A 56,245-nucleotide genomic window follows, 5' to 3' on the forward strand; every position below is an offset into this window, starting at 1 on the left:
GGACGGGCGGAGTAGGCGCACGACGGGGCTGGGGGCGAGGGTGACCGGCGCAGGGATCAAGCGTGACCGCCCGGAGCCGGTCACCCTCGCCCCCAGCCCAACACGGCAACCACCGCCCAACAGCAACCAGCCACCAGAGCAACCAGCCAACAGAAGCGAAACCCAGGTGACAGCGGTCACGAACCGCAGCGGAAGAACAGGACCCCTCGTACCGTTGTGCAGAGCGTCGGTGTGTCCAGTGTCCCCGGGCCTCACCCAAATTGCCTTCGCGGAATACCGTCCGGCTGGAGCCGCGTCGTGCCACTCGCCGAGAGGCGACCTGCACACCGACGCCCAGCGGCGCCCCGGCCATCCGGTCGGGGCGCCGCTGTTTTCCCCACGCTGAGGATTGCCGAAAATGATCCGCGACTCGACTCGCGGGGCCCCGGCGGCTGGCCTAATGTTCAGGAGGTCAGCTTCCGCCAGCGGGGGAGGGGGTGTCGCGGGATGGGTCTGAAGACCTTCATCGAGGGTTGGCCGGTCTACCGGCAACTCACCGGCACGGACCCGCTCGGGCGGGGCGCGGCGGCCCAGTCGGCCCGTTCGGCGGCGCTGACGGCGCGCACCGAGACCGCCGACAGCGTGGCGCGCTCGGTCTGCCCCTACTGTGCGGTGGGCTGCGGGCAGCGGGTGTTCGTCAAGGACGGCCAGGTCACCCAGATCGAGGGCGACCCGGACAGCCCGATCTCCCGCGGCCGGCTCTGCCCGAAGGGCTCCGCCAGCAAGAACCTGGTCACCAGTCCGCTGCGGCAGACCACCGTCCGCTACCGCCGGCCGTACGCGACCGAGTGGGAGGACCTCGACCTCGACACGGCGATGGACATGATCGCCGACCGGGTGCTCGCGGCGCGGGACGCCACCTGGGAGGACACCGACGAGCAGGGACGGGCGTTGAACCGCACCCTGGGCATCGCCAGCCTCGGCGGCGCCACGCTGGACAACGAAGAGAACTACATCATCAAGAAACTCTTCACCGCGCTCGGCGCACTACAGATCGAGAATCAGGCGCGGATTTGACACTCCGCCACCGTCCCCGGTCTGGGGACCAGCTTCGGTCGCGGTGGCGCGACGGTCTTCCAGCAGGACGTCGCCAACGCTGACGTCATCGTCATCCAGGGCTCGAACATGGCCGAGGCCCACCCGGTGGGCTTCCAGTGGGTGATGGAGGCCAAACGGCGGGGCGCGAAGGTCTTCCACGTCGACCCTCGGTTCACCCGTACCAGCGCGCTGGCCGACACCTACCTGCCGATCCGAGCGGGTACCGACATCGCGTTGCTGGGCGGCATCGTGCGCCACATCCTCGAGAACGAGCTGGACTTCCGGCAGTACGTGCTGGCGTACACGAACGCGGCGACCATCGTCAGCGAGGAGTTCGTCGACACCGAGGACCTCGACGGCCTCTTCTCCGGCTACGACCCGAAGACCAACTCGTACGGGCAGCGCAGCTGGCAGTACGCGGGCCACGAGAAGAACTCCGGCGACCGCAACACGCACAAGGAGCGGGAGACGGCCGCCGGCCTGCGACACGAGTCGCACGGCATGCCGGTCGGCGGCCAGGTCCAGCGGGACGAGACGTTGCAGCATCCGCGCTGCGTCTACCAGCTCCTCAAGCGGCACTTCTCCCGCTACACCCCGGAAATGGTGGAGCGGACCTGCGGCATCCCGCAGGACAAGTTCCTGGAGCTGGCCAGGGCGTGGACGGAGAACTCCGGCCGGGAACGCACCGGGGTGCTGATCTACTCGGTGGGCTGGACCCAGCACAGCGTGGGCGTGCAGTACATCCGGACCGGCGCGATCATCCAGCTGCTGCTGGGCAACATGGGGCGCCCTGGCGGCGGCGTCCTCGCCCTGCGCGGCCACGCCAGCATCCAGGGTTCGACCGACATCCCGACGCTGTTCAACCTGCTGCCGGGCTATCTGCCGATGCCGCACTACACCGACCACACCAGCTTCACCGACTGGGTGGACAGCATCCGGCACCCGGGCCAGAAGGGCTTCTGGGACGACGCCCGAGCGTTCGGCGCGAGCCTGCTCAAGGCGTACTGGGGCGACGCGGCGACGCCGGAGAACGACTTCTGCTACGGCTACCTGCCCCGGATGACCGGCGACCACGGGACGTACCAGACGGTGCTGAACATGATCGACGGCAAGGTCAAGGGATACTTCCTGCTCGGCCAGAACCCGGCGGTCGGCTCGGCGCACGGCAAGGCCCAGCGGCTGGGCATGGCGAACCTGGACTGGCTGGTGGTCCGCGACCTCTTCATGATCGAGAGCGCGACGTTCTGGAAGAACAGCCCGGAGGTGGAGACCGGCGAGATCGTGCCGGAGGAGTGCCGTACCGAGGTGTTCTTCCTGCCGGCCGCCTCGCACGTGGAGAAGGAAGGCACCTTCACCCAGACCCAGCGGCTGCTCCAGTGGCGGGAGAAGGCGCTCGACCCGCCGGCCGACGCCCGCTCCGAGCTGTGGTTCTTCTTCCACCTCGGCCGGATCATCCGGGAGAAGCTGGCCGCCTCGGACAAGGCCCGCGACCGTGCGGTGCGCGACCTCGCCTGGGACTACCCCACGCACGGCGACCTGGTGGAGCCGAGCGCGGAGGCGGTGCTGCGGGAGATCAACGGGTACGAGGTGGCGACCGGCCGTCCGCTGTCGGCGTTCACCGAGGCCAAGGACGACGGCTCCACCGCCATCGGCTGCTGGATCTACACCGGAGTGTACGCCGACGGGGTCAACCAGGCCGCCCGGCGCAAGCCCGGACGCGACCAGGACTGGGTGGCCGCCGAGTGGGGCTGGGCCTGGCCGGCCAACCGCCGCATCCTCTACAACCGCGCCTCCGCCGACCCCGAGGGCCAGCCGTGGAGCGAACGCAAGAAGTACGTGTGGTGGGACGCCGACCGGGGCGAGTGGACCGGCTACGACGTGCCGGACTTCGAGAAGAAGAAGCCGCCCACGTACCGGCCACCGGAAGGCGCCACCGGTGTCGAGGGGCTCGCCGGCGACGACGCGTTCATCATGCAGGGCGACGGGAAGGGCTGGCTGTACGTGCCGACCGGGCTGCAGGACGGACCGATGCCGACGCACTACGAGCCGGCCGAGTCCCCGATGCGCAACCCGCTGTACGGGCAGCAGGCCAACCCGACCCGCAAGGTCTACGACAACCCGGTGAACTCGGTGAACCCGAGCCCGCCGCAGCCGCACACCGACGTCTTCCCGTACGTGTTCACCGTCAGCCGGCTCACCGAGCACCACACGGCTGGCGGGATGAGCCGGATGGTGCCACGGCTGGCGGAGCTCCAGCCGGAGATGTTCGTGGAGGTCTCCCCGGAGTTGGCGGGTGAGGTCGGCCTGGACCACCTCGGCTGGGCGCACCTGATCAGCGGGCGGGCGGCGATCGAGGCCAAGGTCCTGGTCACCGACCGGCTCACCCCGCTGCGGCTGGACGGCCGGGTGATCCACCAGGTGTGGCTGCCGTACCACTTCGGTCGCGAGGGCATCGTCACCGGCGACTCGGTCAACGACCTGTTCGGCATCACCCTGGACCCGAACGTCCTGATCCAGGAGAGCAAGGTCGGCACGTGTGACATCCGGCCCGGCCGCCGCCCGACGGGACCCGCCCTGCTCGAACTGGTGGACGACTACCGGCGCCGGGCCGGGCTGGTCCGGGGCCGCCCGCCGATCGTCACCACCGACGCGTCCGAACGGGAGGTCGGATGATCGAGGCCAACAGCCTCTACGGGCCGCTCGATCCCGCGCCGGACGCCGGATGGACCGACGCCCCGCCCCGGATGGGCTTCTTCACCGACACCAGCGTCTGCATCGGCTGCAAGGCGTGCGAGGTCGCGTGCAAGGAGTGGAACGGGGTACCTGACTCGGGCTTCGACCTGCTCGGCATGTCGTACGACAACACCGGCGCGCTGACCGCCAACTCGTGGCGGCACGTCGCCTTCATCGAGCAGCCGAGCCCGGCCGGGCACCGTACCCCGCCGTTCGAGGGGAACCCGACCGGCCCGGCGGCCAGCCCGGCCAGCGCCGCCACGGCCGCCGGGACCAGCACCGACACCGGCACCAACCCCGGCCTGCCCCCGGGCCGGCCGGATGCCGCCACCCGGATGGCCGCCGGGCCGGAGTTCCTCGGCATGCCTGGCTCCCAGCCGCCCGGCCGGGCCACCGGCGCCGAGTCGCGCACCGACTTCCGCTGGCTGATGATGTCGGACGTCTGCAAGCACTGCACCCACGCCGCCTGCCTGGACGTCTGCCCGACCGGGTCACTGTTCCGCACCGAGTTCGGCACCGTCGTGGTGCAGGAGGACATATGCAACGGCTGCGGCTACTGCATCTCCGCCTGCCCGTACGGGGTCATCGACCAGCGCAAGGGCGACGGCCGGGCGTGGAAGTGCACACTCTGCTACGACCGTCTCGGCGCCGGCATGACCCCCGCCTGCGCGCAGGCATGCCCGACCGAGTCGATCCAGTTCGGGCCGCTGGACGAGCTGCGGGAACGCGCCGCCGCGCGGGTTGCCCAGCTGCACGACCGTGGGGTGCCGGAGGCGCGGCTCTACGGCCACGACCCCACCGACGGCGTCGGCGGCGACGGCGCGTTCTTCCTGCTCCTCGACGAGCCCGAGGTGTACGGCCTGCCACCGGACCCGGTGGTCACCACCCGGGACCTGCCGAAGATGTGGAAGCGGGCCGGGCTGGCCGCTTTGGCCATGGCGGCGGGCGCCGTCGCCGCGTTCGTCGGAGGTGCCTCGTGAGCCCGGACCGCGCCCCGGTGGGCGACCTGTTCCGCCGGTTCCGGGAGCGGCTCGCCGCCGACGGGCCGGAGCGCCGCGTCGGGCCGGGGCTGGCACCGCAGCTGCCGCGCGGCGTCGACCCGATCGAGCGGTCCCGACGCAAGGGCCGCAGGGGCGGCGGCGGGGAGCATATCAACGTGCCGCCGGCCGAGTTCACCTCCTACTACGGCCGGCCCATCCTCAAGCCGCCGGTGTGGAAGTGGGACATCGCGGCCTACCTGTTCACCGGCGGCCTCGCCGCCGGCTCGTCGCTACTGGCCGCCGGCGGCCAGCTCACCGGCCGGCCGGCGCTGCGCCGGGCCGGCCGGGTCACCTCCCTCGCGGCGGTCAGCGCCAGCGCGTACTTCCTCATCCACGACCTGGGCAAACCGAGCCGGTTCCACCACATGCTGCGGGTGGCGAAGCCGACCTCGCCGATGTCGGTGGGCACCTGGATCCTGAGCACCTTCGGCCCCGCCGCCGGGCTGGCGGCGGTCGCCGAGGCGGCGCCCTGGCTGCCCGAGCGGGGCCTGCTCGGCCTCGGCCGGCGGCTGCTGCCTCCCGCCGGGCACGCGGCCGGGCTGCTCGCCGCCGCCACCGCGCCGGCGCTGGCCACGTACACCGGGGTGCTGCTCGCCGACACCGCGGTGCCGTCCTGGCACGACGCGTACCCGGAACTCCCGATCATCTTCGCGGGCAGCGCGCTGGCCAGCGGCGCCGGTGTGGGGCTGCTGGCCGCGCCCACCGCGCAGGCCGGCCCGGCGCGGCGGTTCGCGGTCGCCGGCGCCGCCATGGAGCTGTGGGGTTCGCACCGGGTGGAGAACCGGCTCGGGCTGCTCAGCGAGCCCTACGCGACCGGCACCCCCGGCAGGCTGCTGCGCGCCGGCCGGGCGCTGACCGCCGCCGGGGTGGCCGGCGCGCTGGTCGGGCGGCGCAGCCGGCTCCTCTCCGGCCTGTCCGGCGGGGCGCTGCTCGCCGCCGCGCTCTGCACCCGGTTCGGCATCTTCCACGGCGGGGTCGCCTCCGCCCGGGATCCGAAGTACACCGTGCTGCCGCAGCGGGAGCGCGCCCGGCAGCGGGAAGGCCAGGCACCAGACGGCAACGGGCCGGGCGCCGGCCCGATCGGGGGGTAGCTGCGCTGCCGCCGCTGACCCGCCTGCCGATCACCCCCGGCCGGCGCCGGCCGCGCTTCGGGACGCCCGGACCCTGACCGCCCGGCGGTTCGCCCCTCTCGCGGGCGGACGGAGATCGCATGTGGTTTAGTGCTCGGTGGAGGCGTTCAGGAGGCTGGTGCCCCTCCCGGTCTTCAAAACCGGTGTGGTCCGGGACCCGGGCCAGGCGGGTTCGATTCCCGTCCGTCTCCGCCAAGCAACCGTGCGGCTCCGCCTGCGCGAGGCAGGCCAGGGGGAGATGACGCGATGCGTGACGCCGACCCGCGGCGGCGGGTGCCACGTACCGACACGTTGCTGGCCGACCCCGGGCTGGCCGCCGCCGTCGACACCCTCGGCCGCGACCGGGTCAAGGCCGCCATCGTCCGGGCCCAGCAGCGCGCCCGCCGCGGCGAGATCACCCCCGACGAGGTACGCGACGCCGCGCTGGCCGACCTGCCCGCGCCCGCCCCCCGGGCGGTGCTGAACGCCACCGGCGTCGTGGTGCACACCAACCTCGGCCGGGCGCCGCTCTCCGCCCCGGCCGTGGCGGCCCTCGTCGCCGCCGCCGGGCACACCGACGTGGAACTGGACCTGCGCACCGGGCGGCGGGCCCGACGCGGCCGGGACGCCCTCGACGCGCTCGCCGCCGCCGTGCCCGACGCGCCCGCCGTGCACGTGGTCAACAACGGCGCCGCCGCGCTGGTGCTCGCCGCGACCGCCCTCGCCGCCGGCGCGGAGATCGTGGTCAGCCGGGGCGAACTGGTCGAGATCGGCGACGGCTTCCGCCTGCCGGACCTGCTGGCGAGCACCGGCGCCCGGCTGCGCGAGGTGGGCACCACCAACCGCACCGCCCTCGCCGACTACGCCGCCGCGCTCGGCCCGGACACCGGGTTCGTGCTGAAGGTGCACCCGTCGAACTTCGTGGTCCGCGGCTTCACCTCGGCGGTGCCGGTGCGGGACCTGGCCACGCTGGGTGTGCCCGTGGTCGCCGACATCGGCTCCGGACTGCTCGCCCCGGACCCGTTGCTGCCCGACGAGCCCGACGCCGCCACCACCCTGCGCGCCGGCGCTCACCTGGTCACCGCCAGCGGCGACAAGCTGCTCGGCGGCCCGCAGGCCGGCCTGCTGCTCGGTGCCGCCGACCTGGTCGACCGGCTGCGCCGGCACCCGCTCGCCCGGGCACTGCGGGTGGACAAGCTCACCCTGGCCGCGCTCGCCGCCACCCTGCACGCCCCGACCACCCCGACCCGGGCAGCGCTGCACGCCGACCCGGCCGCGCTCAGGCAGCGGGTGGAACGGCTGCGCGACCGCCTCGGCGAGGACGGGTGCAAGGCCGAGGTGGTGCCCAGCACCGCGGTGGTCGGCGGCGGAGGCGCGCCCGGCGTGGAGCTCGACTCGTGGGCGCTGAGCCTGCCCGAGCGGTACGCCCAGCCGCTGCGCACCGGCGAGCCGCCGATCCTCGGCCGGGTCCTGCACGGGCGGCTCCTGCTCGACCTGCGCTGCCTACCGGCCGACGCCGACCAGGCCGTCCGGGCGGCGATCCTGCGGGTGGGCGGCTGACATGTGGGTCGTCGCCACCGCCGGGCACGTCGACCACGGCAAGTCCACCCTGGTCCGGGCACTGACCGGGATGGAACCCGACCGGTGGGCGGAGGAACGCCGCCGAGGCATGACCATCGACCTCGGCTTCGCCTGGACCACCCTGCCCTCCGGCGGGACCATCGCCTTCGTCGACGTGCCCGGGCACGAGCGGTTCGTGCCGAACATGCTGGCTGGCGTCGGCCCGGTCCCGGCCGCACTGGTCGTCGTCGGCGCGGACGAGGGCTGGATGCCACAGTCGGCTGAGCACCTGGCCGCGCTGCACGCGCTCGGGGTGTCGTACGGGCTGCTGGCGGTGACCCGCGCGGACCTGGCCGACCCGGGCCCGGCGGTGGCCCGCGCCCGGGCGGAGATCGCCGCCACCTCCCTCGGCGAGGTGGAGGCGGTGGCCGTCAGCGGCGCCACCGGCGCGGGCCTGCCCGAGCTGCGGGCCGCCCTCGACCGGCTCGCCACCCGGCTGCCCGCCCCGGACCTGGGCGCCCCGGTGCGGCTCTGGGTGGACCGCTGCTTCACCATCCGGGGCAGCGGCACCGTGGTCACCGGCACCCTCGGCGGCGGCCGGCTGCACGTCGGCGACCAGCTCGAACTCGCCGCCACCGGCGAGCCGGTGCGGGTCCGCGGCCTGCACTCCCTCGGCGTCGCGCGGGACCGGATCGACGCGGTCGCCCGGGTGGCGGTGAACCTGCGCGGCGTGCCCCGCGAGCGGATCGCCCGCGGCGACGCGCTGCTCAGCCCCGGCCGGTTCCACCGCACCGACCTGCTGGACGTCCGGCTCGCCGGCGATCCGGCCGCCGACCTGCCGGCCACCCTCACCCTGCACGTCGGCTCCGCCGCCGTGCCGGCCCGGGTACGCCCGCTCGGCCCGGACACCGTGCGGCTGCGGCTGGCCCGGCCGCTGCCCCTGCTGATCGGGGACCGGGCGCTGCTGCGCGACCCCGGCCGGCACCACGTCGCCGGCGGGGTGACGGTGCTGGACGTCGCCCCGCCGCCGCTGCACCGGCGGGGCGCCGCCACCGCCCGGGCGGCGGTGCTGGCCGCGCTGGACGGCAGGCCCGACCTGGCCGGGGAGCTGCGCCGCCGGCGGCTGAGCCGGGCCGGTGAGCTGACCCGGATGGGGGTGGCGGTCACCGCCGCGCCGGTGGCCGGGGACTGGCTCGCCGACCCCGAGCACTGGCGGGCCCTGGCCGGACGCCTCGCCGAGGAGGTCACCCGGTACGGCCGGGCGCATCCCCTGGAGCCCGGCGTGCCCGTCGAGGTGCTGCGCCAGCGCCTCGACCTGCCCGACCGGGCGCTGGTCGCGGCGCTGCTGCGGCCACCGCTGCGGCTGCGGGCCGGCCGGGTCACCGCCGCGGCGGCCGACACGCTGCCCGATCCGGTCGCCCGCGCCGTCGACCGGGTCCGCACCGAGTACAGCGACCGCCCCTTCCAGGCCCCCGAGGCACACCGCCTGGCCGACCTCGGCCTCGGCCCACGGGAGATCGGCGCGGCGGTCCGGGCCGGAGCCCTGCTGCGGCTGGCCGACAACGTGGTGCTGCTGCCGGGCGCGCTCGACGACGCGGTCCGGATCCTGGCCCGGCTGCCGCAGCCGTTCACGCTCAGCGCCGCGCGGCAGGCCCTCGACACCACCCGCCGGGTGGCCGTGCCGCTGCTGGAGCTGCTGGACCGGCGCGGCGCCACCCGCCGGCTGCCCGACGACGCCCGCGAGGTGGTGGCACCGCCCGGCTGACCCTTGCCCCGGTGTGCGAGCGTGTGGCCATGATCATTCCATGGCTCGGCGCAGGCTTCGCCGATTCCCGCAGCCGCCGTCGACTGCTCCGGCGTGCCTTGGCCGTGGTGATGGCGCTGTGCTGGTTGGCCTGGGCCGCCCTCGCCTGGTGGACGGCGCCCCGCCAGGTCGGCCCCGAGCAGCTGGACCGGGACCTCGCGGCCGGCAGGATCGTCACCTTCGTCCGCGCCGACGGATGGGACCAGGAGGGCGGCTTCTGGGGGCGCCGGCCCGAACCGCGGTACGACAGCGAGGGCTGGATGATGATCTGGAGCCTGCCCGACGGCCGGGTTCGCTACGCCGACGTCGGTGGCCTGTCGATCGATGAGGAGCGGCCGGCCGACCACGAGGACGCGCGCCTTGCCCGGGTCGCCTCCAGCTGGCGCACCGACGGAGCGCCCGCCGACCGGCTCGCCGACGCGGCGACGCTGCTGGCCGGGGCGCTGGCGCTGACGTGGCTCGGGCTGCTCATCGCCGGCCCGGCACCGCAGGCCGGCAGCCGCTGCTTCTGGTTCTGGCTCGGGCTGCTGCCGTTCGGTGCAGGAGTGCTCGGCTGGCTGCTTCGCGAGCAGTGGCACGCCGAGCTGCCGGCGGGCCGGGACCGGCAGTCCGGCTGGGCCGGGTTCGGCTGGGCGCTGCTCGGGGGATTGGTGCTGTCGCTGGCGGTAATGGGATTGCGCGCACTGTTCGGCGGGATTGTCATACCCGGCGGGTGATCCCAAGCCGCTCCGTCAGCGCCGCGGGTCGCCTACGGTGACGCCATGGATCCTGCGGCGATCTGGCGGGACAAGCAGCACCGGTGGCGGATCGAGGCCTACCGGGCACCGGATCTGCGGTTCGCCATCTTCGCCACGAACGGCACCACCGAGTCCGCGCCGCTGTGGCTGTTCGGGATGAACGCGCTGGCCCGCTGGCTGATGACGCACAAGATCTCGCTGGACGACCTGGAGAAGGACTGACCGGCCGGCGCGGCACACCGGGCGGCGGGAGGGGGCGTGATGGCCGGACAACTCGTCCTGATCGTGGTCCTGGTGCTGATCAACGCGGCCCTGTCCGGTAGCGAGATGGCACTGGTCACGCTCCGGGAGGCGCAGCTGCGGCGGTTGGCTCGGGCGGGGCAGAGCGGGGCCCGGCTGGTTCGTCTGGCCCGCGAGCCGAACCGTTACCTGGCCACCGTCCAGCTCGGCATCACCCTGGCCGGCTTCCTCGCCTCGGCGGCAGCCGCGGTGTCGTTGACCCAGCCCCTGGTGGGGCCGTTGAGCTTCCTCGGCCGGGCGGCCCATCCGGTGGCCGTGCTGCTGGTGACCCTCGTACTGGCCTTCGTCACCCTGGTGGTGGGTGAACTCGCCCCGAAGCGGCTGGCCATGCAGTGGACGGAACGGTGGGCACTGCTGAGCGCGGGACCGCTGGACCTGCTGAGCCGGGTGTCCCGCCCGGCGGTGTGGCTGCTCAGCCGCTCCACCGACCTGCTGGTCCGGCTCGCCGGCGGCGACCCCCGGGCGCGTCGCACCGAGGTGACCGAGGAGGAGCTGCGGGAGATGCTGGTGAGCCAGCGCGGCCTGTCCGCCCAGCAGCGGGAGATCCTCGCCGGGGCGTTTGACATCGCCGGTCGGCGGCTGCGGGAGATCCTGGTGACCCGGCGCGACGTGACCTTCCTGCCGGCCGCGATCACGACGGCCGAGGGGATGCGCCGGCTCGCCGCGACCGGCCGCTCCCGCGCCCCGGTGGTCGGGCCGGGCGGCCTGGACGACGTGTGCGGCGTGGTGCACATCCGCGACCTGGTCGACGGCGACGGCGCCACCGTCGGCGCCCGGGCCCGCCCGTCGGTGCTGCTGCCGGGCACGCTGCCGGTGGCCGACGCGATCCGCCAGCTGCGCCAGCGCCACGAGCAGCTCGCCCTGGTCGTCGACGAGTACGGCGGCATCGACGGCCTGGTCACCATGGAGGACCTGCTCGAGGAGGTGGTCGGCGAGCTGTACGACGAGACCGACCTGGACGTGCGTGGCGTGCTCCGCGAGCCCGACGGCGGCCTGGTGATCCCGGGTGACTTTCCCCTGCACGACCTGCCCGACGTGGGGGTGCGGCTCACTTTCCCGCTGACCCACGAGTACACCACGGTCGCCGGGCTGGTGCTGGCCGGCCTGGGTCGGGTGCCCACCGGCCCGGGCGAGACGGTGCGGCTGCCCGGGCTGACCGTGGAGGTGGTCGAGGTGGCCGACCGGGCGGTGCGCCGGGTACGGCTGCGGGGCCCGGCCACCGGCTCCCGCCCCGACTGACCTGACCCGGACGGGGGACCTCCGGCGAAACGGACGAACTAGGCTCAACACGCCTGTACCGTGCGGAGCGTGAGGGACCGAAACCTGCGTACCTTCCTCGCGGTGCTCGCCGGGGTGGCGGTGATCTACTTCGGGGTCAGCGGCCACCGCAGCGGCGGCGGCGAGGGCGGCATCTCCGGCGGTCTGGTCCTGCTCGCCGTGGCCGCGTCGCTGCTGGTCTGGTACCTCACGAAGCCGGGCCCGGCCAAGTGACCCTCAGCGACCGGCGGCCGTGCGGCTGACCTCGCCGGCCGACTCCTGGCCGAGCGCCACCCGGACCAGCGCCGACGCGAGCCGCCCGAAGTCGGCGTCGCCGACCAGCCCGGCCAGCCGGCCCGGGTTCGCCGGCAGGCCGAGCCGCTTCGCGCCGGCGAGGGTCCGCCGGTCCGCGTACGGGCGCAGATCCGGCCACACCGCCTGCGCCTCGCGCAGGAAGATGTCCGCCCCGGTCGGCCCGATGCCGGGGAACTCGGTCAGCAGCCGCCGCAGCGCGTCGCGGTCGCCGTCGGCCTCCCGGTGCATGCGGCGCAGGTCCCCGTGCCACCGGTCCAGGCACAGCCGGGCGGCCCGGCCGAGCATGGTCGCGGTGCGCTCGTCGTAGCGGCGGTAGTGCCCCCGACCGAGCGCGTCCACCCGGTCCTGCCAGCTCGCCGCCTCCATCGCCTGCGGGGTCCGGTAACCCGCGCCGAACAGTTCGCGGGCCGCCGCAATCGCCACGCAGGCCCGGATCCGGGTGCTCAACAGGGTGGTGAGCACCAGCAGCTGGTAGAGCGGCGCGGGCCGGTCGGCGAGCGCGATCCCCGCCTCCTCCGCGTACGTGCGGGCCTGCCGGTCCAGCAGCACCCGCGCCACCTTCCGATCGTCTGGCATCCCGTCCGGGTACCCGCCCCGGCGGCAGACAGACCAGTGCGCTCGGCATCTCTGTGGGTGGTCCGTGCGGACCAGATGCGCCACGGAGGTGCGGAATGCGCCTGGGCGGCGGCGGGTACGCCGATCAGGTACGCGGCCCACGCCGTGTGCTCCCACTGGGAAGGAGAGACCTGTGGTCAAGCCGCAGCAGGAGGAACTCCGCCGCAACGACAAGGGCGCGACCAGCCAGGACAGCCGTGAGGGCCTTCAGGTGAGCGGGCATCCGCGCAACAAGGGCACGTCCAACGCGGACGTGGGGCGGCCGGTTCCGAAGGGACAGGTGTCGCCGTACGGTCCGGCCGGTCAGCCGGTGGCTGACGACGAGAGCGGCCGGCGGCGCTAACGGCGCCGCCGAGACGGCGGCCGCAGCCTCCGCCAGGTGGCTGCGGTCGCCATTCCGTACGCCAGGTGCGGCACGATGTCGGACAGCCAGTCCTTCGGCCGCCAGGTCCGGGGGTCGCTCACGCCGAGGGCGGCGATCGACCCGTCGGTGGTGGCCATCACCCCGCCGCCGAGCAGTCCCGCGGCGAGCGGCAGCGGGATGCGGCGACGGGCGGCGAGCACTCCGAACACGGCGCCGGCGGCGATGCCGGTGCCGTAGCCGAGGACGGCCCCGAGCCCGGACCGGCGGTTCGCCGCCTTCTCCTCGGGCCCGAGGTCGATGTGCGCGGCGTGGGCCATCCGCCCGGCGGTCTCGTCCGGGGTGCTGCTCGACGGGCGGGCCCGAACCACCATGTCCAAAAACGTGACGACGTTCAACGTGGCGGTGCCGACGGCGCCCGCGATGGCGCCGTCGACCACGGGTGCCGCCCTCACTTCGGGTCGCCCGGTTCGCGCTCACCCTTGGGGCCGAACGTCCGTTCTCCCCGGACGATGCCCCGCTGGCCGCGGTCGTCCTGGAGGATCCGGTTCGCCACCTGGTTCGCCTCCTGGTCGGCGGCCCGCCCGGAATTCTCGATCAGATCGCGTAGCCGCGCCCGCTCCTTGTCGTACGCGTTGCTGCCCGGCCGTGGTCCTGGCATCGCTGCCTCCTCCGGTGTGGGTACCCGCACCGTCTACCCGCCGACAGCGGCGCCAACCGTTCAGCCGGGGGAGCGGACCACCGCGACCGGGCAGTCGGCGTGGTGCAGCACGCCCTGGCTCACCGACCCCAGCAGCAGCCCGCTCAGCTCGCCCCGGCCCTGCCCACCGACGACCATCAGCTGGGCGTCGCGGGCGGCCTCGGTGAGCACGGCGACCGGCCGGCCGTGCACCGCTTCCCGGGTCACCGGCACCCCCGGGTGGCGCTCGGCCAGCCCGGTGAGCGACCGGGCGAGGACCTGGTCCTCCTCGTCGTGCAGCCGGTTCTCCTGGTAGACCAGCGGCTGCATGTCGCCGGGACCGGTGGAGACCGGATGCGTGTAGGCGAGCACGGCGTGCAGCGGGGCGCCGCGCAGCGCCGCCTCCTCGGCGGCGAACTCGACGGCGGCCCGGGACGGCGGGGAGCCGTCGACCCCGACCACCACCGCCCCTGCTGGCCGCTGCGCGCCGCGGGCCACCAGCACCGGGCAGTCGGCGTGTGCGGCGACCTGGACGGCCACTGAGCCGACCACCAGGGCGGCGAATCCGCCGAGGCCGCGGTCGCCGAGCACGAGCATCGTGGCGCTGGGGGTCTCACCGAGCAGCACCGCGGAGGCCTCGCCGTCGATGATCTCGCCGGAGACCCGTACCCCGGGCGCTGCCGCCTCCGCCTCGGCGACGGCCGCGGCGACCAGCTGCTCCGCCTGGTGCCGCAGCCCGCCGCCGGGCGGCGCCCCGGCGGGCGGGGTCACCGGTACGCGCAGCAGCGGCCAGATGAACGCGTGCACGACCCGCAGCGGCCGGTGCCGTCGGGCGGCCTCGGCCGCGGCCAGCCGGACGGCCCGCCGCGCCGGCTCCGAGCCGTCGACGCCGACCACCACCGCCGCGCCGTTCGCCGAGTTCACCGCTGCACCTCCTGGCCGCCGGACGCCCGCGGCCAGTATCGCGGCCGGTTGTGCGTCGCCGGGGCGATACCGAAGGAGCCGACCCCTGGGTACGCTGTCGACCACCGCCCGAGGAAGGGAGCCTCGTCGATGGCCGAGCCCGACCAGCCGAGCACTGCCCGCATGATCGACTTTTGGCTCGGCGGCGAGCACCACTTTCCGGTGGACGTGGCCGCGGCCCGCGCCTTCGAGGGGGCGTACGGGCCCTGCGCGGAGATCTTCCGCTCGTTGCGGGACTTCCTCGGCCGGGCGGTCCGGTCGATCGCCGGCGCCGGGGTGGACGGGTTCCTGGTCTTCGGCGCCGGCGTGCCGACCCGCGGCAACGTGCACGAGGTCGCCCCGGACGCCACCGTGCTCTACACCGACGTCGACCCGGTGACCATCCGCCTCGGCCAGCGCCTGCTCGCCGACAGCGACCGCGCCGGGTACGGCTTCGGCGACGCCACCGACATCGGCACCATTGACCCGGCCCAGCTGCACCGCTTCGTGCCCGGGTGGGGACGCCGGCCGGTCGGCGTGGTCTTCCTCGGGCTGGCCGCGTTCCTGGACGACGCCACCCTGGCCCGCACCCTCGACGAGCTGTACGAGGCGGTCGCGCCGGGCAGCTTCCTGGCGATCGACTTCGACAGCGAGGAGTTGGCCGGGCATCCGGAGGCGCTGGCCATGATGGGTCCGGCGTTCCGGATGCGACCGCCGGCCGGGTTCGCGCCGCTGCTCGGCCGCTGGCAGCCCACGGTGGACGGCATCGTGCCGGTCGCCGAGTGGCGTCCGGCGGGTGCGCCCGCTCCGGTGCCGGACGCCTTCTACGGCGCGGTGGCCGCCAAGCCCGGCGGTTGACCGCGGGCGTTTCCGGCCCTCCGGTCTGTCCCGGACCTGCCACCGTCGACCCGCTGGCGAGCCGGCGGGGAACCGGGGCGGCCGGCCGTGCAGCGCCCTCCGTATGATGCTTGCTCCGCAGCAATAGTCGCCTTCGGAGGATGAGCATGCCGGATGCGCCCGGACAGGTGTCGCGTGCCCTGCGCGCGGCGCCGCCCGACCAGTTGGCGGAGGAGGCCGACCGGGCGATCCGCCTGGCGCTGGACGCGTCGCGGACCGAGGTGTTCATCGCCGACTACGGGTTCAGCGGCCTCTGGCCGGTGCTCGACCCGGACCTGCCGGACGGCGGCTTTCTCGCCTGCCAGGGCGTGGCGCAGCGCTGTTTCAGCAGTCAACAGCCGGTGTTGGACAGCGGCGAGGGCGGTCGCTGCCGGGTCTACCTGCCGCTGTCGGTGTGGGGTGAGCGGCTCGGGGTGCTGATGCTGGAGCTGCCGGTGAACCCGGACGCGGCGGTGGTGGAGGTGGCCCGGGACGTCGCTGGCGACCTGGCGGTGGCGCTGCGGGCCGCGGACCGGGGGACCGACCGGTATCGGCGGGCCCGCCGGCGGGAACGGCTCAGCATGGCGGCGGAGATGCAGTGGGACCTGCTGCCCGGGCGCAGCGTCACGCACGGCGACTTCGTGCTGGCCGGGCAGCTCGAACCGGCGTACACCGTGGGCGGCGACCACTTCGACTGGTCGGTCGACAGCGACCGGCTCACCGTCTCGGTGCTCAACGGTGCCGGCAGCGGCCTGGCCGCGTCGCTGCTGACCACGGTGACCGTCAACGCGATGCGCAACGCCCGGCGCTCGGGCGGAAGCCTGGTGGAGCAGGCCGAGCTGGCCTCGGACACCATCTTCTACCAGCAGCGGGGGAGCCGGCACGTGGCCACGCTGTTGCTGGAGCTGGACACCCGGCGGGGCGTGGTCCGGGCGGTCGACGCGGGTTCGCCGCACGTGCTGCGGCTGCGCGGCGGCGCCGTCTCCCCGGTTCCGCTGGAGCAGCAGTTGCCGCTCGGCATGTTCGCCGAGACGCGGTACGAGGTGCAGGAGTTCACGGTCGAGCCGGGGGACCGGCTCTTCGTGGTCAGCGACGGCGTGTACGCGGCACAGCCGGACGGGCAGGAGCCGTACGGGGAACGGGCCATGGCGCGATCGATGCGGTCCACTCGGTTGCAGCCAGCGGCCGAAGCAGTTGGTACGGTGATGCGCGAACTGCACGCGTACCACGCCGACGCGGATCTCCGTGACGACGCGGTGATCGTCTGCCTGGACTGGCGCGGTTCCAGCCCTCCGGACGACGCCGACGGGCAGTGACCAGACCGGCGGGGCGAACATCGCAGGGGACATCGGGTGGAGCGATCTCCGAATCTTGCCGCGGCCATCGATGCGGCTGCCGAGGCGCTCATCGGTGTGCTCGACTCCGCGGCCCCCCGGCACACCGTGAGCGTCTCGCCGACCCAGCTCCGCGTGCTGTCGCTGATCATGGCCCATCCGGAGACCAACGTGAACCGGCTGGCCGAGCTGCTGGACGTCGTACCGTCCTCGGCCAGCCGGCTCTGTGACCGGCTGGAGGCGGTCGGCCTACTGCGCCGGGTGGCCGATCCCCGCGACCGGCGCGAGGTGCGGCTGATCCCCACCGCCGCGGCCGAGAGCCTGTTGCGGGACCTGAAGGAGCGGCGCCACAGCGCGGTCCAGGCGGTGCTGGACCGGATGCCCCACCGGGTCCAGCACGAACTGCTGGTGGCCCTGATCGCGTTCAGCCAGGCGGCGGCGCTCGGCGCTCAGCAGGCGGCTGCCGACTCCACCGCCCGCACGGCCTGACTCCGGCGCTCGCCCACGCAGCACACGATTTCGGCCTGCGTTCCGCCTTTCGACTAGTGTCCTAGGATGCCCTACGGGTGGTGCGCCGCCACACAGAAGACAGACACGGCCACCCCGACCGAAAGCGGGCCCCGGGCACGCCGGAGCGGCCCGATATAGTGGCAGCGCAACTGGCCGGCCCGCGATCGACACGACCGCGGGCCGCATCGGGGAGGTCCCAGCCCGGGATCACAGAGGGCGCCGGCACTGACCGGCCGGCAACGCGCACGTCCGAAGGAGCGGCCGATCGTGGTCGGTCCCGGGCCGTGCTGCGAAGGGAGGGTTCGGTGTCGCGTCGGCCGGCTCCATCGGAGCATCCGGCTCCCGGCGGTGCGACGGCGGTGGTGGTCGACCGTGTCCTCACCCTGCCGAACGTGATCAGCTTCGTCCGGCTCGTCGGCGTGCCGCTGTTCCTCTACCTCTTCCTCGTGGTCCGGGCCGACGTCGCGGCGATCGTTGTGCTGGCGATCGGCGGCACCAGCGACTGGGTGGACGGCTGGATCGCCCGCCGGCTGCACCAGGTCAGCCGGCTGGGGGAGCTGCTCGACCCGCTCGCCGACCGGCTCTACATCCTGGCCACGCTGCTGGCGTTCACCGCGCGCGAGGTGGTGCCGTGGCAGTTCACCGCAGCGCTGCTGGCGCGCGAGCTGCTCCTGCTGGGGTCGCTCGGGGTGCTGCGCCGCTACGGTTACGGCCCACCGCCGGTGCATTACGTCGGCAAGACGGCGACGTTCCTGCTGCTGGCCGCGTTCCCGACCCTGCTGTTGGCCGCCGCCGCGCCGAGCATCGCCACGGCGGCCGGGGCGATCGGCTGGGGCCTGGCCTGGTGGGGTCTGGTGCTCTACTGGGTGGCCGGGGGCATGTACGTGGTGCAGGCCAGCCGCCTGGTCCGCGAGATGCGGGCGCGGCGCGCGGGAGCGGCGGCATGAGCCTGGCGCCGCGGGAGCGGGCCGGGGACCCGTCGGCGCGGTCGTACGCCCCGGACTTCCTCACCGAGCTGTTCCGTAACCCGCTCGATCCCGGGTACGCCGACGCGGCGGCGCGGCGCCGGGAGGGGCCGACGTCGCGGTTGCGGCGGCTGCTGGCCCGTCCGGTCAGCCTGGTGGTGCTCGTGGTGATCGGGTTTCTGTTCGCGGTGGCGTACCGGGAGACGATCGCGGAGCAGCCGAGCCGGGCGAAGGCGCGGGCCGGGCTGATCGCCGAGATCAAGCAGCGGGAGGCCGAGACGGACCGGTTGACCGAGCGGGCGGACCAGCTGCGCGAGGAGGTCGGCCGGCAGCGGGACGCGGCGTTGAGTGGTTCGCAGGCGTCCCGGTTGCGCAACCTGGAGGCGGGTACGGGCCTGGGCCGGGTGCGCGGTGACGGTGTGGTGGTGCGGTTGGCCGACGCTGCGGCGGACAAGGACGCGGTGACCGGTGCGGACGCCGGTCCGTCCCGGGTGTTGTACTCGGACCTGCAGAAGGTGGCGAACGCGTTGTGGGCGGCGGGCGCGGAGGCGGTCGCGGTCAACGGGCAGCGGCTGACGGCCACGTCGACGATCCGTTCTGCGGGTGAGGCGATCCTGGTCGACTACCGCCCGGTGACGAGCCCGTACGAGGTGACGGCGATCGGTCCGGGGTCGATGCGGGACAAGTTCGACGGCAGCCGGGCGGCGGACTTGATGCGCGACGTGGCGCGGACCACCGGGTTGTCGTTCGGTGTGAAGGACGTCGACGACCTCACGCTGCCGGCCGCGCCGCAGCCGCGGCTAATCTACGCCGAGCCCTCGGTGAGTCCGAGCCCGTCTCCGTCGGGTTCGGGTGTCGCCGGTTCGACCAGTCCGGGGCCGTCCGGTTCGCGGACGTCTCCCAGCCCCTCCGGAGGTGGCCGATGATCGCGGTGCTGGCGTTGTTCGCCGGTGTGCTGCTCGGGGTGTATCTGGACCCCACCGTGCCGGCGGCGTTGCAGCCGTATCTGCCGATCGCCGTGGTGGCCGCGCTGGACGCGGTGTTCGGTGGCGTACGGGCGAAGCTGGACCGGATCTTCGACGACAAGCAGTTCGTGGTGTCGTTCATCTCGAACGTGTTGGTGGCGGGGGTGATCGTGTACCTGGGTGACCAGTTGGGTGTGGGCGGTCAGTTGTCCACCGGTGTGGTGGTCGTGCTCGGGGTGCGCATCTTCGGGAACGTGGCGGCGATCCGTCGGCACTTGTTCCGGGCGTAGGTTGTGGTGATGAGCGAGGAGCACCGGGAGACGGGCACGGGTTGGCCGGAGCCGGAGAAGCCGGCGCGGCCGTCGGGTCCGGCGAGTGAGCCGGATCCGCGCCCGGACGCGCCGGATCCGGACGAGTTGAGCCCGTTGGCGCCGTCGGAGCGGGAGGCGGAGGACCCGCCGGCGGGTGACGCGCCGGACGGGTCGGCGACGGCGACGGCGAAGTCGGTGTCGCGGCGGTTGACGTCGGCGGGGGCGATGATCGCGGTGCTGCTGGCGTTGCTGGGGTTCACCCTGGTGGTGCAGTTGAAGACGACGTCGACGGATCCGACGCTGGCGGCGACGCGGGAGGAGGACCTGGTCCGGATCTCGTCGGATCTGGATTCGCGGGAGCGGCGGCTGCGGCAGGACATCGCGGCGTTGGAGGAGAGCCAGCGGCAGTTGCGCTCGGGTGAGCAGGGTCGGGCGGCGGCGTTGGAGGAGGCGACGCGGCGGGCGGACGAGCTGGGCATCCTGGCGGGTACGTTGCCGGCGGTGGGGCCGGGTCTGTCGGTGCGGTTCGAGGGTGGCGAGAAGGCGTTGGCGTCGACGCGGATTCTGGACGCGGTGCAGGAGTTGCGGGGTGCGGGCGCGGAGGCCATGCAGATCGCCGGGGCGGATGGGACGGCGGTGCGGATCATCGCGTCGACCTATTTCGTGGACGGGCAGGGTGGTGGCCTGGTGGTGGACGGGCGGCGGTTGAGCGGTCCGTACACGGTCCTGGTGATCGGTGATCCGGCGACGATGCGTACCGCGTTGAACATTCCCGGCGGGGTGGTCGCATCGGTGACGGATGCCGGCGGTAACGTGATCGTTGAGGATCGTGAGGCTGTGGAGGTTTCGCAGTTGCACGCGCCGATCAAGCTGGAACACGCCCGGCCGGTTTCCTGACCGGTCGGGGCCGCGCCGGTTTTCCCCCCGGTGCACCGATGATGAAGGACGCAGCTGGTGATTCCTGAGGATCTGCGGTACACCGCCGAGCACGAGTGGGTGGCGGGTGGTGACGGCGGTGCCGTCCGGGTCGGTATCACGCACTTCGCTCAGGACGCTCTGGGTGACATCGTGTTCGTCCAGTTGCCGGACGAGGGTGCGGTGGTGGCGGCGGGTGAGTCGCTGGGTGAGATCGAGTCGACCAAGAGTGTGTCGGAGATCTACGCGCCGGTGAGTGGCACGGTGTCGGCGCGCAACGAGGCGTTGACCGACACGCCTGAGGTGATCAACACGGACCCGTACGGTGCGGGGTGGTTGGTGGAGATCACCGCGGATGATCCGGCGGTGGTCGAGGGTTTGTTGACCGCTGCTGCGTACCGCGAGCTCACTGAGAGCTGATTGTCGTTGCGGGCGGCGGGGTTGGTTCTCCGCGCGTCCGGTTGCCCTGATTTTCGGCGCTGGCTAGGCTCGCCCAGTCGACCGAAAAGCCGATAGTTGAGCGTTGTGGAATGCGCCTTCCCGGGCACGGGGAGCCAGCCGCCGGGTGTGTGACTGCCCGGCGGCCAGACCCGCCATTACCCCGACGCCGACCGAACAGATCCGTGAGGTGGTCCCCATGACGCGCCCAGGCGACGAGTTCCCCCCGCTCGACGTCACTTCTACGCTCAATCTCGGTTCGCTCGACGAAGTGCTGGAGGGTCCGGACACCGATGTGGTGCCGAGCCGGATGTCCGGTTCGTTGCCGCCGGGGATGGCGCTGCTGGTGGTTCGTCGCGGTCCGAATGCGGGTGCCCGGTTCTTGTTGGATCACGATGTGACGACGAGTGGGCGGCACCCGGACAGTGACATTTTCCTCGATGACGTGACGGTGTCGCGGCGGCACGCCGAGTTTCACCGGGACGGTGGCACGTTCACGGTGCGGGACGTGGGCAGTTTGAACGGCACGTACGTGAATCGGGAGCGGGTCGAGGCGGCCACGTTGAGCAATGGTGACGAGGTGCAGATCGGTAAGTTCCGGGTGGTGTTCATCGCCGGTCCGCGTCCGGAGGAGGAGGCCGGCCGGGGGTGAACGGGCCTGCGGCTTCGACGCCGTCCGGGGCGGCGCGTGCCACACCGCTGATGAGTATCGGTGAGGTGTTGGCGCAGTTGCGGGCGGAGTTCCCGGACGTCACCATCTCGAAGTTGCGGTTTCTGGAGGCCGAGGGCCTGGTGGAGCCGCAGCGGACGCCGGCGGGGTATCGGAAGTACAGCTGGGACGATGTGGCGCGGTTGCGGTTCGTGTTGACCGCGCAGCGGGACCAGTATCTGCCGTTGCGGGTGATCCGTGATCAGTTGGCGGAGTGGGACGCGTCGGGTGCGGCGCCGGGGCGGCAGCGGCCGGCGTTGGTGGCGGTCGGTCCCGGTGGTGAGGTGCCGGGTCGGGACGGGGCGGAGCCCGCCGAGTCGTCGGAAGTGCGGCTGGGGCGGGCGGATCTGATCTCCCGTAGTGGTGTCGACGAGTCGACGCTGGCCGAGTTGGAGCGGCTCGGTGTGCTGGTGTCGGATCCGCCGGGTTGGTACGACGCGGATGCGTTGATCATCGCGCGGGCGGTGGCGGGGTTGGCGGCGTACGGGTTGGAGCCGCGGCATCTGCGGGGGTACCGGACGGCGGCGGATCGGGAGGTCGGTCTGTTCGCGCAGTTGGTGGCGCCGTTGGCGCGGCAGAGTGATCCGGCGGCGCGGGCGCGGGCGGCGGAGACGGCACGGGAGTTGGTGGCGTTGTCGCAGCAGTTGCACGCGGCGTTGGTGCGGGTGGGGCTGCGGTCGACGTTGGGTCGATGAGGTGTGGGGCCGGGTGTCGTGGGGGCGCCCGGCCTCTGCTGTCGGTGGGCGCGGAAAGATCTGGCTCGGGAAGCGTGTCGTAGGCTTGCCGGGGTAACCCGTTCTGGCGAGGCGTGGTGCACGTAGCGCACGGGACTCTCGTGTCGCGGTCCGTGTACCGTGCAGGGAAGGGCGCGGTGCGGGCGTAGGTGACAACGACACGGAGGCGGCGGTGCGCGAGCTGAGCGTGGTCGGAGTTCGGGTGGAGCTGCCCAGCAACCAGCCGATCGTCCTGCTGCGGGAGGTCGAGGGGGACCGCTATCTGCCGATCTGGATCGGCGCGGTCGAGGCGACGGCGATCGCCTACGAGCAGCAGGGGGTCAAGCCGGCGCGGCCGTTGACGCATGATCTTTTGCGGGACGTGTTGGCGGCGTTGCAGGCGCCGTTGCGGGCGGTGGAGATCACCGAGTTGAAGGAGAACGTCTTCTACGCCGATCTGTTGATCGGTGACGGGGTGCGGGTGTCGGCGCGGCCGAGTGACTCCATCGCGTTGGCGTTGCGGGTGGGGGCTCCGATTCGTTGTGCGGAGCAGGTCCTCAGTGAGGCGGGGATCGTGATCCCGGACGAGCAGGAGGACGAGGTGGAGAAGTTCCGGGAGTTCCTGGAGCAGGTGCGGCCGGAGGATTTCGCGGGCTGACTGGTGGTCGGCCCGGGTGGGTTCGGTGGCCGGGCGTACTGGTGTCACGGTGGGTGAGCGTCGCTTGCTGTGGGTGATCTTCCTGGTGGTTGCGCGGCGTGTCGCGGTGGTTCGTGCGTGGTAACTCCTTGGTGCGGCGATAGGGTTGCGGTGTCGAGGGGTGCACGTGCGCGGAGAGGCGGCGTGTCACCGCACGGGCGGGGAGGTTGTCCGGATGCACGAGCCGCGAGATCCTGGTCCGGGTATGGAGCAGCAGGCGGGTGTGGCGCCCGCGCCGGGCGGTGACGGCGAGGTGGGCTACCGGGGCGTGACGGCCTGTCACGCGGTGGGCATCAGTTACCGGCAGTTGGACTACTGGGCTCGTACGGGCCTGGTGGTGCCGAGCGTGCGGGACGCGTCGGGGTCGGGGACGTCCCGGTTGTACTCCTTCCGCGACCTGGTGGTGTTGAAGGTCGTGAAGCGGCTGTTGGACGCCGGGGTGTCGTTGCAGAACATCCGTAGGGCGATCGAGGCGTTGCGGTCGCGTGGGGTGGAGGACCTGGCGGGCATCACGTTGATCTCCGATGGGACGTCGGTGTACGAGTGCCGGTCGCCGGAGGAGGTGGTCGACCTGTTGCAGGGCGGCCAGGGGGTGTTCGGCATCGCGATCGGTGGCGCGTTCAAGGAAATCCAGGGGTCGTTGTCGACGCTGCCGGCGGAGCCGGCGGATTCGTCGGGTCGTGCTGGCGAGGAGTCGGCGGAGTCGCCGTCGACGGAGTCGGTGGGTGACGAGTTGGCGGCACGTCGGGCGCGTCGTCGGGCGGGCTGAGCTGGCGGTCCGTCGGCGGGGGTTCCGTCGGGGCCGGTGTGTGGAATCGCGTCGTGGCTGGAGCCCGACGCGATTCTTTATTGCGCTGCGTGTCGGGCCGGCTGGTGGTTGGCCGGGCTGGTCCGATGGGTGGGACCGGTGGCCCGGCGCGACGGGGTGCCGTGCCGGATGACGTCTACGGTGATCACAGCCCGTCGTCGGCCGGGCGCGGCGGTAGCTGGTCGGCGCGGTCCAGGGTGGAGGGTGTCACGTGGACAGGTCCACCGCCGGTGACGCACTGACATTGTCGGGTGGGCCCGACGATGAAACGTCCTTCCGGCTGATGACGACGCTGGCCGGTCGGCGGTTGTCAAAAATCTGATAGGCCGGCCGTGCCTTTATCCGGATGGCGCGCTAAGGTCCCACACGGTCGCGCTGGCACTGAACGTTACGGCACCTCCCGCCAGCCGACCGGTTGCCCCTCCGCGCCGAGTCGCGCGGCCTTTCACCCTGGAAGGAACGACCGTGACGGTTATTGAAGAGACCGCGCCGTCCCACTACGAGCGGATTGGCGGCGCCAGTTCGGTCAAGGCGGCGGTGGCCCTGTTCTACGACAAGGTGCTCGCCGACCCGGAGCTGGCCGGCTACTTCACCGAGCTCAACATGGCCGAGCAGCGGCGGCACCTCGCGTTGATGCTCACCGTGGTGCTCGGCGGACCGAACGAGTACGAGGGCCGTGAGCTGGCCGAGGTGCACCAGCCGTTGAACATTCCGGTGGCGCACTACGTCAAGGTCGGTGAGCACCTGACGGCGACGCTGACGGAGCTGGGCGTGCCGGGCGACATCATCGGCTACGTGCAGGTCGTCCTGGAGAAGGTGCAGGACCAGGTGGTGGCCCAGGGACGCGGAACGGGCGTCTGAGTGTGGATGCGGCACGACTGAAGCAGAGTTGGTCCCTGGTCGCCGCGCACGGCGACCAGGTGCCGCTCTATTTCTATTCCATGTTGTTCCTGTCCCATCCGGAGACCCGGCAGATGTTCCCCACGAACATGGCCGGGCAGCGGGATCGGCTGGTGACCGCGTTGGGGCACATCGTGTCCCACGTGGACCAGGTCGACAGCCTGGTCGGGTTCCTGCAGGATCTCGGCGCCGACCACCGCAAGTTCGCGGTGCGCCCGGAGCACTACCCGGCGGTCGGTGAAGCGCTGGTCGCGACGTTGCAGCATTTCCTCGGCGAGGCGTGGACCGACGAGCTGGCGCAGGACTGGACGGCCGCGTACGGGCTGGTGTCGCAGGTGATGATCGACGCGGCGCAGGCGGCCGAGGCGGTGAACCCGCCGTGGTGGGTGGCCGAGGTTCTCGGGCATGAGCGGCGGGCGTTCGATCTGGCGGTGCTGACGCTGCGCCCGCAGTACCTGCTGCCGTTCGCGCCGGGCCAGTCGATCGGGGTGTCCCATCCGGCGGTGCGGGCGTGGCGGTACTACTCGCCGGCGAACGCGCCCCGGGCGGACGGCACGCTGGAGCTGCACGTGCGCGCGGCGCCGGGCGGCGCGGTGTCGTCGCGGCTGGTGTACGGGTGCGCGGTGGGTGACCAGGTCCACCTGGCCGCCCCGGTGGGGGACCGGTTGACGCTGTGGCCGGCCGGCACCTCCGATCTGCTGCTGCTGGGCAGCGGCACCGGCTGGGCCCCGCTGAAGTCCCTGGTGGAGCAGGTCGCGGCGGAGGGGTCTCGGCGCCGGGTCGATCTGTATGTGGGAGCCCGGTCGCCTGGCGAGTTCTACGACAACGAGGCGATCGAGAAGCTGGTGGCGTCGTATCCGTGGTTGGCGGTCACCTACGTGGTGGGTACGGACCTTCAGCGGCCGGGGGAGTTCGGGCACGTGGTGGACCGGGCGCTGGCCGACGGGGACTGGCGGTCCCGGCACGTGTACATCTGCGGCTCGGACGAGATGGTCCATCATTCGGTGACGACGTTGACCAGGGCGGGCTACCACCAGGGTCAGCTTCACCATGAGGGTTTCGGCAAGCACTGGTACGGGCCGACGTGGCGGACCGCGACCGCCTCTGACGATTCCGGAGGTGTCCGGTGAGCGCGAGGAGTGAGCTTGCGAGGCCCGCAGTCGCGAACGAAAGGGGCGCCCGGTGAGCGCAACCCCGATCAGCAGGTATGACGGGGGCCAGGTCTCCAGCGTGCAGGTCCGGTTGACCTCGGACCGGGTGCGGCGGTGGGAGTTCGGCGCGGCGTCGTTCACCCGCCGTGGGTACGAGCCCACGGACGTGGACCGGTTCCGGATGCAGGTGGCCGATGAGCTGGATGTGCTGGCGACGCAGGTGGCGAACCTGCGGGCGGAGAACGAGCGGCTCAACGACCATCTGGAGCTGCACCGGCACGGGGTGATCCCGAGTACGGGGGCGAAGCTGCCCGCGGCGAAGGAGGTCAACCTGCTGTCGGCGGCGCAGCGGGAGGCCGAGCAGATCATCGCGCAGGCGCACGACTACGCCCAGCGGGTGGCCGAGTACGCGCGGATGCAGTACGAGAGCTACATGCGGGCGGCGGCGGAGGAGGCGAAGCAGGAGGCCGAGCGGGCGGTGGCGGACTACCGCAGCAACGCCGGCGCGAGCTTCGACGACTCCGTGGCGACGCGGGAGGCGCTGCGGATCTTCGGCGAGATGATGATCTCGCACATGCAGGCGGCGGCCCGGCACCTCGACGACGGCAGTGAGCAGCTGGCGCGGACCATGGAGCGGATCGCCGCGGAGGTCACCGGGGTTCCGGCGGCCGCCGGCGCTGCGCCGGTCGGCGGCCAGGTGGGCACCGCGCCGGTGGGCGGCGGCCGGGTGCGGGTGGCGTTGCCGCCCCGCCACCAGCAGCGCTGATCCCCGGGGTCGGCCCGCCCGCCGGTGGGCCGACCCGGGACCGCCGCGACGATGCCACCTGGTCGGCTACCGGGGTGAGCCGCACCGCCTGCCGACCCTCGGCCGCGGGCGGGTCCCGCCGGTGGGGGTCGTCGCCTGGGCGGGTGAGGGCGGTCACCCGGTGGGAGCCGGGGCGGCGGCTGAGGCAGCATGGACGGGTGACGGAGATCGACGTGTTGGCCGGGCTGGTGGGCGCCGGTGACGTCGTGGTGCTCAGCGGCGCCGGGTTGTCCACCGAGTCGGGCATCCCGGACTACCGGGGGCCCAGCGGCGCCGCCCGCCGGCACACCCCGATGACGTACCAGGCGTTCCGGGGACCCGGACGCGCGGCGGCGGTACTGGGCGCGCAGCCACCTGGGGTGGCGGCTGATCGCGCGGGCCGCCCCGAACGCCGGGCACCGGGCGGTGGCCCGGTTGCAGCACGCGGGCCTGGTCGGCGGGATCATCACCCAGAACGTGGACGGGCTGCACACCGCCGCCGGCAGCAGCGGGGTGGTCGAGCTGCACGGCCGTCTCGACGAGGTGATCTGCCTGGACTGCGGCAACCTGACCTCCCGGGAGGAACTGGACCGGCGGCTGCGGGAGGCGAACCCGGGCTTCGCCGCGCAGGTCGCCCACGTCAACCCCGACGGTGACGTCGACCTGCCCGACGGGGCGGTGGCCGGGTTCCGCACCCTCGACTGCGGTGTCTGCGGCACCGGCATGCTGAAACCGGACGTGGTGTTCTTCGGCGAGACCGTGCCGGCATCCCGGGTCGCCGACTGTTTCGCCCTGGTCGAGCGGGCTCGGGCGCTGCTGGTGCTCGGCTCGTCGTTGACGGTGATGTCCGGGCGGCGGTTCGTGATCCGGGCGGCGAAGCTGGGCATCCCGGTGGCCATCGTCAACCAGGGGCCGACTCGCGGCGACGGGCACGCCACCGTGCGGGTGGACCGGCCGCTGGGTGAGGTGCTGCCCGCGCTGGCCGACCGGATCGGGGCGCCCGCCGTGAGCGGCGTCGCCGGGGAGCCGGCCGCGGTGTAGGGCGGCCGGCAGGGTCGGAGATGAGCCGGAAACCCGGTCGCTGGTAGCGTTGACCATGCCGGTACCACCCACGCGGGAGAGACCGCCCGGAAACCACCCGGACGGCGCCGAAGGGGCAGATTCCTCCCCGGAACCTCTCAGGCAAAAGGACCACGTGGGCAGGCACTGTGGAGCGCGTCAGCGCGACTCAGGGGGAGGCCGACCCGTCGACCTCGCCCCGACAAGGAGCGCCGCGCATGACAGAGCAGTTCGCCGACCGGCACATCGGCCCTGACCCCGGCGACGAGCGCCGGATGCTGGAGACCGTCGGCTACAGCTCCATCGACGAGCTGATGGACGCCGCGATCCCCGAGGTGATCCGCTGGCACGGCACCCTGGACCTGCCGGCCGCGGCCAGTGAGCGGGAGGCGATCGCCGAACTGCGCGCCCTGGCCGCCCGCAACACCGTCGCGGTGTCGATGATCGGTCTGGGCTACCACGGCACCCACACTCCGGCGGTGATCCGCCGCAACGTGCTGGAGAGCCCGGCCTGGTACACGGCGTACACGCCGTACCAGCCGGAGATCAGCCAGGGCCGGCTGGAGGCGCTGCTGAACTTCCAGACCATGGTCACCGATTTGACCGGGTTGGCCACCGCGAACGCGTCGATGCTCGACGAGGGCACCGCGGCGGCCGAGGCGATGACCCTGGCCCGCCGGGCGTCCAGGAGCAAGAGCCCGGTGTACGTGGTGGACGCCGACACCCTGCCGCAGACCATCGCGGTGATCATCGGCCGGGCGGAGCCGCTCGGCATCGACGTGCGGGTGCTTGACGTCGAGCGGGACGAGCTGCCCGGTGAGTTCTTCGGCCTGCACCTGCAGTATCCGGGCGCGTCCGGGGCGGTCCGGGACCACACCGGCCTGGTGGCGGCGGCGCACCAGGTCGGGGCGCTGGTGTGTGTGGCGGCGGACTTGCTGGCGTTGACGCTGCTGCGTCCGCCGGGGGAGATCGGCGCCGACATCGCCGCCGGCACCACGCAGCGGTTCGGGGTGCCGATGGGCTTCGGTGGGCCGCACGCCGGCTACCTGGCGGTCCGGGCGGGCCTGGAGCGGATGCTGCCCGGCCGGCTCGTCGGGGTGTCGAAGGACGTCGACGGGAACCCGGCGTACCGGCTGGCGTTGCAGACCCGCGAGCAGCACATCCGGCGGGAGAAGGCGACCAGCAACATCTGCACCGCGCAGGTGCTGCTGGCGGTGATGGCCGGGATGTACGCGGTCTACCACGGCCCGGACGGGCTGCGGGCGATCGCGCGGCGTACCCATGAGATGGCGGCGCGGCTGGCGGCCGGGCTGCGGGCCGGCGGCGTGCAGGTCGCGGACGTGGCGTTCTTCGACACGGTCACCGCGACGGTGCCGGGGCGGGCCGCCGAGGTGGTCGCCGCCGCGGCGCGGCGGAACGTGAACCTGCGGCTGGTCGACGCCGACCGGGTGGGGATCGCCTGCGACGAGACGACGACCCTCGCGCACCTGGCGGCGGTGTGGGCGGCCTTCGGGGTGCCCACCTTCGACGGCGTCGGCGGTGCGGCGCTGCCGCAGGGGCTGGCGCGCACGTCGGACTTCCTCACCCACCCGGTGTTCCGCAGCCACCACTCGGAGACGGCGATGCTGCGGTACCTGCGGCGGCTGTCGGACTTCGACTACGCGCTGGACCGGGGCATGATCCCGCTGGGGTCGTGCACGATGAAGCTGAACGCCACCACCGAGATGGAGGCGGTCACCTGGCCGGAGTTCGCGCACCTGCACCCGTTCGCGCCGGCGGAGCAGACCGCCGGGTATCGGGAGCTGATCGGCCAGTTGGAGGACTGGCTGGCGGAGGTGACCGGGTACGACGCGGTCAGCGTGCAGCCCAACGCCGGCTCGCAGGGTGAGCTGGCGGGGCTGCTGGCGATCCGGGCGTACCACCGGCAGCGGGGGCAGGGGCATCGGGACGTGTGCCTGATCCCGTCGTCGGCGCACGGCACCAACGCGGCGTCGGCGGTGATGGCCGGGATGCGGGTGGTCGTGGTGGCCTGCGACGTGGACGGCAACGTCGACCTGGTCGACCTCGACGCGAAGATCGACAAGCATCGGGACGCGCTGGCCGCGATCATGGTGACGTACCCGTCGACGCACGGGGTGTACGAGACGGGCATCGGGCAGTTGTGTGCGAAGGTGCACGACGCCGGCGGTCAGGTGTACGTCGACGGGGCGAACCTCAACGCCCTCGTAGGGTTCGCCAAGCCGGGCCGGTTCGGGGCGGACGTGTCGCACCTGAACCTGCACAAGACGTTCTGCATCCCGCACGGCGGTGGTGGCCCGGGTGTGGGGCCGGTGGCGGTGCGGGCGCACCTGGCGCCGTTCCTGCCCGGCGACCCGTCCGGGGTGGCGCAGGAGGGCCGGCCGGCGATCTCGGCCGCCCGGTACGGGTCGGCGGGGATCCTGCCGATCCCGTGGGCGTACCTGCGGATGATGGGGGCCGAGGGTCTGGCCCGGGCGACCGGGGTGGCGGTGCTCGCGGCGAACTACGTGGCGGCGCGGCTGCGGAACCATTTCCCGGTGCTGTACGCCGGCAACAAGGGCCTGGTGGCGCACGAGTGCATCCTGGACCTGCGGCCGTTGACCAAGGCGACCGGGGTGAGCGTCGACGACGTGGCGAAGCGGCTGATCGACTACGGGTTCCACGCGCCGACGATGTCGTTCCCGGTGGCGGGGACGCTGATGGTGGAGCCGACCGAGAGTGAGGACCTGGCCGAGCTGGACCGGTTCTGCGACGCGATGATCGCGATCCGGGCGGAGATCGACAAGGTGGCCTCGGGTGAGTGGCCGGCCGGGGACAATCCGTTGTGCAACGCCCCGCACACGGCGGCGATGGTGTCGGCGGACGAGTGGCCGCACCCGTACCCGCGGTCGGTGGGGGCGTACCCGGCTGGCGTGGACCGGGCGGGGAAGTACTGGCCGCCGGTGCGGCGGATCGACGGGGCGTACGGCGACCGGAATCTGGTCTGCTCGTGCCCGTCGCCGGAGGCGTTCGAGAGCTGACGGGTGGCGCCGGGGCGGTGCGGTTCGCCGCCCCGGCCGGTGCGTCGACGGGTCGACGCGTACGCTCCTGACGGAGCGTGATCGGTCAGGCGACGAGGGCGTGTCGGGCGGGGCCGCGGTGCGGGGCGATGGTGCTGCCGTCGGGGAGCAGTTCGCCGGTGTCCTCGAAGACGATGACTCCGTTGCAGAGCAGGCTCCAGCCCTGCTCAGGGAAGCAGGCGAGAACGCGGGCGGCTTCGCGGTCGGTCGCCTCGGCGGAGGGGCAGGTGGGTTGGTGCTGGCACATCGGGTTCTCCGGGCTGTGGGGGCGCTGTGTCATGGTTCACATGACCAGTGACGCACAGTACCAAGCGGAAGCGCGCGCTATCGAGCAGGCTTCCGTCTTGTTCACCCGAAATCGGCTGAACGGATGAGCGGCAACAAGCCATTCGGCGTGGAAGCGCTCCCACGCGTCGACGTGCCCGGCGCGCCCGCCGGATGCCGGGACCGGCTCGTGGAACGGGCCCGGCTGCAGTGGCACCCCGCCGACGGCGGCGACCCCGCGGTGCTGGCGCAGGAGTTCCTCGCCGCCCACGGGATCGCCTGGCACGACCTGGCCCGCCCCGGCACGCACGACCCGACCGGGGTGTGCGGCGCCGCCCTGCACCTGTCCGCCGCCGCCGGGGCCCTGATCGCCGGCGGCGCGCCGGGGGCGCCCAGCCCCGTACCGGCGCTGCCGGACATGGTGGTGGTCGTCTACGGCCACGCGCCGTCCCCGCCCGCCCGGCCGGCCGGCGGCGGCTGGTGGCTGGGGGACTGGCGGGACAGCTGGACGCCCCGCGAGCACGAGAACGCCGTGGCCGCGGTGCGCGCCGCCATCGGCCGCGGCGACGTGTACCAGGTCAACCTCGTCGGCCACGCCGCCGCCCCGTACGCCGGGGACCCGCTGCCCGCCCTGGCCCGGCTGGCCGCCCTGCCCGGCGCCCGCTACGGCGGCACCCTGTCCGGGCTCGGCTGGGCGGTCGGCTGCGCCTCCCCGGAGACGCTGGTCGCCCTCGAGCACGGCCGGCTGGTCACCCGGCCGATCAAGGGCACCCGGCCGGCCACCCCCGCCGGACGCCGGGAGCTGCTCGCCTCCGCCAAGGAACGCGCCGAACACGTGATGATCGTCGACCTGGAACGCAACGACCTGGCCCGGGTGGCCCGCACCGGCTCGGTGCGGGTCGACGAACTGTTCGCCGTACGCCGGTGGTGCGACCTGTGGCAGGCGGAGTCGACGGTGTCCGCGGCGCCCGCCGACGGGCTGGGCCTGGCCGACCTGCTGCGCGCGGTCTGCCCCGGCGGGTCGGTGACCGGCGCCCCGAAACTCGCCGCGCTGGACCGGATCGCGGCCCTGGAACCGGTCGGGCGGGGCGCCGGCATGGGCGCCCTCGGCTGGGTCGGGCCCGACCGGCTCGACCTGGGGCTGACCATCCGCACCGCCGCGGCCGACGCCGAACGGCTGCACCTGTGGGCCGGCGGCGGCATCACCTGGGGCAGCGACCCGGCGGCCGAGGTCGCCGAGGCGGCCGCCAAGGCCGCCCCGGTGCGCGCGCTGCTCGCCGCCGGCTGAAGCCCCGCCGCGCGGCGCCGGCCGCGGGTGCGCGGCCCGCAGGTGGGGCCGGTCAGGCGCGGGCGAAGGCGTCCAGCGCCGCCACCACCCGCTCGCCCACGCCGTGGCCGCTGCCGTGGCCGCCGGACTCCACGATCTCCAGCCGGGCGTCCGGCCAGTCCCGGGTGAGCTGCCAGGCGATGTCCGGCGGGCCGCTGACGTCGAGGCGGCCCTGCACCAGCACACCCGGGATGCCGGCGAGCTTCCCGGCGTCGCGCAGCAACTGTCCGTCGGGCAGGAAGCCGAGGTTGCTCCAGTAGTGGGTCACGATCCGGACGAAGCACGCCCGGAACACCGGGTCGGCGTAGCGGGGGCTGGGCGTGAAGCCGCCGGCGAGGGAGACGTGCACGTCCTCCCAGGCGCACCAGTCACGCTCGGCCTGCTCCCGCACGGCGGGGTCCGGGTTGTTGACCAGGCGGGCGTACGCGGCGGACAGGTCGCCGTCCCGGTCCGCCGCGGGCACCCCGTCACGGAATCGGGCCCACTCCTGCGGGAAGATCCGGCCCATGTCCCGGGTCACCCAGTCGATCTCGCGGCGGGTGTTGGCGACCACGCTGAACAGCACCAGCGCGGTGACCCGTTCCGGGTGGCGCTGGGCGTAGGCCAGGGACAGCGACGAGCCCCAGGAGGCGCCGCACAGCAGCCACCGGTCGACGCCGAGGTGCTCGCGCAGCTGTTCCATGTCGGCGAGCAGGTGGGCGGTGGTGTTGACCGACAGGTCCACGGCCGGGTCGCTGGCGTGCGGGGTGCTGCGCCCGCAGCCGCGCTGGTCGAACAGGATGATCCGGTAGGCGGCCGGGTCGAACAGCCGCCGCCAGGACGCGGTGGCGCCGGAGCCGGGGCCGCCGTGCGCCACCAGGGCGGGGCGCCCGTCGGGGTTGCCGCAGGTCTCCCAGTAGACGCGCTGGCCGTCGCCGACGTCGAGCAGGCCGTGCGCGTACGGCTCGATCTCCGGATACATGCGGTTCCCCTCCCGAGGCCCAGATACAACAGCGCTGTTACATTAGCGGACGTGACCGCCATCCCCGACCGCGAGGCGCTCGGCACCCTGCTGCGCCACGTCCTCGAGCTGCTCGACGGCGACGTCGCCGCCGTCTACGACGACCTGGACCTGGCCGACTACCGGCCCCGGTACTCACCGCTGGTGCGGGTGCTGGTCGCCGACGGGCCGCTGCCCATCCGCGACCTCGCCGCCCGGGTCGGGGTCACCCATTCCGCGGCCAGCCAGACCGTCGCCCAGATGAGCCGCGCCGGCCTGGTCGCCCTCACCCCCGGCGCCGACGCCCGGCAGCGCATCGTCACCCTCACCGACCGGGCCCGCGCCCTGCTGCCCGTCATCGAGGCCGAGTGGGCGGCCACCACCACCGCCATGCGGCAGCTAGACGCCGAACTGCCCGTACCCCTGGCCGACGAGCTGTACGCGGTCCTCGCGGCGCTGCGCCGCCGCCCGCTGCGCGACCGCATCGCCGACACCGGGCTGGCCCCCACCGGCCGGCCGGCCTGAGGTGACCCCGCAGCTCCGGGCGGCCCCGCCGGGGCCGCCCGGAGCGGTCACCGGTCGAGGCGTTGCCAGCGGCGCGCGGACAGCGGCAGGAACACCGCGATGAGCAGCAGCGGCCAGGACGCCGGCGTGCTCGGCGGGCCAGGTGTCGGCGCCCCAGCCGGGGTTGCCGAACAGGTCCCGGCAGGCGGCCACCGTGGCCGACAGCGGGTTCCAGGCGGCGATGGCGGCCAGCCAATCGGGCATGGTGGCCGGGGGCGACGAAGGCGTTGGAGGCGAAGCCGAGCGGCCAGACCAGGATCTGCAGCGCGGCCACCGCCTCGGGACGGCGCAGCAGCAACGCCAGGTAGACCCCCGACCCAGATCATCGCGAAGCGCAGGAGCAGCAGCAGCGCCACCGCGGCGTGCAGCAGGTCGGCCAGGGCCCGCCCGGTCACCACGGCGCTCGCCTCGAGCACATCGCCCGGGAGAACCGGGCGCTGTACCTGCGCCACCCGTGGCTGCTGCGGGTCGCCACCACCCGCCCCCCGCTGGGCCCGCAGGTGATCGGGTTCCCCCTCGCCGCCCGGGTGGGCACGACCGCCGGCGAGGAGTACCAGGCCGCCGGCGACCCGGCCCGCGCCTTCGAGTTCGGGCTGGCCCGCATCCTCGACGGCATCGAGGTGCTGATCCGCAACCGGCCGGCCGGGCGGGTGGGCGCGACCGGACAGGTAACGGGCGGTTAGCCTTCCGGGCATGACTATGCGCCCGATCCGGATCATCGGCGACCCCGTGCTGCGTACCCCGTGTGAGCCGGTGACCAGCTTCGACGCCGAGCTGCGCGCGCTCGTGCAGGATCTGATGGACACGCTGCTCGGCGCGCCTGGCCGCGCCGGGGTGGCCGCCCCGCAGATCGGGGTGAGCGCGCAGGTGTTCGTCTACGACGCCGACGGCCACCGCGGCCACCTGATCAACCCGAGGCTGGAGCTGTCCACGGAGCCGCAGGACGACGACGAGGGCTGCCTGTCCATCCCCGGGCTGTACTTCCCGACCGCGCGGGCGATGCACGCCACCGCGCACGGTTTCGACCAGTACGGCCAGCCGCTGACCATCTCCGGCAGCGGGTTCCTGGCCCGGGCCCTGCAGCACGAGACCGACCACCTGCACGGCCGCCTGTACGTGGACACGCTGCGCGGCGACACCCGCCGCCGGGCGTTGCGGGAGATCCGGGCCGGGCGGTTCGACTCGCCCAGTCGGGGGTTGTGACGACGCGGGGGTGGCCGGACGGTCACCCCCGCGTCCGCTCACCGGCTCACTTCGGCGGCGGGGCCACCAGGCAGGTCGCGGTCGAGGTGTTCCCGGCGTCGTCGACGCCGGTGATCACCGCGTCGCCGCGCAGCGTGACCTTGTAGTCGATGTCGCCGGCGCCGTCCTTGACCCGGGACTGCGCCCCTGGCGCCTGCACCAGCTTGATCTTCGTGCCGGCGGGGAACGGCCCGAACTTCACCGACGGGTCGGCGGCGTCCCCGATGTACACGTCCACCTTCGTGTCCACCAGGTCGGTGGCGGTCAACTGGTAGAACCCGTCCGGGTTGTAGGAGCCCGGAACGTTGCCGCCGCTCGGGTTGTTCGTCGGCACGCACCGCGTGGTCGGGGCGGTGGTGTCCACCACCCGCATCACCGCGGTGTCGTTGCCGGTGTTGCCGGCCGCGTCGGTGGCGGTGCAGGTGACCGTGCTGGCGCCCAGCGGGAAGGTGCTGCCGGGCGGCGGCGCGCACGTCGGGGTCAGCGGCCCGTCGACGTTGTCGGTCGCGCTGGCCGGGTAGTTGATCACCGCGCCGGCGGGGCTGGTCGCCTCGACCGTCCGGTCGTCGACGACCACCGTCGGCGGGGTGACGTCGTTGACCTTCACGCTGATGTGCTCGACGAACTCCGGCCCGCCGGAGAGTCCGTTGAGCAGGAAGTCCACCGTGCAGTGCAGGGTGGCGCCCTGGGCGGCGTTCCCGGCCACCGTGATGGTCTCGGCGAACGGCACGTCGCTGCCGCTCTGCTGGGTCCGCGACGCGGCGTCGAAGCTCACCGACAGGCCCGGGTCGCAGGAGGTCACGGTCGGGGTGACGGTGACGTCCAGGTTCCGCAGCCCGTTCAGGATGGCCGCGGTCACCGTGTCCGGGGCGCTGCCGACGACCTGGCCGCCGGTGGCGGCGGCCACGCTGCTGGCCTGGCCGGCGGCGTCCAGCCCGCCGCCCCCGCCGCTGACGTTGACGGCGAGCAGCCGGGCGGCGTCGGCCTGCAGCGCGGCGGTGGCCTGCGCGAGGGTGTGTCCGGCGCTGGGGTCGTGGCTGGGTGCGTCACCGACCAGCACCACGATCCGACTGCTGCCCGACCTGTAGGCGATCGCGCCGTCGGAGACCTGGAACAGGGCGTTCACCCACGCCTCCGGGGTGTCGCCACCGCCGGCGGCGGCCAGCCCGTCCACGGCGGTCTGCAGGGCGGTGGCGTCGGCGGTGAGGTCCTGCCGGACCCGGAACAGCTCCGGCCCGTCACCCTCGTCCCGGTAGGAGGCGACCGCGAACTCGGCGCTGGGCTGTGCGGTACGGACGTTGGTGATCACCTGCTGGAGGTTGGTCCGGACGTTGGCGATCGCCGGGCCCATGCTGCCGGTCGTGTCGACCAGCAGCACCACGTCCGGCTTCGGCGGGATCGGCGGCGTCGAGACCACTTTGCTGATCGGGATCGTCGCGCCCGGATCGGCGGACCGGTCCACCGTGCCCGGGTCGACCCCCGGGGCCGCCCAGGCGGGGGCCGCCACCGCGGTCACCATCGCGGCCACGGCGGCGACGGTAACCCCCCTGGCGCGCCCGCGGGCCACTGCTGTCAAACCCATCGTGTCTCCTTCGACTCCGCCGCGCCCGCCCCGGACGCGGCCTCGAAGCAGACGCTAGGGGCCCGGCCGACCCCGGCCGGTCCGACACATGCCCAGGTCAGCGTCGGGTTGTTGACCCGGCGTGGCGGCTGGACAGGGCAGACTGGCCGGCCGCGTCGTCACGGGCGGCGGCGCAGCGCGCACTCGGTGAAGTCGGCGACCCGGGTGAAGCCGAGCCGCTCGTAGAGGCGCACGGCGGCGGCGTTGTCGGCCCGGACGTTGAGCGTCACATGCTCGACGCGGGCCCGCAGCCGGGCGCAGAGCGCGGCCACGGCGGCGCCGGCCAGGCCGCGGCCGCGGGCCCGTGGGTGGGTGGTGACGTTGCCCAGGGCGGCCACCCGCCAGGTGGGGGACCAGACGTGCACCCCGGCCACGGTGACCAGCTCGCCGGCCTCCCGGATCCCCACGTACTGGCCGGTGTCCAGCATCCGCGGGTCGAACCAGTTGCCCGGATAGGCGACCGCGTAGAGGTCGAGCAGCGCCGGCAGGTCGGACCGGTCGAGCACGTCCCCGGCGGCGGTGGCCCGGGCCAGCCGGTCCGGGTCGGTCAACGCCATCCGGTGGTGCACGGCGGCGTCGGACACCTCATACCAGCGGGCGACGGTGGCGTCCAGGCCGGGGGAGAGGTGCGCCCACAGCCGGGCCGGCAGCACCGGCGCGAGTTCGCCCAGCAGCGCCGCCAGCTGCCCGGTCCGCTCCGGGGTGGTGAAGGCCAGCAGCGTCGGCAGGTCGACGCCGTGGTAGAGCAATGCCACCTGGTCGCCCCGGCGGTACCACGACGTGTAGGGCCAGAAGAAGTCGTCCAGGTCGCCCAGCTGGTAGGCGTGCAGCACCGGGTCCCGGCCCAGCAGGTCGGCCAGGACGGTCCGGTCGTGTTCGGCGCGTACGGGCATCCGCCGATGATCACACGGCGGCGGTCAGCAGCCGCCGGGGCGTCCCGTCTCGGCGGGCAGGTGGTCGTGGGCCCAGCGGGCCAGGGCGTCCAGGGCCGGCAGCAGGGCGGCTCCCCGGTCGGTGAGCTGGTAGCTGACCCCCACCGGCGGTCCCTCCCGCACGGTGCGGGAGACCAGGCCCACCCGGCACAGCTCACCGAGCCGGTCGGACAGCACCGACTCGCTGATCCCGGGCAGCGCCCGGGCCAGCTCCGCGAAGCCGGCGGGCCCGTTGGCGAGGGTGCCCAGCAGCACCCCGTTCCACCGCTTGCCGAGGAACGCGAAGGCCCGGGCCAACCCCCCGTCGCAGGAACGGGGCGTGTGCTCCACCTGGGGCCTCGTCGTCATGCCCTCAGGATACGCGCTACGCTCGCCCCGCAAGGCACTACTAAAAAGCTAGCTGCTCCCGTGCATGGAGTAGCGCCGCCGAAACGAGGACCCATGAGCGACCTGATCACCCTGCACCCCGAAGCGCAGGCCCTGCTGTTCACCGACGCCCGCACCGCCAACACGTTCACCGACGAACCGGTCAGCGACGCGCAGCTGCGCACCATCCACGAGCTCGCCAAGTACCCGCCCACCGCCGCCAACACCCAGCCGCTGCGGGTGCTGTTCCTCCGCGACGGTGAGCCCCGCGAACGGCTGCTCACCCACATGAACGAGGGCAACCGCGCCAAGACCGCCACCGCGCCGGTCGTCGCCGTCCTCGCCGCCGACACCGACTTCCACGAGTTCGTCCCGCGGGTCTTCCCGATCCGCCCGCAGATGCGCGACGCCCTCGCCGAGGACCCCGCCGGCCGCGAGCAGATGGCCCGGTTCAACGCCACCCTGCAGATCGGCTACTGGCTGCTCGCCGTCCGCGCCGCCGGCCTGGCCGCCGGCCCGATGGGCGGCTTCGACGCCGCCGGCGTCGACAAGGAGTTCTTCGCCGACAGCAGTTGGCGGTCCCTGCTCGTGGTCAACATCGGCAAGCCCGGCCCGGACGCCTGGTTCCCCCGGCTGCCCCGCCTCGACTACGACGAGGTCGTCCGACACGCCTGAGCCGACGCGGTGGCGGGCCGGCTCAGCCGGCCCGCCACTGGTCGTAGCCCAGCTTCACCACCAGGGCCAGCACCACCACCAGCAGCACCACCCGGACGAAACCGGCGCCGCGCCGCAGCGCCATCCGCGCGCCCAGCGCGGCACCAGCGACGTTGCACACCGCCATCGCCGCCCCGAGCAGCCACCACACGTGCCCGGTGGCCGCGAACACCACCAGCGCGCCCAGGTTGGTGCCCGCGTTGACCACCTTCGCCATCGCCGAACCCTGCACGAAGTCCGCGCCGATCAGCGCGGTGAACGCCAACACCAGGAACGTGCCCGTGCCCGGGCCGATCAGGCCGTCGTAGAGGGCGATACCCACCCCGGCCACCGCCACCGCGGCCGTCACCCGCGCCGGCGTACGCCGATGCGGGTACGACACCACGCCCAGCCGCGGCCGGGTCAGCACGAACACCGCCACCGCGAGCAGCACCACCAGCACCACCGGCCGGTACGCGCCCGCCGGCACCGCCCCGGCCAGCGCCGCGCCCAGCCCGGCGGTCAGCACAGCCAGCCCGGCCGCCGGCCCGGCCACCGCCCAGTCCAGCTTGGTGCGCCGCGCGTACGTCATCGCCGCGGTGGAGGTGCCGAAGATCGCGGCCAGCTTGTTGGTGCCCAACGCCGTGGCCACCGGCACGCCCGGCGCGGCCACCAGCAGCGCCGGCAGCAGCAACAGCCCGCCACCGCCGACCACCGCGTCCACCCAGCCCGCCAGGGCCGCCGCGGTCAGCAGGGTGGTCAACGACAGAGGGTCCACGGGCGGCCATTCTTCCCACCGCCGCCGCCCCGACGAGTGCCGCTGTGGCCAGGTTCACCGCCGGCTCAGCGGCCCCGGCGCCGCCGCAACCACAGGCCCGCCGCCGCCACCGCCACGAACACCAGGATCGAACAGACCAACGCCTTCAGCACCGGGCAAGCCTGCCACGGCGACGTAGGGTGTGCAGGTGCGCCTGGCCACGTTCAATCTGCTGCACGGCCGGTCCCTCACCGACGGACTCGTCGACCCCGACCGGCTCGCCGCCGCCGTCACCGCACTCGACGCCGACGTCCTCGCCCTGCAGGAGGTCGACCGCGACCAGTCCCGCAGCGGCAAGCTCGACCTCACCGCCATCGCCGCCCGCGCCCTCGACGCCCCCGAGCACCGGTTCGCCGCCGCCGTCGTCGGCACCCCCGGCGAAGGGTTCCGCCCGCTGACCCACGACGACGACGGCGACGGCGAACCCTGCTACGGGGTGGGGCTGGTCAGCCGCCACCCGGTCCGCTCCTGGCAGGTCACCCGGCTGCGCCCGGCCCCCGTACGCTCCCCGGTCTACGTTCCCGGGCCCGGCGGCGGGCTGGTGCTGCTGCGCGACGAACCCCGGGTGGTCCTCGCCGCCGTGCTGGACACCCCGTACGGGCCGCTCACCGTCGCCGCCACCCACCTGTCGTTCGTCCCCGGCTGGAACGTGCTGCAACTGCGCCGCGTCGTGCGGGCGCTGCGCACCCTGCCCGCCCCGCGGATCCTGCTCGGCGACCTGAACCTGCCCGCCGGCCCCGCCGCCCTGCTGTCCCGGTGGCGTCCCCTCGGGCGGCGTCCCACCTACCCGGCCGGGCAGCCCCGCGTCCAACTCGACCACATCCTCGCCGACCGGCAGGGCCGGGACCGGTTGCCGCCCGTCACCGCCGTCGACACCCCGCTGTCCACCATCTCCGACCACCGGCCGCTGCTGGTCAACCTCGGCTGAGGCGTGCCGGGAACCCCTACCGTCGGGGAGGCGCGCGGCGCGACGGAACAGCCAAACCCGTCCGGCCGCCGGGCGCCCGTGATAGCGATGGGACGTCGAGGGGAGGGGCCAGCCATGTCGCTGACCGGCCTGCCGCTGCTCATCACGATCGGGGTCATCGCCGCCGGCGCCGCTGTCGGCACCGCCCGCACCTGGCGTCGCCACGGCCGCTGGCAGGCCCTCACCCGACCCGTCGCCGTCCTGCTCACCGAGGTCCTCGCCCTGCTGGCCGTCGGCCTCGCCGTCAACCGTGCTGAAGGGTTCTATCCCACCTGGGGCGACCTGCTGCCCGCCGGGGTCGCCCGCCACGACACCGACCCCACCCGGTCCGGGCGCCTCGACCGCTGGATCACCAGCCGGGCCGGCGCGGCCCCCACCCCGGTCGCCTTCCCGTGGCACCCGCCGCGCGGCGGTCGCTGGCCGGTCACCGCCACGCCCACCGTGGTGGTGCCCGCCGACTACCCGCAGCACCCCACCCGCCGGTACCCGGTGATCGCCGTCCTGGCCGACCACGCCACCGGCGCCGGGGAGGCCACCGCCGCCCGCACGGTCCAGGCCGACACCGGACCGGTGATCGTCGTCTTCACCCACCTGCGGCCCACCGCCGCGCCGGCCGTCCTCACCGAGGCCCTGCCCGCCGGCCTCGCCCGCGACCTGCGGGTCACCAGCCACAGCTGGGCGCTGATCGCCCCGGCCGACCTGGCCGGGCTCGCCGGGGCCGTGGTCCGCGCCGCACCCACCCGCTATCCCGCCCTCGCCCTCGTCGACGAGGTGCCGGAACCCGGCGGCGTCGCCGTGCCCGCCGACCTGCCCGCCACGGAGACCGTCGCCGTCATCGGCGCGGCCACCCACCAGCCCGGCCGCCCCGCCGACCCGCTGCCCACCGCGCTGCGCTGGGCCTGCCGGCAGACGCCCGCACCCCTGGGCGGGCCCGCGCCGCTGATCCCGCCGCCCCCGCAGGCCGGCCCCCCGACCGGCGGACGGTGACCGTGGCCCCCGACAGCCTCGCCGCCGCGCTCACCGCCACCAGCGTCGCGGTGGCCGCCGCCGTGCTGCTGTCCGCGCTCTGGGACCGCGGCGCCGGGGCCCGCCGCGTCGCCGGGCGCGCCGCCACGGCGCTGCTGTGCCTGCTCACCGCCGTCGCCGCCGCCGGGATCTGGGTCAACCGGCAGGTCGACACCTGGACCAACTGGTCGGCGCTGCTCGGCCGCAACCCCGCCGACGCCGCCGCACCCGCCGCCGGCCCCGGCGGGGGACGGGTCGTCACCCTCACCGTCGCCGGCGCCGCCAGCGGTCTCACCCTGCACGTCGCCGCCTACCTGCCGGCCGCCTACGACCGGCAGCCCACCGAACGGTTCCCCGTCGTCGAGGCGCTGCACGGCTATCCCGGCTCACCCGCCGCCTGGCTCAACCGCCTCGCCGCCGCCCGGCACCTCGACCAGGAAATCAGCGCGGGCCGGATGGCGCCCACCGTCGTGCTGTTCCCCCCGCAGACCCCCAGCCCGCTGCTGGACACCGAATGCACCAACCTGGTTCACGGGCCGCAGGCGGAGACGTTCCTCACCGTCGACGTGCCGGCGGCCGCCGCGGCCCAGCTGCGGGTGCGCACCGACCGGGCCGGCTGGGGGCTGATCGGCTACTCCGCCGGCGGCTACTGCGCCACCAACCTGGCCCTGCGCCACCCAGACCGGTACGCCGCCGCCGCCAGCCTCTCCGGCTACGCCGACCCCGGCATCACCGTCGGCGACGGCAGCGAACACACCCTCAACGACGACCGGTGGCGGCTGCTACACCTGCCCCCACCGGCCGTCGCCCTCTACCTGTCCAGCGGCCGCGCCGACCGCAAGGCCCACCACGACGCCGAGACGCTGCGCTGCCTGGCCCGGACGCCGCTGGCCGTCACCACCGCCTACGTCGACGGGGGCGGCCACAGCATGTCCGTCTGGGAAGCCACCGAGGATCCCGCGTTCGACTGGCTCTCCGGCTGGCTGGGCCGCCCCGTCCCCGCCACCTGACGTGGGCGGCCTCAGGCCATCCCGGCCGCCCGCTGCGCCGCCCGGACCGCGTTGCGGAACAGCATCGCCACCGTCGTCGGGCCCACCCCGCCGACCCGCGGCGTGATCGCCCCCGCCACCGCGGCACACGACTCGTCGACGTCCGGCAGCAGGCGCCGCCCCTCGTACCGCACGCCGCCGCCGACCACCACCGCGCCCGGGCGCACGTGCTCCGGCTGGATGATGCCCGGCACGCCCGCCGCCGCCACCAGGATCTCCGCCCGCCGCGTGTAGCGGGGCCAGTCCGCCACCCCGGTGTGCACCACCGTCACCGCCGCGTTGGCCGTGGGGCGCTTCTGCGCCAGCAGCATCGCCAGCGGCCGGCCCAACGTGGCGCCCCGGCCCAGGATCACCACCTCACGGCCCGACACCGGCACCCCGTGGTACGCCAGCAGCGCCTCGATGCCCGCCGGCGTGCACGGCAGCGGACCCGGCAGGCCCAACGCCAGCCGGCCCATGTTCACCGGATGCATCCCGTCGACGTCCTTGTCCGGGTCGAGGACCTGCAACGCCCGGTCGTAGTCCAGGTGCCCCGGGATCGGATGCTGCACCAACACCCCGTGCACGTCCTTGTCGGCGTTGAAGCCCGCCAGCACCGCGTGCAGGTCCGCCTGCGACGCCGAGGCGGGCAGGTGCACGTGCGGGGAGACGAACCCCAGCTCCGCCGCCTGCCGCTGCTTGATCCGGATGTAGCCGGCGCTGGCGTCGTCGTCGCCCACCAGGACGGTCGCCAGGGCCGGGGTCACGCCGGCGGCGCGCAGCGCCTGCACGGCCTCGGTGACCTCCGCCAGCACCTGGTCCGCCACCGGTTTGCCGGACAGGATCCGGGCGGTCGTTTCCACAGAAGACATGGCTCACCTCGCCCGCGGAGGCCCAGGCGGTCGACCCCCGCGACGAGCTCCCCGATGGTTGCTGCCATCCCCGTGCCGCCAGTCGCGTCCACGCTCAGCCTGCCACATCCCACCCGCCGACCGCACGCGACACCTCCCACCAGCCGGGCAGAGCCGCCAGCACCTCGTCGGCCCGCCGCCGCCGGTCGGCCGCCGAGGCCACCCCCAGGTCCGCCACCGCCGCCTCGAACGCCGGCCGCAACACCACCTCCCGCGCCGGCGCGTCCGCGGCCAGGATCGTGTGGCAGCGGGCGTACGTCGCCACGATCCAGAACATCGCCTCCCGGTGCGCGCCCGCCGCGACCAGCTCCGCGCCGCCGTCCACCACCACCGGCCGGGCCGCCGGCGTGATGTCCGCACCGAAGGCGAACGGCGTACGCGCCACGCGTGCCGCCTCGTCGAACGTGCGCGCCAGCCCCGCCAGATGCTCCCGCACCCGGGCGGGGGACATGCCACCGCCGTCCAGCCAGCCGAGCAGTTCCCGGTATCGGTCGGCCAGCCCGTGCCCGGCCAGCACCTGCCGGGCCAGCACGTACCGGCGGCGGACCGTCGGGTCCCGCCGTGCCGCCACCACCGGCAGCAGCGCCGTCAGCGACGTGGGGAACAACCACGCGGTCACCTGGGTGTGCAGCGGCGCGGTGTCGTCGAGCCGTCGGAGCCCGTCCTCGACGCGCCGGCGTACCCCGGCGCACCGCCGTCGCACCCACCCCGGGTCGGTGAACCCGGCCGCCACCCGATCCCGGATCGCCGCCAGCCGGCCCGTGGGGTCCGCGATCACGGTGTCGGTGCGGAACATCGGCGCGTACACCCACGACCCGAGCACGTCGTCGGCCGACCCGAGGTCCGCCCAGGTCAGCTCGCTGACCTCCAGCAGCACCCCGCGGTGGCGGAACTTGCCCAGCTTCCCGCCCGGCTCGTCGCGCACCAGCAGGACGTCCACGTCGGACGACGCGGGCAGCACCGCCTGCTCCGGCAGCGCCACCGTGGAGCCGCTGAAGAAGGCGCCCCGCACGGCCGGGTCGTGGCGCATCCGCTCGCGTACCCAGTCGACCGCCACCGCTTTCGCCGCGCCCACCCGCATCGGGCAATGCTGCCATGGCGGCGGCCGGTGGCTACGCCCCGGCGAGGGGGAACTCGTCGAACAGCACCACCCGGGCGGCCGGATCGGCGGTGTCGAAGCGATACGAGCGGACCAGTCCGTCGGCGGTGTTCAGCAGCGTGAACACGGTGATCTCGTTGCTCGCCACGTAGGGCAGGGCGGTGCCGTCCGGGCCGGTCAGCGGCGCGACGGTGGGGACGACCGGGGCCAACCCACCCGGGTCGCCCTGCTGGACGTACCCGGGCGGCAGCTCACGCGACCGGCCGGACGTGACGTCGTAGGCGCCGTAGCTGTTGCCGACGTTGGAGGTCTCCAGCCAGTGCACCCCGGCCGCGTTGCGGAACCGGTTCCACACGTGTGAGTGTCCGTTGAGGACCAGGTGGACCTGCGCCGCGCTGAGCAGCGGCTCGACGTCGCGCAGGATGTGGTCGTCGCCGAGTGGATAGTGGTAGGTGATCCCACCCGGCCGCACCGTCGGCACCGGGTCGGTGAACGGCGGCGCGCAGTGGTGACCGAGCCCGTGGCTCGGGTGGTGGAACATCACCACCCGGTACCGGGCCGCCCGGGCCGCGGGGGACGCCAGTTCGTTCGCCAGCCAGCGGTACTGCGCCGAGCCGCGGGCGATCGGTGCGAAGATGAACTGGCCGTGCCCCCACCGCTGCGGGCGGTCGACGTCCTGGGCGGCCTCCTGGAACTTGCCCCGCCCGATCGGCTTCGGCGAACGCCACACCGCCGTGGCGAACAGGCTGATCAGATGGACGTCGCCGATCGTCCGTGACCACCAGCGCGGCCCGCCCGCGTCGCTGCGCGGCACCGGAAACAGCTCCCCGTAGGTGGTGACGTCCCAGTCGTCGGGCCGGGCATCGTTGAACTGCTCCTCCAGCGAGCCGGTCTCCGACCAGCGCCCCATGACCTCGTGGTTGCCGATGGCCGGGTAGAGCGGGGTGTTCGGCAGGATCGGCGCGCCCGGCCAGCGGCCGGTCGCCCGGCCGGCGAAGCTGGCGAAGAAGGCCGGCCGGCGGGTGCTGTCGAACCAGTCGCTGGCCCGGTCCGGCACGTTGACCATGTCACCGGCCATCAGCACGCCGTCCAGGGCGGTGCCGGCCGTCTCGCCGACCTGGGCCAGGTTCGCCGGGACCATCGGCATGAGTTGGTGGTCGCTGGTCAACAGCAGCCGGACCGGTCGTCCCGGCGGCACCGCCGGAGCCAGGCTGTAGCTGGCCGTGACGGTGATCTGTCCGTCGTCGTCGATCGACACCACGCGGTACGGCAGGCGCCCCGCCGGCAGCCCGCCGACCTCGGCCAACTGCCGGTACACCGGGCGCCGGGTCACCCCGGCGTACGCCCGGCCCGGCACCGACGATTCGGCGTCCTCCCGCATCCGCGACAGGGGCCGGGTCTCGGCGCGGAACCGCCGCCACCCGCCACCGGACTCGGCGGGACCGGTCGCGGCGGCGTACGCCTCCTGCTCGGTCATCTCCGGCACGTCCACGCCGACCAGGACGACCTGGCACCGGCCGGCGCGCTCGGTGTGCCAGAGCACGTGGACTCCGTCCGGCTGCGGGTCGAGCAGGTACGGTTCGCACAGCAACGTCACCGCACGAGTATGCGGGCCGCCCGCTCCGCGCTGCGTCCCGTGGCACTGTCCGGGCCCGCGAGTAGGAGAACCTCCACCGCGGCGGGCCGAGCCTCCCGTTCTGCTGAGGAGTCGTCACCCGCCGGACGGTGGCTGTTCGGTCGGCGCGGCCGCCCAGCCCGGGCGGACGAGACCTGTCTCGTAGGCCAAAATCACGAGCTGAACTCGATCTCGGACGTCGAGCTTGGCGATGGCCCGAGTGATGTGGGTTTTCACCGTCAGTGGGCTGATCACGAGGTGACCGGCGATGGCGTCGTTGGACAGGCCGCTCGCCACCAACCGGACGATCTCCCGTTCGCGCTCCGTGAGTGCGGCGAGCCGCGCCGAACCGGTGTCGGCCGCCGGCCGGTGAGCGAGTTGCGCAATCACGCGGCGGGTAACGCCCGGTGAGAGCAGCGCTTCACCGGCCGCCACGACCCGGACGGCCCGGCGCAGGCCCTCCGGGTCGATGTCCTTGGTGAGGAACCCGCTTGCCCCTGCCGCCAGGGCGGTGAAGACGTACTCATCTGTTTCGAAGGTGGTGAGGATGACCACCCGGCTGCCCTGCAGTTGCCGGTCGGCGACGATCTGCCGGGTGGCGGCGATCCCGTCCATGCCCGGCATCCGAATGTCCATCAGCACCACGTCGGGCCGCAGCGCCCGGGCGGTGCGGACTGCCTCGTCCCCGGTCGATGCCTCATCGAGGACGACGATGTCGCGGTCCCGCTTGAGCAGACTGCGGAACCCGGAACGAACCAAGTGCTGGTCGTCCGCGAGGAGCACGGTGATCGCCATGGTCACCCGGTCACCGGAATCGACGCATGCACCGTGAACCCGGACTCGGCGGCTGGACCGGCACGCAGGGAACCGCCGAGCGCGTTGACGCGTTCACGCATCCCGGCGATGCCATGCCCGGCGGAGTCCGCGTTCCCGGGTTCGCCGGCCGGTCCGCTGATCTTTGGGAGGTCTATATCGCTGGTGGTGGCAGTCCAGCCGACCTTGGCGCACGTGCCGTTGTCGGTGACGGTGACGGTGACCCGGGCCTGTTCGTAGCACAGTGCCACCACGGCCCGGGTTGCCCCAGCGTGGCGGACGGTGTTGGTCAACGCCTCCTGCACGATCCGGTAACTGGCCAGCGCCACCGGGGCGGGCACCGCCGACCGGTCGCCGGTCTCCTGCAGCTCCACGTCGATCCCGGCAGCACGCACCTGCTCGACCAGGATGGCCAGCCCGTCCAACTGGGCCGCCGGCGACTCGATCGTCGGCGCGGACCCGTCGCGCAACACATCGACCAGTGCCCGCAGGTCCGCCATCGCCTTGCCGCGCACGTCCTGGGCCAACTGGAGCGCGTCCCTGGCCTCATCGGGCGCCGACTCCAACGCGTCCAAGGCCACGTTGAGGTGCACCCCGACCACGGCGAGGGTGTGCGAGACCAGGTCATGCAGCTCGCGTGCGATCCGTACCCGCTCCTCCGCCCGCCGGCGCCGGGCGTCAAGCTCGCGTTCGTACGCGGATTGCGCTACCCGGGCGGCCAGTTCCTGCTGCCAGCCGCGCCGGTTGCGGTACGCGACACCGATCGTCACCACGAGAGCCAGCCAGAACACCTCGCCACCGACCCGGCCGACCACCAGATTCGGGCTGTACCCGAGCACCGCCCACTCCCAACTGGCGGCATAGGCCACAACGACCGCGCCGATGCCGACAGCCCAGCCGATGCGCCCGATCATGACAGCGTGGGCGAACAGGACGGTGGCCGGCCAGACCCAACCTCCCTCCACCAGGCCGGCACCCCGCATCGCCGTCACCGCCGCCACCGAAGCGAGCAGAGTGACCAAGGGCCACCGCCGACGCAGCATCACCAGAATGGCGAGGGTCTCGGCCAGCGGAACTGCGCCGTACACGGTCACGCTGCCACCGGTGAGCGCGATTCCCGTCGGCACGCCGACCAGGGTCAGCACGGCCAGGACCGCGGTGACGGCCCAACGCGGCAACCCGGTCCACATCGTAGGCAGCGCGGTGGAGGAGCGTTCCATCGATGCAGCCGCCTGTGTCATCAGAGGATTATCCTCCCCGCGCGATACGGCGCAGCCCGCCCGCCGCGACAGCGAGCCAGCCGACGTAGGCCCACACCATCACCCGCTCGGCGAGACCGGTGATGGTTGCCCACGGTCCGACCGCCAAGGAGGGGCCGCCCTGCACGTCGAGGAACGTGATCATGAACAGGACGAACGCGACCACTGACAGCGCCGTAGTAACGGCCAGCCCACCGGCGACCGAACGCCACCGGGAGTCCCGGCGCCACACCCGGCTGAGCACGACCGCAGCTGCGGGCAGGACCGCGAAGGCAAGCAGCCCGGCAACGCCGTGCAGCGTGCCGGCCGTAGTCGGCGGCTTGTCCCAGTGGCCGGGCGGGTCGGCAGGAAACACGCCGGCGACCAACAGAGCAGACGTCCAGACACCGAGCAGCACCAGACCGGCACGACGCCCGCGGGTGTACGCAGCAGCCAGCCACGTCAGTGTCCCCGAGGCGACAGCCAGGGCCAGCACGCCGAGCGGAACCAGCCACCCGCCACGCGGAGCGTGCACATAGTGGCTGATCATCGCCTCGGCCGGGCTCCAATCCGGGTTGATCCCGTCGACTACAGCGAAGCCGATCAGCGGCAAGGCCAGCCCACCTAGCACGCCCTCCACGGCAATCCGGCGGGCGGTGCGCGCCGAGCCCGGCACCGCTGCGGGCTCGATCGACTGTGGTCCAGGGGATGTCGGCGAAGTGTCGGCCGGGCCAGCGCTCAACATGGAGCCTCCTCACTCGGGAATGCTCCGACGCTATGAAATCCCGGCCTGCGTCGCGTCATCCCAGGGATGTCACCTTGATCGACGCCGATCGAGTACCGCCTACACCAATCGGTGTAGCCGTCGCCCGCTCCTGAAACGCGAGCCGACAGCCAAGCACTGGGTCAGTCACCAGCCGGCGATGGTGCTGCCCACCCGTGATCGCCGGACTGCTGGTCGCGGCGGCACTCGGCCCGAGCACCACCGGCGCCGCCGTCGCGGTCGCCGCCACCGCCTGGGCACCACTGGCCGCGCACACCGCCGCCCTCGTCCAAGACGAACGCGGCAGCGGCCACGTGCAGGCCAGCCGCGTGCTCGGGGCGAGCCCCACCCGCATCCTCCGCACCCACGTGCTACCCGGGGTGCTACCCGCGGTCACCCGCCACGCCGTCCTACGGCTGCCCGGCATCGCCCTGGCGATCGCCTCCCTCGGCTTCGTCGGCCTCGGCGCCCAGCCACCCACCCCGGAATGGGGACTCCTGCTCGCCGAGGCCATGCCGTACGTCGAACGCGCCCCCTGGGCCGCGCTCGCCCCCGCCACCGCGCTGGCGCTGCTCGGCGCCTTCGCCGTCACCACCGCCACGACCATCGGGCCCCGTCAGCGCCGCACCGCCGCCCGGCAGTCCACCAGGCAAGCCCCGCCGGCCGACACATGCACTGCGGTTTGAGGGTTTGGCCGAGGATTCCCGGCCGGCAAGCAGAAAAGTCTCAAAGGGCGGGTCAACGATACGGTAGAGGTCATGGCTAACCCTCCCGCACCCGGCCGCTCCCACGACGCCCCGCCGCACCTCGCCGGACCCGCACCGACCGCCGACGAGATCGCCGACCGCATCCTCGCCCTGCCCGAGGTCACCGTCATCGTCGCCGACGAAGCCTCGGGCGCCCCACCCGTGAGCTGGGGATACCGGTTCTTCTTCGTCGGCCCCGACCGCCGCCGGCCGTTCGCCACCCTCGCCGAACACGACATGCCCGGCTTCGACGACAACTCCCACCTCGACCGGCCCGGCGTCTACCGGCTCAACCTCGACCTCGGCCGCGCCGAGTTCGAACGCCACTTCGGCTACCCACCCGCCCAGTTCACCGACCACCGGCCCTCGCTCGACGCCACCACCCTCGACGAGATCCAGCCCCACCCCGTCTACGGCACCCACGGATGGGCGTGCGTCCTCAACCCCGGCATCGCCAGCCTCACCGAGACCCAACGGCTGCTCGCCTATGCCCACGACCGGGCGCTGCAACGACACCGCCGCACCCTCGACCGCCGGCACCGCCCCGACTGATCCCGGTCACGAGGCCGCCTGCCAGTGGTACGTCCACGGCGGCCCCGACCCGACCACCGGCTCCCGCACGTACAGGCCGTCGCCGACCACATCGACCTCACCGGGGTGCAACTCGGCCGGCGGGTCGCCGCGATCGTCCAGCTCCACGGTCGCGGTCCGCCCGTCGGCCGGCCCACCCACGATCGGGACATCAGCTACCTCTCGCATACGTGCAGCATCACGCCCCAGCCCCCGACGACACCCCGAACCGGCGAAGCTCACCCGCCCGATCAGGAATCGTCGCCGCGCCCACCCACCAGCACCGCCAACGCACGATTCGTGCGGTTCGACCGCACCGCCGCCCGCTGCTGACCCGCCGTCACCTCGATGTACGTCTGCGACGACGCCAACGACGCATGCCCCAGCAACCGCATGATCTCCGCCGCGCTCGCCCCGTCCTCCGCCAACCGCGTCGCGAACGTATGCCGCAACGCGTGCAGCCGCGCCCCCCGCGGCACCCGGTCACCGATCCCCGCCCGCCGGTAGCAGGACTCCACCAGATACTGCAGGCCACCCCGACGCAACGGCTCACCCCGCCGGTCCACCAGCAAGGGCGAGTCCGGCCGTACGCTGCGTGCGCCGAACCGGCGCCGGCGACTGTCCAGGTAGTCCGCCAGCACCCGATCCACACCTGACTCGATCGGCACGGTCCGGGGGCGGCCGCCCTTGCCCGCCACGTCCACCCGCCGCTCGCCGGGCCGGCCGGCCAGCGACGCCACCCGCAACGCCAACAGCTCCGACAGGCGCAGCCCCGCGCACAGCGCCAGCGACAGCACCGCCAGGTCGCGCTCGGGCCACGGGTCGCGCTGCCGGCCGTCGTCCCGGGCCACCGCGGCCAGGAGTTCCTCCGGGGTGTCCTCGCCGCGCAGCGGCTTGGGCTGGGGGAGCGGGGTGCGGGGCCGCCCCACCGCCGGCATCGGATTTCCCGGTACGACCCCCTCCGCCACCAGGAAGGTGAAGAAGCTGTTCCAGGTGGACCAGGCCCGGTGCACGGAGGCGGCGGCGCGCGGGGCGGCGAACCGGGCGAACGCCGCCCGCATGACCCGGGGGGAGAGGGCGGCGATCGGCAGTTGATCGAGGGGGAGGGGAGTGGTTTCGTCCTCGCTGACCAGGGCCGCGATGGTGGTGAGGTCCCGCCGGTACGCGGCGAGGGTGTGGGGGGAGGGCTTGCGGGTGGCCCGGGCGGTCAGGAACTCCTCGATCAATCGCCCGACCGACTCGTCCGGTTTGTCATGCATAAGGCATATTATGCATGATTTTCGCGTTCGGGTCACGCCGCCAGCAGGGGGAGCAGGGCGCAGCCGCCGGCAGTCAGGCGGGGTCGGCCACGGTCTCGCCGGGCTCGGCGGGTCGCCCGCCAGCCGGTCAGCGCCAGATAGAACTGGTGACCGCCGAACCCGCTCAGCGGGGCGACGAGCAGCCTCAGCCAATTTGTCCCCGGCGGCAGCGGCAAGGGGGACGGTGACGGCCAGCAGGACCAGCGCGACGATCACCCGCCGCACGGCTGTGCGGGTGGGGGCGGGTTCGCCCATCTCCAGCACCCCGGGTGGGCGCGCGGGCAGGCCTTCCTGCAGGCGCTCGAGTTCGGCGACGGTGCCGATAGCGTGCCGGCGGCCCGGCCCGGCCGCGTACGTGGCGATCGCCTTGGCCACGAAATCCGCGTTGGCGCCCTCGAAGACGACCTCGTCGCGCGCCAGCGTCCACCCCACGGGATCATCAGGGCGCCGGCTGCCTTGGCGGCCTCGATCCCGCTGGGCCGCAGGGTCAACCCGGCACCCCGCCAGTACGCCCGGCAGGTCTCGGCGAGGATGCCGCCGAAGAGCAGCCCGCCGGCCAGGCCGAGCCAGGTCTCCTGGATGAGTGCCAGGAAGAAGCCGGTGAACTGCAGGCAGGTCAGGCCCCAGGAGGAGGCCGTTGGCGTGGACCGGCGTCCGGAAGCTCCGGTCGCGCTCGTCGACCAGGAAGGCCGCCGGCGGGCGCCGGTTGCGCCGCCAGCCTGCGATCAGGGCCGCCACGAGCAGGATTCCCGCGCTCGTCACGCAGGCGATGTAGACCGGCACCGGATACCAGGCACTGGCGACCAGTTCGGCGGCGACGATCCCGAGCCCTGCGACGATGACCTTGCGCCTGTTCACCACGCGACGGTACGGGCGGGGCGGCTGGCGCGGAGCGGCCGACCGGCCCCTTGAAGATCATCCGGGCCGCCCGCCTGGCTCGCCGAATACCCTGTCAGGGAAGGGTCCGTCGGTCTTACTTGACATAATGTTCATTATCGAATGTCAGCGGAAGCGTGTTCAGGCGGCGTGACGCGCCACCTAGCGGGTGGTCCCTCACCTCGGTTGCAAGCCCTGGTGAGGGACCGCCCGCTCGTTCAGGCAGTCAACAACGGACTTCCTGGTCAGAAGCCCAGGCGGCCGGTGCCCCCCACGACGGGCAGCGTCAGCGCACTGCCATTCAGGTACACGGTGACCTGGCTGCCCACCGCGGCCGCGTCGCGCGCCGGGCGGTTGGACGTCGGGTTCGCGTTGTAGTTGCCGGTGATGACGACGCCGATCCGGTGTCCGGCCGGGATGACGTGCTCGGACGGGAGGGTCTTCCACCGCACGTTGTACTCCTCGCCCGGCGTCAGCGCGTGGCTCCGCCGAATGTCGGGCGAGTTCTTCACGTCGATGTGGCCCCAGGCCAGGACGCGCTCCGGCGTGATCGCGACGCTCGCCTCCATCGGCTCGGCGCACCCGGTCCGATCGGCCAGGTCCGCGGGCTCGCAGGACTCCTGCACCACCTCCAGCGGGTCCTTGCCCGCCACGGTGACGGTCGGTCCCGCGCCGTAGTCGACGAGGAGGGCCGACAGCAGCGCCGTCCCGGCCGTCGTCGACATCCGGACCGCCAGCTCCGGCGTGCCGGAGAGGCGTACGTCCGCAGCGAGCGGTGGGGTCACGTACGCGAGCCGGCCGGGCTTGGTCTGCTCCGCGTTACCGATCTTGACTGCCTGCGACTCGATCTGGTCGACGAAGCTCTGCGAGGGGTTGCCCTTCGGCGCGTTGAGCGACAGGGTGCCCGCCGCGTCGGCCGTCGTCGGACCGAAGCGCAGGTCCACCTTCTCGGCGGCGGCGTCCGGCCAGGTCGAGTGGGTTTCCCAGGTGCCGTCGGGACGCTGGATGTCCGCCATCGGCTCGTCCATGATCCCGTTGGGGATGTCGTACAGCCAGTGGTCCATCCACCTGTGCATGACCGCCTGCCACTCGGGGAGCCGGAAGCTGGTCGGGTTCACGTGCGCGCCGCGGTGGAGCCAGATCTTGCGCGGCATCTGGCGCTTCTCGACCTCACGCCACAGATCGGCGAAGTGCATGGTCTTGACGTTGAAATCGGTGAGACCGTGAACCATGAACACGGACGTCTCCGCTGTCTTGATCTTGTTGGCGTCGGGCAGGTAGTTCCGCTGCTGCCAGAACGGGGTGAAGTCGGAGGCGCTGGCCTGCTCGGCGTCGCCGAGCCCGGTGATGACCGACTCGCAGGCCGGCGCCGACGCGGAACCCGGTAGCGTCCGGCCGACGGAGACGTAGTCGGCGAGGTACTCGGTGTACCGGAAGTTGACGTTCTCGCTCCAGGTCGACCACGCGATCCCCTGGTCGTTCACGTACCGGTACCAGCTGGAGATCGCGGAGATGGGCACCACGGTCCGCAGGCCGGGTACGCCCTGGGTGGCGACCGCGTTGGGCAGGGTGCCGACGTAGGACACGCCCTGCATTCCTACGTTCCCGGTGCTCCAGTCGGCGACCGCCGCGCTGCCGTCGTGGTGGAAGCCCGGCGCGCGGCCGTTGAGCCAGTCGACAACCGCCTTGATGCTGATCGTGTCCTCGGGTCCGCCGGTGGTCGGGCAGCCGAAGGACCGTGAGGTGCCCTGCATCTCCACTTGGACGACGGCGTAGCCCCGGGGGACGAAGTACTCGTCCCACCAGCCGGGGAATCCGCGGGTCTTGTCCGGCAGTGGGTCGCCGGGGTCCCGGCCGTAGTAGGGGCTGGCCTCCATGATGGTGGGCACCCGCAGGCCCTCCTCGGTCTCGGCCGGCCGGATGACGTCGACCTCGATCAGATCCCGGCGACCGTCGGCGTCACTGTCCATCGGCGCCTCGACGTAGACGACCTCCTGGACCGCCTCGGCGTAGGAGAAGACCGGTTGGGTCACACCGTTTTCGATGACGATCCCGGGTGTGTCCGCTGTCGCGCTCGCCGAGGCGGGCGCACCCATGATCACCACCCCGACGACAGTTCCGACGGCTAGCAATCGCCGCACAACTCCCATGTCCCTACCTCCGTCAGCTCCAGAGACACATGGTTGATACAGCGTGATCGATATTGATCGAGCGGGTCAATGACCATCCGTAGCGGAGGGCCTCTTGTCCGTTACGACAGATGTCGTGCTGTGCCGAGTGTTCCGGCGAGTTCGTCGGCTTCGGCCACCGGTTCCTCACGCGCGCGTCGGGACGTAGACTGCTCGCGTGGTCCCCCTCGAAGCCGTCGCCGCCGCGTACGGTCGTTGGACCACGCCGGACCTGCCGCTGTACGGCAGCGACCACGATCGCTCCGACTTCGCTCCCTGACCGGGCCCGCTCCTGCGCCCACCGTCCGGTCAATTCCCCATCTCCCGGGAGCGTCTCGTCATGCCCGTGTCCGACAACACCCATCTGATCCCGCCCGCGGGCGGTTCCTCCGCAATCCCTCCACGCCCGGCCGACACCTCGGCCGCGGCGGTGCTCCGCGCGCCACGGACCGCCCGGGTCCTGGCCGCCAGCATGCTCGGCCGGATTCCGCTCGGCGCGGCTCCGCTCGCCCTGCTGGTGTTCGCCCGGGAGACGATGACGCTGACCGTCGCGGGCCTGCTGGTCGCCGCGTTCACCGCCGGTACCGCGGTCGGGCAGCCGATGCTCGCCCGCATGGCGGACCGTTGGCGCCAGCCGCCGGTGCTGTGGCTGGCCATGACCGCGTCGACGGTCGGTTTCGCGCTCACCGCCGCGCACGTCAATCTTGCGGTGACGGTGTTCGCGGCCGGGCTGGCCGGGGCGGGCGCGCCGCCGTTCGAGTCGTGCCTGCGGGTGCTCTGGCGCGACCTGCTTCCCGCGCACCAGGTGCAGACCGCGTACACCCTGGACATCGCAGTGCAGGAAGTGATCTTTATTCTTGGTCCGGTGGTCACGCTCGGCGCCGTGGGATTGGTCGGTCCGGCCGGTGGTCTGGCCGCGGCCGCGCTCGTGCAGGGTGTCGGCACCGTCTGGTTCGCCACGACCGACGCGGTGCGGCGCTGGCGGGGCGAGCCGGCGCCGCGACACTGGGCGGGGCCGCTGCGGGCCGGCCGGCTGCGGTTGACTCTCGGTGCGCTGTTGCTGGTCGGAGCGGCGGTAGGGAGCGTGACCGTCGCCGTGGCCGGGTATGCCGAGTCGGCCGGAGCCAGGTCCTGGGCGGGCTGGCTGCTGGCCGCGCAGGCGACCGGGGCGTTGGTCGGGGGCCTGCTGTACGTGCGTTTCGCCGGGCTGCGCCGGCACGCCACGCTCCCCCGCGCCATCGGCGTGTTCGCGGTCGGTTACCTGCCGTTGCTGCTGACTCCGGCGCCGGCGGTGATGCTGGTGCTGATGGCGGTCAGCGGTGTCGCGTTGCCGCCGCTGTTGACCATCGCCTTCGTGGTGATCGACGAGGCGGCACCGGCGGGCACGGTGGCCGAGGCGTTCGCCTGGGCGGCCACTGCGTTCTCGGTCGGCAGCGCGGGTGGTGCGGCGGCGGGCGGGGCGCTGGTGGATGCGGTGGGGCGGCCGGTGTTCGGCTTTCTGATCGCCCCGCTGGCCGCTGCCGTGGCCTCCTGGATCGCGGTGGTGGGTCAGCGGCGCCGGCGATCCGTGTCGCCATGAGCGGCCTGCCTTGCCGGGGCGCC

Annotated in this window: 56 protein-coding genes, 1 tRNA gene, 1 pseudogene and 1 riboswitch; of the genes and pseudogenes, 39 read left to right on the forward strand and 19 right to left on the reverse strand. The window is 73.4% G+C overall.

What is annotated here, in order from left to right; all coding sequences use genetic code 11:
- The first annotated feature begins 486 nt into the window (after positions 1-486).
- The 10 genes from fdh (at position 487) to ABZ783_RS16495 (ending at position 11,851) form a co-directional block, all read left to right on the forward strand.
- Entirely contained in the window at positions 487-3,750 is a 3,264-nt protein-coding gene (fdh, locus tag ABZ783_RS16450) for a formate dehydrogenase (RefSeq protein ID WP_357438543.1), read from the forward strand.
- Positions 3,747-4,790: a 4Fe-4S dicluster domain-containing protein gene (locus ABZ783_RS16455; protein ID WP_357438546.1), complete on the forward strand. Its 1,044-nt coding sequence runs from the start codon at positions 3,747-3,749 to the stop codon at positions 4,788-4,790. The genes fdh and ABZ783_RS16455 overlap by 4 nt, the downstream gene beginning before the upstream one ends.
- Entirely contained in the window at positions 4,787-5,941 is a 1,155-nt protein-coding gene (gene nrfD / locus ABZ783_RS16460) for an NrfD/PsrC family molybdoenzyme membrane anchor subunit (RefSeq protein ID WP_357438549.1), read from the forward strand. Before ABZ783_RS16455 ends, nrfD begins: the two co-directional genes overlap by 4 nt.
- A 138-nt stretch (positions 5,942-6,079) precedes the next feature.
- Positions 6,080-6,175: transfer RNA gene (locus ABZ783_RS16465), tRNA-Sec, on the forward strand.
- Between the two features lie 51 nt (positions 6,176-6,226).
- Positions 6,227-7,519, forward strand: a complete 1,293-nt coding sequence (selA, locus tag ABZ783_RS16470) for an L-seryl-tRNA(Sec) selenium transferase (protein WP_357438552.1) — start codon at positions 6,227-6,229, stop codon at positions 7,517-7,519.
- 1 nt (position 7,520) lies between these two features.
- On the forward strand, positions 7,521-9,284 hold the full coding sequence (gene selB / locus ABZ783_RS16475) for a selenocysteine-specific translation elongation factor (protein ID WP_357438554.1): 1,764 nt from the start codon (positions 7,521-7,523) through the stop codon (positions 9,282-9,284).
- Positions 9,285-9,313: 29 nt separating this feature from the next.
- Complete coding sequence (locus tag ABZ783_RS16480; protein ID WP_357438557.1) at positions 9,314-10,039, forward strand: hypothetical protein; 726 nt, start codon at positions 9,314-9,316, stop codon at positions 10,037-10,039.
- Positions 10,040-10,084: 45 nt separating this feature from the next.
- Entirely contained in the window at positions 10,085-10,282 is a 198-nt protein-coding gene (locus ABZ783_RS16485) for a hypothetical protein (RefSeq protein WP_073833287.1), read from the forward strand.
- A gap of 39 nt (positions 10,283-10,321) precedes the next feature.
- The gene (locus tag ABZ783_RS16490; protein ID WP_357438560.1) at positions 10,322-11,599 is read left to right on the forward strand and encodes a hemolysin family protein; all 1,278 of its coding nucleotides are present in this window, start codon (positions 10,322-10,324) and stop codon (positions 11,597-11,599) included.
- A gap of 69 nt (positions 11,600-11,668) precedes the next feature.
- On the forward strand, positions 11,669-11,851 hold the full coding sequence (locus tag ABZ783_RS16495) for a hypothetical protein (protein WP_073833285.1): 183 nt from the start codon (positions 11,669-11,671) through the stop codon (positions 11,849-11,851).
- A 3-nt stretch (positions 11,852-11,854) separates the two neighbouring features.
- Here the strand turns inward: ABZ783_RS16495 and ABZ783_RS16500 are convergent, their stop codons facing one another.
- Positions 11,855-12,508, reverse strand: coding sequence for a hypothetical protein (locus ABZ783_RS16500; RefSeq protein WP_357438563.1), 654 nt, complete (start codon positions 12,506-12,508; stop codon positions 11,855-11,857).
- A gap of 172 nt (positions 12,509-12,680) precedes the next feature.
- On the opposite strand from ABZ783_RS16500, the gene ABZ783_RS16505 reads away from it, so the two are divergent.
- The gene (locus ABZ783_RS16505; RefSeq protein ID WP_073833196.1) at positions 12,681-12,890 is read left to right on the forward strand and encodes a hypothetical protein; all 210 of its coding nucleotides are present in this window, start codon (positions 12,681-12,683) and stop codon (positions 12,888-12,890) included.
- On the opposite strand, the gene ABZ783_RS16510 is transcribed toward ABZ783_RS16505, so the two are convergent.
- The 3 genes from ABZ783_RS16510 to ABZ783_RS16520 are packed head-to-tail and all read right to left on the reverse strand — an operon-like array spanning position 12,887 to position 14,511.
- Entirely contained in the window at positions 12,887-13,363 is a 477-nt protein-coding gene (locus ABZ783_RS16510; RefSeq protein WP_357438566.1) for a hypothetical protein, read from the reverse strand. The two genes, ABZ783_RS16505 and ABZ783_RS16510, sit on opposite strands and share 4 nt — an antisense overlap.
- Positions 13,360-13,569, reverse strand: a complete 210-nt coding sequence (locus ABZ783_RS16515; protein WP_073833194.1) for a phosphatidylethanolamine-binding protein — start codon at positions 13,567-13,569, stop codon at positions 13,360-13,362. The genes ABZ783_RS16510 and ABZ783_RS16515 overlap by 4 nt, the downstream gene beginning before the upstream one ends.
- A 60-nt stretch (positions 13,570-13,629) precedes the next feature.
- Positions 13,630-14,511 carry a universal stress protein gene (locus ABZ783_RS16520; RefSeq protein ID WP_357438569.1) on the reverse strand — a complete coding sequence of 294 codons (882 nt, stop codon included), beginning with the start codon at positions 14,509-14,511 and terminating at the stop codon, positions 13,630-13,632.
- A 129-nt stretch (positions 14,512-14,640) separates the two neighbouring features.
- Between ABZ783_RS16520 and ABZ783_RS16525 the strand changes: the two genes are divergently transcribed.
- The 17 genes and pseudogenes from ABZ783_RS16525 (at position 14,641) to gcvP (ending at position 30,702) form a co-directional block, all read left to right on the forward strand.
- The gene (locus tag ABZ783_RS16525; RefSeq protein ID WP_357438571.1) at positions 14,641-15,387 is read left to right on the forward strand and encodes an SAM-dependent methyltransferase; all 747 of its coding nucleotides are present in this window, start codon (positions 14,641-14,643) and stop codon (positions 15,385-15,387) included.
- 146 nt (positions 15,388-15,533) lie between these two features.
- Positions 15,534-16,721, forward strand: a complete 1,188-nt coding sequence (locus ABZ783_RS16530) for a PP2C family protein-serine/threonine phosphatase (RefSeq protein WP_357439249.1) — start codon at positions 15,534-15,536, stop codon at positions 16,719-16,721.
- Positions 16,722-16,757: 36 nt separating this feature from the next.
- Positions 16,758-17,228 (forward strand): MarR family transcriptional regulator, encoded by a 471-nt coding sequence (locus ABZ783_RS16535; protein ID WP_357438574.1) that lies wholly within the window; start codon positions 16,758-16,760, stop codon positions 17,226-17,228.
- A gap of 383 nt (positions 17,229-17,611) precedes the next feature.
- Positions 17,612-18,196 (forward strand): CDP-alcohol phosphatidyltransferase family protein, encoded by a 585-nt coding sequence (locus ABZ783_RS16540; protein WP_241825077.1) that lies wholly within the window; start codon positions 17,612-17,614, stop codon positions 18,194-18,196.
- Positions 18,193-19,140, forward strand: coding sequence for a DUF881 domain-containing protein (locus ABZ783_RS16545; RefSeq protein WP_357438577.1), 948 nt, complete (start codon positions 18,193-18,195; stop codon positions 19,138-19,140). The genes ABZ783_RS16540 and ABZ783_RS16545 overlap by 4 nt, the downstream gene beginning before the upstream one ends.
- Positions 19,137-19,469 (forward strand): small basic family protein, encoded by a 333-nt coding sequence (locus ABZ783_RS16550; protein WP_073833183.1) that lies wholly within the window; start codon positions 19,137-19,139, stop codon positions 19,467-19,469. Before ABZ783_RS16545 ends, ABZ783_RS16550 begins: the two co-directional genes overlap by 4 nt.
- Before the next feature lie 6 nt (positions 19,470-19,475).
- Positions 19,476-20,387 (forward strand): DUF881 domain-containing protein, encoded by a 912-nt coding sequence (locus ABZ783_RS16555; protein WP_357438580.1) that lies wholly within the window; start codon positions 19,476-19,478, stop codon positions 20,385-20,387.
- A gap of 57 nt (positions 20,388-20,444) precedes the next feature.
- Positions 20,445-20,825, forward strand: coding sequence for a glycine cleavage system protein GcvH (gcvH, locus tag ABZ783_RS16560; protein ID WP_357438583.1), 381 nt, complete (start codon positions 20,445-20,447; stop codon positions 20,823-20,825).
- Positions 20,826-21,042: 217 nt separating this feature from the next.
- A complete protein-coding gene (locus ABZ783_RS16565) occupies positions 21,043-21,495 on the forward strand; it encodes an FHA domain-containing protein (protein ID WP_088962138.1) in 453 nt (150 codons plus the stop codon).
- 50 nt (positions 21,496-21,545) lie between these two features.
- Positions 21,546-22,247 carry a MerR family transcriptional regulator gene (locus tag ABZ783_RS16570; RefSeq protein WP_357438586.1) on the forward strand — a complete coding sequence of 234 codons (702 nt, stop codon included), beginning with the start codon at positions 21,546-21,548 and terminating at the stop codon, positions 22,245-22,247.
- Positions 22,248-22,458: 211 nt separating this feature from the next.
- Positions 22,459-22,923, forward strand: coding sequence for a bifunctional nuclease family protein (locus ABZ783_RS16575; RefSeq protein WP_073833177.1), 465 nt, complete (start codon positions 22,459-22,461; stop codon positions 22,921-22,923).
- 244 nt (positions 22,924-23,167) lie between these two features.
- On the forward strand, positions 23,168-23,731 hold the full coding sequence (locus ABZ783_RS16580) for a MerR family transcriptional regulator (RefSeq protein WP_357439254.1): 564 nt from the start codon (positions 23,168-23,170) through the stop codon (positions 23,729-23,731).
- 504 nt (positions 23,732-24,235) lie between these two features.
- On the forward strand, positions 24,236-24,631 hold the full coding sequence (locus ABZ783_RS16585; RefSeq protein ID WP_073833173.1) for a group 1 truncated hemoglobin: 396 nt from the start codon (positions 24,236-24,238) through the stop codon (positions 24,629-24,631).
- A gap of 2 nt (positions 24,632-24,633) precedes the next feature.
- A complete protein-coding gene (locus ABZ783_RS16590) occupies positions 24,634-25,800 on the forward strand; it encodes a globin domain-containing protein (protein ID WP_357438589.1) in 1,167 nt (388 codons plus the stop codon).
- A gap of 52 nt (positions 25,801-25,852) precedes the next feature.
- On the forward strand, positions 25,853-26,587 hold the full coding sequence (locus ABZ783_RS16595; protein ID WP_357438591.1) for a cell division protein DivIVA: 735 nt from the start codon (positions 25,853-25,855) through the stop codon (positions 26,585-26,587).
- A 197-nt stretch (positions 26,588-26,784) separates the two neighbouring features.
- A pseudogene (locus tag ABZ783_RS16600) lies at positions 26,785-27,646 on the forward strand (NAD-dependent protein deacetylase).
- A gap of 63 nt (positions 27,647-27,709) precedes the next feature.
- A riboswitch (glycine riboswitch) is annotated at positions 27,710-27,809 on the forward strand.
- A 73-nt stretch (positions 27,810-27,882) separates the two neighbouring features.
- On the forward strand, positions 27,883-30,702 hold the full coding sequence (gene gcvP, locus ABZ783_RS16605; protein ID WP_357438594.1) for an aminomethyl-transferring glycine dehydrogenase: 2,820 nt from the start codon (positions 27,883-27,885) through the stop codon (positions 30,700-30,702).
- Between the two features lie 85 nt (positions 30,703-30,787).
- On the opposite strand, the gene ABZ783_RS16610 is transcribed toward gcvP, so the two are convergent.
- Entirely contained in the window at positions 30,788-30,988 is a 201-nt protein-coding gene (locus tag ABZ783_RS16610; protein ID WP_036371784.1) for a DUF5999 family protein, read from the reverse strand.
- A 123-nt stretch (positions 30,989-31,111) separates the two neighbouring features.
- Between ABZ783_RS16610 and ABZ783_RS16615 the strand changes: the two genes are divergently transcribed.
- On the forward strand, positions 31,112-32,293 hold the full coding sequence (locus ABZ783_RS16615; RefSeq protein ID WP_357438597.1) for a chorismate-binding protein: 1,182 nt from the start codon (positions 31,112-31,114) through the stop codon (positions 32,291-32,293).
- A gap of 52 nt (positions 32,294-32,345) precedes the next feature.
- Here the strand turns inward: ABZ783_RS16615 and pip are convergent, their stop codons facing one another.
- Entirely contained in the window at positions 32,346-33,293 is a 948-nt protein-coding gene (gene pip / locus ABZ783_RS16620) for a prolyl aminopeptidase (RefSeq protein ID WP_357438599.1), read from the reverse strand.
- A gap of 51 nt (positions 33,294-33,344) precedes the next feature.
- Between pip and ABZ783_RS16625 the strand changes: the two genes are divergently transcribed.
- The 3 genes from ABZ783_RS16625 (at position 33,345) to def (ending at position 35,078) form a co-directional block, all read left to right on the forward strand.
- Positions 33,345-33,836 carry a MarR family transcriptional regulator gene (locus tag ABZ783_RS16625; RefSeq protein ID WP_357438602.1) on the forward strand — a complete coding sequence of 164 codons (492 nt, stop codon included), beginning with the start codon at positions 33,345-33,347 and terminating at the stop codon, positions 33,834-33,836.
- A 401-nt stretch (positions 33,837-34,237) separates the two neighbouring features.
- Entirely contained in the window at positions 34,238-34,558 is a 321-nt protein-coding gene (locus ABZ783_RS16630) for a hypothetical protein (RefSeq protein WP_357438605.1), read from the forward strand.
- Between the two features lie 10 nt (positions 34,559-34,568).
- Positions 34,569-35,078, forward strand: a complete 510-nt coding sequence (gene def, locus ABZ783_RS16635; protein ID WP_357438607.1) for a peptide deformylase — start codon at positions 34,569-34,571, stop codon at positions 35,076-35,078.
- A gap of 46 nt (positions 35,079-35,124) precedes the next feature.
- Here the strand turns inward: def and ABZ783_RS16640 are convergent, their stop codons facing one another.
- From ABZ783_RS16640 to ABZ783_RS16650, 3 genes are all read right to left on the reverse strand, one after another.
- Entirely contained in the window at positions 35,125-36,636 is a 1,512-nt protein-coding gene (locus ABZ783_RS16640; RefSeq protein WP_357439256.1) for a VWA domain-containing protein, read from the reverse strand.
- A gap of 221 nt (positions 36,637-36,857) precedes the next feature.
- Complete coding sequence (locus ABZ783_RS16645; protein WP_357438609.1) at positions 36,858-37,631, reverse strand: GNAT family N-acetyltransferase; 774 nt, start codon at positions 37,629-37,631, stop codon at positions 36,858-36,860.
- A 24-nt stretch (positions 37,632-37,655) separates the two neighbouring features.
- Positions 37,656-38,018 (reverse strand): helix-turn-helix domain-containing protein, encoded by a 363-nt coding sequence (locus ABZ783_RS16650; protein WP_357438611.1) that lies wholly within the window; start codon positions 38,016-38,018, stop codon positions 37,656-37,658.
- A gap of 93 nt (positions 38,019-38,111) precedes the next feature.
- On the opposite strand from ABZ783_RS16650, the gene ABZ783_RS16655 reads away from it, so the two are divergent.
- A complete protein-coding gene (locus tag ABZ783_RS16655; RefSeq protein ID WP_357438614.1) occupies positions 38,112-38,711 on the forward strand; it encodes a malonic semialdehyde reductase in 600 nt (199 codons plus the stop codon).
- Between the two features lie 22 nt (positions 38,712-38,733).
- On the opposite strand, the gene ABZ783_RS16660 is transcribed toward ABZ783_RS16655, so the two are convergent.
- Positions 38,734-39,492 (reverse strand): TSUP family transporter, encoded by a 759-nt coding sequence (locus ABZ783_RS16660; protein ID WP_357438616.1) that lies wholly within the window; start codon positions 39,490-39,492, stop codon positions 38,734-38,736.
- A 202-nt stretch (positions 39,493-39,694) separates the two neighbouring features.
- On the opposite strand from ABZ783_RS16660, the gene ABZ783_RS16665 reads away from it, so the two are divergent.
- From ABZ783_RS16665 to ABZ783_RS16675, 3 genes are all read left to right on the forward strand, one after another.
- Positions 39,695-40,474 carry an endonuclease/exonuclease/phosphatase family protein gene (locus tag ABZ783_RS16665; RefSeq protein WP_357438618.1) on the forward strand — a complete coding sequence of 260 codons (780 nt, stop codon included), beginning with the start codon at positions 39,695-39,697 and terminating at the stop codon, positions 40,472-40,474.
- Positions 40,475-40,588: 114 nt separating this feature from the next.
- Complete coding sequence (locus ABZ783_RS16670) at positions 40,589-41,500, forward strand: hypothetical protein (RefSeq protein WP_357438621.1); 912 nt, start codon at positions 40,589-40,591, stop codon at positions 41,498-41,500.
- Positions 41,497-42,528, forward strand: a complete 1,032-nt coding sequence (locus tag ABZ783_RS16675; RefSeq protein WP_357438623.1) for an alpha/beta hydrolase-fold protein — start codon at positions 41,497-41,499, stop codon at positions 42,526-42,528. Before ABZ783_RS16670 ends, ABZ783_RS16675 begins: the two co-directional genes overlap by 4 nt.
- Before the next feature lie 11 nt (positions 42,529-42,539).
- Here ABZ783_RS16675 and ABZ783_RS16680 read toward each other — a convergent pair whose 3' ends face one another.
- The 6 genes from ABZ783_RS16680 to ABZ783_RS16705 all read right to left on the reverse strand — a co-directional run bounded on the left by ABZ783_RS16680 (position 42,540) and on the right by ABZ783_RS16705 (position 48,967).
- On the reverse strand, positions 42,540-43,418 hold the full coding sequence (locus tag ABZ783_RS16680; protein ID WP_357438625.1) for a tetrahydrofolate dehydrogenase/cyclohydrolase catalytic domain-containing protein: 879 nt from the start codon (positions 43,416-43,418) through the stop codon (positions 42,540-42,542).
- A gap of 94 nt (positions 43,419-43,512) precedes the next feature.
- On the reverse strand, positions 43,513-44,538 hold the full coding sequence (locus tag ABZ783_RS16685; RefSeq protein WP_357438627.1) for a hypothetical protein: 1,026 nt from the start codon (positions 44,536-44,538) through the stop codon (positions 43,513-43,515).
- A 31-nt stretch (positions 44,539-44,569) separates the two neighbouring features.
- Entirely contained in the window at positions 44,570-46,153 is a 1,584-nt protein-coding gene (locus ABZ783_RS16690) for a metallophosphoesterase (RefSeq protein ID WP_357438629.1), read from the reverse strand.
- Between the two features lie 114 nt (positions 46,154-46,267).
- Positions 46,268-46,966 carry a response regulator transcription factor gene (locus tag ABZ783_RS16695; RefSeq protein ID WP_357438632.1) on the reverse strand — a complete coding sequence of 233 codons (699 nt, stop codon included), beginning with the start codon at positions 46,964-46,966 and terminating at the stop codon, positions 46,268-46,270.
- A 2-nt stretch (positions 46,967-46,968) separates the two neighbouring features.
- Positions 46,969-48,225 (reverse strand): histidine kinase, encoded by a 1,257-nt coding sequence (locus ABZ783_RS16700; protein WP_357438635.1) that lies wholly within the window; start codon positions 48,223-48,225, stop codon positions 46,969-46,971.
- A 7-nt stretch (positions 48,226-48,232) separates the two neighbouring features.
- The gene (locus ABZ783_RS16705; protein WP_357438638.1) at positions 48,233-48,967 is read right to left on the reverse strand and encodes a DUF998 domain-containing protein; all 735 of its coding nucleotides are present in this window, start codon (positions 48,965-48,967) and stop codon (positions 48,233-48,235) included.
- A 194-nt stretch (positions 48,968-49,161) separates the two neighbouring features.
- Here ABZ783_RS16705 and ABZ783_RS16710 point away from each other — a divergent pair, with 194 nt between their 5' ends.
- A complete protein-coding gene (locus ABZ783_RS16710) occupies positions 49,162-49,671 on the forward strand; it encodes an ABC transporter permease subunit (RefSeq protein WP_357438639.1) in 510 nt (169 codons plus the stop codon).
- Between the two features lie 72 nt (positions 49,672-49,743).
- Entirely contained in the window at positions 49,744-50,283 is a 540-nt protein-coding gene (locus tag ABZ783_RS16715; RefSeq protein ID WP_357438642.1) for a DUF6194 family protein, read from the forward strand.
- A 6-nt stretch (positions 50,284-50,289) separates the two neighbouring features.
- Here the strand turns inward: ABZ783_RS16715 and ABZ783_RS16720 are convergent, their stop codons facing one another.
- From ABZ783_RS16720 to ABZ783_RS16730, 3 genes are all read right to left on the reverse strand, one after another.
- Positions 50,290-50,490, reverse strand: a complete 201-nt coding sequence (locus ABZ783_RS16720; RefSeq protein ID WP_357438645.1) for a hypothetical protein — start codon at positions 50,488-50,490, stop codon at positions 50,290-50,292.
- 62 nt (positions 50,491-50,552) lie between these two features.
- Positions 50,553-51,560: a tyrosine-type recombinase/integrase gene (locus tag ABZ783_RS16725; RefSeq protein WP_357438648.1), complete on the reverse strand. Its 1,008-nt coding sequence runs from the start codon at positions 51,558-51,560 to the stop codon at positions 50,553-50,555.
- A 1,160-nt stretch (positions 51,561-52,720) separates the two neighbouring features.
- Positions 52,721-54,571, reverse strand: coding sequence for a CocE/NonD family hydrolase (locus ABZ783_RS16730; protein WP_357438650.1), 1,851 nt, complete (start codon positions 54,569-54,571; stop codon positions 52,721-52,723).
- A gap of 412 nt (positions 54,572-54,983) precedes the next feature.
- On the opposite strand from ABZ783_RS16730, the gene ABZ783_RS16735 reads away from it, so the two are divergent.
- Complete coding sequence (locus ABZ783_RS16735) at positions 54,984-56,222, forward strand: MFS transporter (RefSeq protein WP_357438653.1); 1,239 nt, start codon at positions 54,984-54,986, stop codon at positions 56,220-56,222.
- Positions 56,223-56,245 lie beyond the last annotated feature (23 nt).

This window comes from Micromonospora sp. NPDC047738 (assembly GCF_040642675.1).
GTDB lineage: Bacteria > Actinomycetota > Actinomycetes > Mycobacteriales > Micromonosporaceae > Micromonospora.

Coding starts and splice junctions, on each gene's coding strand:
- ABZ783_RS16455 (WP_357438546.1), top strand. CDS start 3,747: ATGATCGAGGCCAACAGCCTCTACGGGCCGCTCGATCCCGCGCCGGAC.
- selA (WP_357438552.1), top strand. CDS start 6,227: ATGCGTGACGCCGACCCGCGGCGGCGGGTGCCACGTACCGACACGTTG.
- selB (WP_357438554.1), top strand. CDS start 7,521: ATGTGGGTCGTCGCCACCGCCGGGCACGTCGACCACGGCAAGTCCACC.
- ABZ783_RS16480 (WP_357438557.1), top strand. CDS start 9,314: ATGATCATTCCATGGCTCGGCGCAGGCTTCGCCGATTCCCGCAGCCGC.
- ABZ783_RS16485 (WP_073833287.1), top strand. CDS start 10,085: ATGGATCCTGCGGCGATCTGGCGGGACAAGCAGCACCGGTGGCGGATC.
- ABZ783_RS16490 (WP_357438560.1), top strand. CDS start 10,322: ATGGCCGGACAACTCGTCCTGATCGTGGTCCTGGTGCTGATCAACGCG.
- ABZ783_RS16500 (WP_357438563.1), bottom strand. CDS start 12,508: ATGCCAGACGATCGGAAGGTGGCGCGGGTGCTGCTGGACCGGCAGGCC.
- ABZ783_RS16515 (WP_073833194.1), bottom strand. CDS start 13,569: ATGCCAGGACCACGGCCGGGCAGCAACGCGTACGACAAGGAGCGGGCG.
- ABZ783_RS16525 (WP_357438571.1), top strand. CDS start 14,641: ATGGCCGAGCCCGACCAGCCGAGCACTGCCCGCATGATCGACTTTTGG.
- ABZ783_RS16530 (WP_357439249.1), top strand. CDS start 15,534: ATGCCGGATGCGCCCGGACAGGTGTCGCGTGCCCTGCGCGCGGCGCCG.
- ABZ783_RS16545 (WP_357438577.1), top strand. CDS start 18,193: ATGAGCCTGGCGCCGCGGGAGCGGGCCGGGGACCCGTCGGCGCGGTCG.
- ABZ783_RS16550 (WP_073833183.1), top strand. CDS start 19,137: ATGATCGCGGTGCTGGCGTTGTTCGCCGGTGTGCTGCTCGGGGTGTAT.
- ABZ783_RS16565 (WP_088962138.1), top strand. CDS start 21,043: ATGACGCGCCCAGGCGACGAGTTCCCCCCGCTCGACGTCACTTCTACG.
- ABZ783_RS16570 (WP_357438586.1), top strand. CDS start 21,546: ATGAGTATCGGTGAGGTGTTGGCGCAGTTGCGGGCGGAGTTCCCGGAC.
- ABZ783_RS16580 (WP_357439254.1), top strand. CDS start 23,168: ATGGAGCAGCAGGCGGGTGTGGCGCCCGCGCCGGGCGGTGACGGCGAG.
- gcvP (WP_357438594.1), top strand. CDS start 27,883: ATGACAGAGCAGTTCGCCGACCGGCACATCGGCCCTGACCCCGGCGAC.
- ABZ783_RS16610 (WP_036371784.1), bottom strand. CDS start 30,988: ATGTGCCAGCACCAACCCACCTGCCCCTCCGCCGAGGCGACCGACCGC.
- ABZ783_RS16615 (WP_357438597.1), top strand. CDS start 31,112: ATGAGCGGCAACAAGCCATTCGGCGTGGAAGCGCTCCCACGCGTCGAC.
- pip (WP_357438599.1), bottom strand. CDS start 33,293: ATGTATCCGGAGATCGAGCCGTACGCGCACGGCCTGCTCGACGTCGGC.
- def (WP_357438607.1), top strand. CDS start 34,569: ATGACTATGCGCCCGATCCGGATCATCGGCGACCCCGTGCTGCGTACC.
- ABZ783_RS16640 (WP_357439256.1), bottom strand. CDS start 36,636: ATGGTGACCGCGGTGGCGGCCCCCGCCTGGGCGGCCCCGGGGGTCGAC.
- ABZ783_RS16645 (WP_357438609.1), bottom strand. CDS start 37,631: ATGCCCGTACGCGCCGAACACGACCGGACCGTCCTGGCCGACCTGCTG.
- ABZ783_RS16650 (WP_357438611.1), bottom strand. CDS start 38,018: ATGACGACGAGGCCCCAGGTGGAGCACACGCCCCGTTCCTGCGACGGG.
- ABZ783_RS16655 (WP_357438614.1), top strand. CDS start 38,112: ATGAGCGACCTGATCACCCTGCACCCCGAAGCGCAGGCCCTGCTGTTC.
- ABZ783_RS16670 (WP_357438621.1), top strand. CDS start 40,589: ATGTCGCTGACCGGCCTGCCGCTGCTCATCACGATCGGGGTCATCGCC.
- ABZ783_RS16680 (WP_357438625.1), bottom strand. CDS start 43,418: ATGTCTTCTGTGGAAACGACCGCCCGGATCCTGTCCGGCAAACCGGTG.
- ABZ783_RS16685 (WP_357438627.1), bottom strand. CDS start 44,538: ATGCGGGTGGGCGCGGCGAAAGCGGTGGCGGTCGACTGGGTACGCGAG.
- ABZ783_RS16695 (WP_357438632.1), bottom strand. CDS start 46,966: ATGGCGATCACCGTGCTCCTCGCGGACGACCAGCACTTGGTTCGTTCC.
- ABZ783_RS16700 (WP_357438635.1), bottom strand. CDS start 48,225: ATGACACAGGCGGCTGCATCGATGGAACGCTCCTCCACCGCGCTGCCT.
- ABZ783_RS16705 (WP_357438638.1), bottom strand. CDS start 48,967: ATGTTGAGCGCTGGCCCGGCCGACACTTCGCCGACATCCCCTGGACCA.
- ABZ783_RS16715 (WP_357438642.1), top strand. CDS start 49,744: ATGGCTAACCCTCCCGCACCCGGCCGCTCCCACGACGCCCCGCCGCAC.
- ABZ783_RS16720 (WP_357438645.1), bottom strand. CDS start 50,490: ATGCGAGAGGTAGCTGATGTCCCGATCGTGGGTGGGCCGGCCGACGGG.
- ABZ783_RS16725 (WP_357438648.1), bottom strand. CDS start 51,560: ATGCATGACAAACCGGACGAGTCGGTCGGGCGATTGATCGAGGAGTTC.
- ABZ783_RS16730 (WP_357438650.1), bottom strand. CDS start 54,571: ATGGGTGCGCCCGCCTCGGCGAGCGCGACAGCGGACACACCCGGGATC.
- ABZ783_RS16735 (WP_357438653.1), top strand. CDS start 54,984: ATGCCCGTGTCCGACAACACCCATCTGATCCCGCCCGCGGGCGGTTCC.